The 57671-nt window shown below is 56.6% G+C and carries 39 protein-coding genes and 1 pseudogene (1 of these 40 running past the window's edge); 13 read left to right on the top strand and 27 right to left on the bottom strand.

Annotation, left to right across the window (positions count from 1 at the left end; all coding sequences use genetic code 11):
- The 3 genes from O77CONTIG1_RS19110 to O77CONTIG1_RS19120 all read left to right on the top strand — a co-directional run.
- Window positions 1-485 carry the end of a 2-isopropylmalate synthase gene (locus tag O77CONTIG1_RS19110; protein WP_068513888.1) on the top strand. Its footprint begins 709 nt before the window's first position, so the window shows 485 of its 1194 coding nt (coding positions 710-1194); the start codon falls outside the window, past its left edge; the stop codon is at window positions 483-485.
- Between the two features lie 209 nt (window positions 486-694).
- Window positions 695-8806 (top strand): type I polyketide synthase, encoded by an 8112-nt coding sequence (locus O77CONTIG1_RS19115; RefSeq protein WP_068513891.1) that lies wholly within the window; start codon window positions 695-697, stop codon window positions 8804-8806.
- A gap of 265 nt (window positions 8807-9071) precedes the next feature.
- A complete protein-coding gene (locus O77CONTIG1_RS19120) occupies window positions 9072-9866 on the top strand; it encodes an acyloxyacyl hydrolase (RefSeq protein ID WP_225894621.1) in 795 nt (264 codons plus the stop codon).
- Between the two features lie 3 nt (window positions 9867-9869).
- On the opposite strand, the gene O77CONTIG1_RS19125 is transcribed toward O77CONTIG1_RS19120, so the two are convergent.
- The 5 genes from O77CONTIG1_RS19125 to O77CONTIG1_RS19145 all read right to left on the bottom strand — a co-directional run bounded on the left by O77CONTIG1_RS19125 (window position 9870) and on the right by O77CONTIG1_RS19145 (window position 16161).
- On the bottom strand, window positions 9870-11030 hold the full coding sequence (locus tag O77CONTIG1_RS19125) for a glycosyltransferase (RefSeq protein WP_197673245.1): 1161 nt from the start codon (window positions 11028-11030) through the stop codon (window positions 9870-9872).
- 114 nt (window positions 11031-11144) lie between these two features.
- Entirely contained in the window at window positions 11145-11678 is a 534-nt protein-coding gene (locus O77CONTIG1_RS19130) for an aspartyl/asparaginyl beta-hydroxylase domain-containing protein (RefSeq protein WP_286132419.1), read from the bottom strand.
- Between the two features lie 215 nt (window positions 11679-11893).
- On the bottom strand, window positions 11894-13582 hold the full coding sequence (locus O77CONTIG1_RS19135; protein ID WP_068513903.1) for a glycosyltransferase family 39 protein: 1689 nt from the start codon (window positions 13580-13582) through the stop codon (window positions 11894-11896).
- A 32-nt stretch (window positions 13583-13614) separates the two neighbouring features.
- The gene (locus O77CONTIG1_RS19140; RefSeq protein WP_068513905.1) at window positions 13615-15234 is read right to left on the bottom strand and encodes a glycosyltransferase family 39 protein; all 1620 of its coding nucleotides are present in this window, start codon (window positions 15232-15234) and stop codon (window positions 13615-13617) included.
- 51 nt (window positions 15235-15285) lie between these two features.
- On the bottom strand, window positions 15286-16161 hold the full coding sequence (locus O77CONTIG1_RS19145) for an alpha/beta hydrolase (RefSeq protein WP_068513908.1): 876 nt from the start codon (window positions 16159-16161) through the stop codon (window positions 15286-15288).
- 194 nt (window positions 16162-16355) lie between these two features.
- Between O77CONTIG1_RS19145 and O77CONTIG1_RS19150 the strand changes: the two genes are divergently transcribed.
- Both O77CONTIG1_RS19150 and O77CONTIG1_RS19155 read left to right on the top strand, forming a co-directional pair.
- The gene (locus O77CONTIG1_RS19150; protein ID WP_068513911.1) at window positions 16356-17417 is read left to right on the top strand and encodes an isocitrate/isopropylmalate family dehydrogenase; all 1062 of its coding nucleotides are present in this window, start codon (window positions 16356-16358) and stop codon (window positions 17415-17417) included.
- Window positions 17404-19188, top strand: coding sequence for an aconitase/3-isopropylmalate dehydratase large subunit family protein (locus O77CONTIG1_RS19155; RefSeq protein WP_068513914.1), 1785 nt, complete (start codon window positions 17404-17406; stop codon window positions 19186-19188). The genes O77CONTIG1_RS19150 and O77CONTIG1_RS19155 overlap by 14 nt, the downstream gene beginning before the upstream one ends.
- 10 nt (window positions 19189-19198) lie before the next feature.
- Here O77CONTIG1_RS19155 and O77CONTIG1_RS19160 read toward each other — a convergent pair whose 3' ends face one another.
- The 7 genes from O77CONTIG1_RS19160 to O77CONTIG1_RS19195 form a co-directional block, all read right to left on the bottom strand.
- Window positions 19199-19993 carry a 4'-phosphopantetheinyl transferase family protein gene (locus O77CONTIG1_RS19160; RefSeq protein WP_068513917.1) on the bottom strand — a complete coding sequence of 265 codons (795 nt, stop codon included), beginning with the start codon at window positions 19991-19993 and terminating at the stop codon, window positions 19199-19201.
- Between the two features lie 205 nt (window positions 19994-20198).
- Window positions 20199-21206, bottom strand: coding sequence for a substrate-binding domain-containing protein (locus tag O77CONTIG1_RS19165; protein WP_197673246.1), 1008 nt, complete (start codon window positions 21204-21206; stop codon window positions 20199-20201).
- Window positions 21207-21285: 79 nt separating this feature from the next.
- Entirely contained in the window at window positions 21286-22365 is a 1080-nt protein-coding gene (locus O77CONTIG1_RS19175) for a sulfate/molybdate ABC transporter ATP-binding protein (RefSeq protein ID WP_084782848.1), read from the bottom strand.
- The gene (gene modB, locus O77CONTIG1_RS19180; protein ID WP_084782849.1) at window positions 22298-23086 is read right to left on the bottom strand and encodes a molybdate ABC transporter permease subunit; all 789 of its coding nucleotides are present in this window, start codon (window positions 23084-23086) and stop codon (window positions 22298-22300) included. Before modB ends, O77CONTIG1_RS19175 begins: the two co-directional genes overlap by 68 nt.
- Window positions 23083-23844, bottom strand: a complete 762-nt coding sequence (gene modA / locus O77CONTIG1_RS19185; protein WP_225894622.1) for a molybdate ABC transporter substrate-binding protein — start codon at window positions 23842-23844, stop codon at window positions 23083-23085. The genes modB and modA overlap by 4 nt, the downstream gene beginning before the upstream one ends.
- 266 nt (window positions 23845-24110) lie before the next feature.
- Window positions 24111-28586 carry an Ig-like domain-containing protein gene (locus O77CONTIG1_RS19190; protein ID WP_156435484.1) on the bottom strand — a complete coding sequence of 1492 codons (4476 nt, stop codon included), beginning with the start codon at window positions 28584-28586 and terminating at the stop codon, window positions 24111-24113.
- Window positions 28587-29208: 622 nt separating this feature from the next.
- Window positions 29209-29796 (bottom strand): dual specificity protein phosphatase family protein, encoded by a 588-nt coding sequence (locus O77CONTIG1_RS19195; protein ID WP_068513928.1) that lies wholly within the window; start codon window positions 29794-29796, stop codon window positions 29209-29211.
- 103 nt (window positions 29797-29899) lie between these two features.
- Between O77CONTIG1_RS19195 and O77CONTIG1_RS19200 the strand changes: the two genes are divergently transcribed.
- Both O77CONTIG1_RS19200 and O77CONTIG1_RS19205 read left to right on the top strand, forming a co-directional pair.
- Window positions 29900-30112, top strand: a complete 213-nt coding sequence (locus tag O77CONTIG1_RS19200) for a hypothetical protein (RefSeq protein WP_068513931.1) — start codon at window positions 29900-29902, stop codon at window positions 30110-30112.
- 297 nt (window positions 30113-30409) lie between these two features.
- A complete protein-coding gene (locus O77CONTIG1_RS19205; RefSeq protein ID WP_068513934.1) occupies window positions 30410-30907 on the top strand; it encodes a hypothetical protein in 498 nt (165 codons plus the stop codon).
- Between the two features lie 83 nt (window positions 30908-30990).
- Here O77CONTIG1_RS19205 and O77CONTIG1_RS19210 read toward each other — a convergent pair whose 3' ends face one another.
- The 3 genes from O77CONTIG1_RS19210 to crtA form a co-directional block, all read right to left on the bottom strand.
- On the bottom strand, window positions 30991-31731 hold the full coding sequence (locus O77CONTIG1_RS19210) for an HpsJ family protein (protein ID WP_068513937.1): 741 nt from the start codon (window positions 31729-31731) through the stop codon (window positions 30991-30993).
- Between the two features lie 92 nt (window positions 31732-31823).
- Window positions 31824-32528: a cyanoexosortase A system-associated protein gene (locus O77CONTIG1_RS19215; RefSeq protein ID WP_068513939.1), complete on the bottom strand. Its 705-nt coding sequence runs from the start codon at window positions 32526-32528 to the stop codon at window positions 31824-31826.
- A 39-nt stretch (window positions 32529-32567) separates the two neighbouring features.
- Complete coding sequence (crtA, locus tag O77CONTIG1_RS19220; RefSeq protein ID WP_084782850.1) at window positions 32568-33485, bottom strand: cyanoexosortase A; 918 nt, start codon at window positions 33483-33485, stop codon at window positions 32568-32570.
- A gap of 615 nt (window positions 33486-34100) precedes the next feature.
- Here crtA and O77CONTIG1_RS19225 point away from each other — a divergent pair.
- Complete coding sequence (locus O77CONTIG1_RS19225) at window positions 34101-34913, top strand: WecB/TagA/CpsF family glycosyltransferase (RefSeq protein WP_068513942.1); 813 nt, start codon at window positions 34101-34103, stop codon at window positions 34911-34913.
- 134 nt (window positions 34914-35047) lie between these two features.
- Here O77CONTIG1_RS19225 and tsaB read toward each other — a convergent pair whose 3' ends face one another.
- The 3 genes from tsaB to O77CONTIG1_RS19240 form a co-directional block, all read right to left on the bottom strand.
- A complete protein-coding gene (gene tsaB, locus O77CONTIG1_RS19230) occupies window positions 35048-35686 on the bottom strand; it encodes a tRNA (adenosine(37)-N6)-threonylcarbamoyltransferase complex dimerization subunit type 1 TsaB (protein WP_068513945.1) in 639 nt (212 codons plus the stop codon).
- Between the two features lie 23 nt (window positions 35687-35709).
- Entirely contained in the window at window positions 35710-37005 is a 1296-nt protein-coding gene (locus O77CONTIG1_RS19235) for a serpin family protein (RefSeq protein ID WP_068513950.1), read from the bottom strand.
- Window positions 37006-37277: 272 nt separating this feature from the next.
- A complete protein-coding gene (locus O77CONTIG1_RS19240; RefSeq protein ID WP_068513953.1) occupies window positions 37278-37709 on the bottom strand; it encodes a DUF4279 domain-containing protein in 432 nt (143 codons plus the stop codon).
- A 514-nt stretch (window positions 37710-38223) separates the two neighbouring features.
- Between O77CONTIG1_RS19240 and O77CONTIG1_RS26395 the strand changes: the two are divergent.
- Window positions 38224-39205, top strand: a pseudogene (locus O77CONTIG1_RS26395) (ISAs1 family transposase).
- Between the two features lie 71 nt (window positions 39206-39276).
- Here O77CONTIG1_RS26395 and trpD read toward each other — a convergent pair.
- Window positions 39277-40395 carry an anthranilate phosphoribosyltransferase gene (gene trpD, locus O77CONTIG1_RS19260; protein ID WP_068513963.1) on the bottom strand — a complete coding sequence of 373 codons (1119 nt, stop codon included), beginning with the start codon at window positions 40393-40395 and terminating at the stop codon, window positions 39277-39279.
- Between the two features lie 418 nt (window positions 40396-40813).
- Between trpD and aspS the strand changes: the two genes are divergently transcribed.
- Window positions 40814-42601, top strand: coding sequence for an aspartate--tRNA ligase (gene aspS, locus O77CONTIG1_RS19265; protein WP_068513966.1), 1788 nt, complete (start codon window positions 40814-40816; stop codon window positions 42599-42601).
- A gap of 61 nt (window positions 42602-42662) precedes the next feature.
- On the opposite strand, the gene O77CONTIG1_RS19270 is transcribed toward aspS, so the two are convergent.
- Window positions 42663-45941: an AAA family ATPase gene (locus O77CONTIG1_RS19270; protein ID WP_068513968.1), complete on the bottom strand. Its 3279-nt coding sequence runs from the start codon at window positions 45939-45941 to the stop codon at window positions 42663-42665.
- Between the two features lie 670 nt (window positions 45942-46611).
- Between O77CONTIG1_RS19270 and O77CONTIG1_RS19275 the strand changes: the two genes are divergently transcribed.
- Window positions 46612-47067 (top strand): Fur family transcriptional regulator, encoded by a 456-nt coding sequence (locus O77CONTIG1_RS19275; protein WP_068513971.1) that lies wholly within the window; start codon window positions 46612-46614, stop codon window positions 47065-47067.
- 181 nt (window positions 47068-47248) lie between these two features.
- Here O77CONTIG1_RS19275 and O77CONTIG1_RS19280 read toward each other — a convergent pair whose 3' ends face one another.
- A complete protein-coding gene (locus tag O77CONTIG1_RS19280) occupies window positions 47249-48199 on the bottom strand; it encodes an aldo/keto reductase (RefSeq protein WP_286132420.1) in 951 nt (316 codons plus the stop codon).
- Window positions 48200-48774: 575 nt separating this feature from the next.
- Here O77CONTIG1_RS19280 and O77CONTIG1_RS19285 point away from each other — a divergent pair.
- Together O77CONTIG1_RS19285 and O77CONTIG1_RS19290 are read left to right on the top strand one after the other, a co-directional pair.
- Entirely contained in the window at window positions 48775-49962 is a 1188-nt protein-coding gene (locus O77CONTIG1_RS19285; protein ID WP_068513976.1) for a glycosyltransferase family 4 protein, read from the top strand.
- Between the two features lie 100 nt (window positions 49963-50062).
- Window positions 50063-51538, top strand: coding sequence for a phospholipase D-like domain-containing protein (locus tag O77CONTIG1_RS19290; protein ID WP_068513980.1), 1476 nt, complete (start codon window positions 50063-50065; stop codon window positions 51536-51538).
- Between the two features lie 44 nt (window positions 51539-51582).
- Here O77CONTIG1_RS19290 and nusA read toward each other — a convergent pair whose 3' ends face one another.
- From nusA to uraD, 6 genes are all read right to left on the bottom strand, one after another.
- Window positions 51583-53172 carry a transcription termination factor NusA gene (gene nusA, locus O77CONTIG1_RS19295; RefSeq protein WP_084782851.1) on the bottom strand — a complete coding sequence of 530 codons (1590 nt, stop codon included), beginning with the start codon at window positions 53170-53172 and terminating at the stop codon, window positions 51583-51585.
- Between the two features lie 144 nt (window positions 53173-53316).
- Window positions 53317-53781, bottom strand: a complete 465-nt coding sequence (gene rimP, locus O77CONTIG1_RS19300) for a ribosome maturation factor RimP (protein WP_068513985.1) — start codon at window positions 53779-53781, stop codon at window positions 53317-53319.
- A gap of 323 nt (window positions 53782-54104) precedes the next feature.
- Window positions 54105-55370 (bottom strand): metallophosphoesterase family protein, encoded by a 1266-nt coding sequence (locus O77CONTIG1_RS19305; protein WP_068513988.1) that lies wholly within the window; start codon window positions 55368-55370, stop codon window positions 54105-54107.
- A 14-nt stretch (window positions 55371-55384) separates the two neighbouring features.
- A complete protein-coding gene (locus tag O77CONTIG1_RS19310; RefSeq protein ID WP_068513991.1) occupies window positions 55385-56377 on the bottom strand; it encodes a phosphate ABC transporter substrate-binding protein in 993 nt (330 codons plus the stop codon).
- A gap of 223 nt (window positions 56378-56600) precedes the next feature.
- Complete coding sequence (locus O77CONTIG1_RS19315) at window positions 56601-56948, bottom strand: DUF6439 family protein (protein ID WP_317134144.1); 348 nt, start codon at window positions 56946-56948, stop codon at window positions 56601-56603.
- A gap of 92 nt (window positions 56949-57040) precedes the next feature.
- The gene (gene uraD / locus O77CONTIG1_RS19320; protein WP_084782852.1) at window positions 57041-57517 is read right to left on the bottom strand and encodes a 2-oxo-4-hydroxy-4-carboxy-5-ureidoimidazoline decarboxylase; all 477 of its coding nucleotides are present in this window, start codon (window positions 57515-57517) and stop codon (window positions 57041-57043) included.
- Window positions 57518-57671: the final 154 nt, after the last annotated feature.

The raw sequence follows: 57671 nt of genomic DNA on the forward strand, positions 1-57671 counted from the left end.
TGCGGGCGGGCGCGGCGGGGATCTCTGGCACGTTTGGCGGCATTGGCGAGCGGGCGGGCAATGTGGCCATCGAGCAGGTGCTAAATGGGCTGCGGCTGCGGTTTGGCTGGGAGGTGGCAGGCATTGACTATGAGGCGATCGCCCGCGTCAGCCACCACCTCGACCAGATGGGGGCGCGGGCCTGTGCGCCCTATTCGCAGGCCTCGCAGCGCCACGAAGCGGGGATTCATGTGCATTCATTAATGCGCGATCGCCTATCTTACGCCATTTTTCCCCACGGCCAGCCCGAAATTTGGTTTGGCAAACACAGCGGCGTGAGCAACATTCGCTATTTATTTGAACACTGTTTACAAAAACCACTCGATCGAGAAAAGTACGAAAAGATTTGCCAGGATATTAAGAACCTTTCAATCCAGCAAAACCGCTCATTTTCCACCGATGAAATCCTCCAGTGGCTTCAGGAACAATCCTACGATTCTGCCTAAGCCAAACCAGGGCTGATTTTGATTTGAGATTGCTGATTTTGGACTCCTGATTTGCTGTTTTAGTGAGATTTTCAGCTACTTTCTATACAGCGTCGAATCAAGGAAGCGAACATTAGATCCTCAAGCTCAAAATCCACAATCCAAAATCCAAAATCTAAAACCCAAAATTCTCCCTTCTCTATCTCTCCTGTCCACTGACCGACTCGCGTATGCCCCCAGAACCCATCGCAATTATCGGAATCGGCTGTCGCTATCCCGGCGCTGATTCTCCCGACGCTTTTTGGCAACTCCTTAAAAACGGTGTCGATGCAGTGTCAGAGGTGCCGCCCTCCCGGTGGGACAGAACCCAGTTTGAGTCGGTCGCCAATACAGAATCAGCCAGGGCCAGCCTGCGGTGGGGCGGCTTCTTGAAAAGTGTCGATCAGTTTGATCCGCTGTTTTTTGGCATCGCGCCCCGCGAAGTGAACACAATGGACCCCCAGCAGCGCCTCTTGCTAGAGGTGGCATGGGAGGCGATGGAGGATGCGGGCATCGTGCCGGAGCGCCTGCGGGGGACGGATACAGGCGTATTTGTGGGCATTGGCACCCACGATTATTCCGTCATGCTGTGGCAAGAGCCGATCAACGACCCATACCTCACCACGGGCACGGGCAACTGCATCGCCGCCAACCGAATTTCCTACATCTTTGACCTGAAGGGGCCAAGCCTGTCGGTCGATACGGCCTGTTCCTCCTCGCTGATTTCAGTTCACCTGGCGTGCCAGAGCCTGTGGACAGGCGAATCGACGATGGCGCTGGCAGGCGGTGTGAATTTGCTGCTGCTGCCGACGGTGACGCTGGGCTTTGCGCGGGGCGGATTTATGTCCACTAGCGGACGCTGCCGCAGCTTTGATGCGAATGCCGATGGCTACGTCCGCAGCGAAGGGGCTGGCATGGTGCTGCTGAAACCGCTGACTCAGGCACAGGCAGATGGCGACCCAATCTATGCCGTGATTCGGGGCACGGCGGCCAATCAGGATGGGTTTAGCAACGGCATCGCTGCGCCGAATGTGGACGCGCAGGAGCGGGTGCTGCGGGCGGCCTATCGGCGGGCGGGCATTTCCCCAGGGCAGGTGCAATATATCGAAGCGCACGGCACAGGAACGAAACTGGGCGACCCGATCGAAATCACGGCGCTGGGCCGCGTGCTGACAGAGGATCGTCCGACGGGCAGCTTATGCGCGGTGGGTTCGGTGAAGTCCAACATCGGTCATACAGAAACGGCGGCGGGTGTGGCAGGGGTTATTAAAGCCGCCCTCAGCCTGAAGCATGGGCAGATTCCGCCTAGCCTTCATTTCCAAACGCCCAATCCGCAAATTGGATTTGACTCGCTGCCGCTGCGAGTGCAGACTGAGCTAACGCCGTGGACATCCAGTCCCGCGATCGCCGGTGTGAATTCCTTTGGGTTCGGCGGCACGAACGCACATATCGTCATGCAGGAAGCACCTGTGCCTGCTGAACAGAATGTATCTAAGAATGTTCCCAAGAAGCTCAACAAGAAAGTAAAAAAGAAGCAGATCAAGCCGCTGTTGGAACGTGAGTTGGAAGGCGATCGCCCTCTCCATCTGCTGACGCTCTCTGCCAAAAACGAAACAGCCCTGCGACAGTTAGCAGAACGCTATAGCGAATACCTAACGAATCATCCAGCAACAGATCTGGCTAATTTGTGCTTCACGGCAAACATTGGGCGATCGCACTTTTCCCATCGGCTGGCGCTGGTGGCAGAGTCTCCTGTCCAGATACAGCAGCAGCTTCAAGCCTTTGCCCAGCGCCAGGAAACGGACAATCTCACCTACGGCACGACTGCTCAAGCGGCTCCATCGGTGGCGTTCTTGTTCACGGGGCAGGGGTCGCAGGCGGTGGATATGGGGCGATCGCTCTACCAAACACAGCCGCTCTTTCGCGAAACGGTAGACAAAGCCGCGAAACTGCTGGAGCCGAAGCTTAAGCGTCCCCTCCTGTCGGTGCTGTATCCCACGTCAGACCAGGCTTCCAGGGCAGCCGACTGGATCGACCAGACCGCCTACACCCAGCCGGCCCTGTTTGTGCTGGAATATGCTCTGGCAACGCTGTGGCAGTCCTGGGGCGTGCAGCCTGCCGTGGTTATGGGCCACAGCATTGGCGAGTATGTGGCGGCCTGCATTGCCGGAGTATTTAGCCTGGAGGATGCCCTGCGGCTGGTGGCAGCGCGGGGGCGGCTGATGCAGGCACTCCCAGAGGGCGGCGGCATGGTATCGGTAATGGCGGATGCAGAAACGGTGGCGGCGCGGCTGGAGAACCCCGAAACCGTGGCGATCGCCGCCATGAATGGGCCGCAATCTACCGTGATCTCCGGCGAGAACACAGCGTTGAAAAAGCTGGCCGCTCAGCTTGCCGCCGAGGGCATCAAAACCACACCGCTGAACGTCTCTCATGCATTTCATTCGCCGCTGATGTCGCCGATGCTGGCGGAGTTTGCCCAGGTTGCGAAGACGGTCACCTATCACACGCCGCAAATCCCGCTGATTTCTAACGTGACGGGCGATTGGATTACCGAGGACATTGCCACGCCCGACTACTGGGTTCAGCATATTCGCCAGCCGGTGCGGTTTCAGCAGGGCATGGAAACCTTGCAGCGGCGAGGCTGTGGCGCGTTTCTGGAAATTGGGGCAAAGCCAATTCTGCTGGGCATGGGGCGGCTGTGCGTGCAGGCCAGCCATCCAGATCTGGCAGAAACCATGCTCTGGCTGCCGAGCCTGCGCCCAGGACAAGAGGACTGGCAAACGCTACTCAGCAGCCTGGCCGCGCTCTACGTTCACGGTGTGGATCTCGACTGGGTGGCGATCGCCCCGCCGTTTGCTCGACGGCTTCCCAGCTTGCCGACTTACCCGTTCCAGCGGCAGCGCTACTGGTGGCAGCCCGATAGCTGCCCGCCTGGGTTGGTTAGCGCAAGTTCACCCAGTCGCCTGCGTTCCCCAGGGCTGCATCCCCTGCTGGGCAAACGGCTGCGGCTGGGCGGCACCAGCGAAATCTGGTTTGAAGCACAGATCAGCGCCACCTCGCCTGCCTATCTGGCCGATCACCAGATCGCCACGCAGGCCGTCTTTCCGGCGGCGGCCTATGTCGAAATGGCGATCGCGTCAGCGTTGCGGAGCAATATCGCCGCTGGTCGGGCTGTGGGCCTCTCTCCGGTAGAACTCACCCAGTTTCGCATTGAGCAAGCGCTCCGGCTGTCGGCATCTCCCACAACGCTGCAACTGGCGCTGTCGCCGGAGGCGGGCGGCTATCGGTTCCAACTCCTAAGCCTGGACGCTGAGTCGGAGACGTGGACGCGCCACGCCACAGGCTTTTTGGCAGCAGGTCGGCCGCTGAGTTCTGGCACTGTGCTGGCAGAGATCCAGGCGCAATTTCGTCAGCAGGCGATCGCCCCGTTGGACTACTATGCCCAGTTGCGCCAGCAACACCTGAACTATGGCCCTGCGTTTCAGGTGATTCAGCAACTCTGGCAGGGCGACGGTGCTGCCTTGGCTCGCCTGCATCTGCCAGATATGCTGAGGACTGAGGCGGCGGCGTACCATCTGCATCCCACGCTGCTAGACGGCTGTTTTCAAACAGTGGCGGCTGCCTGCGGATTTGGCAACGCCGACGGAACTTACTTACCCACAGGCATTGAGGCGCTGCGGCTGGGGATGCCGGCCCAGTCCACGGTCTGGAGTTGGGTGCGGCGCGTTCGCACTGTCACTCCGGCGGGAAACGTCGGGCGGCCGCTGCTGATAGCCGATTTGCAGATTCTCAACCCGACTGGTGAACTCGTGGCGGAGATCACAGGACTTTCTCTGCATCCCGTCAGCGAAACGTCACTATTGCGAATGGTCGGCAGCACGGAATCTTTTCAAATTGCAGAACGTAATCAGACCTGTTTGCCGGAACTCCAGACGGAATGGATTTACGCCCTTGACTGGCAGCCGGATGAGAACAGCGACCAGACAGAATCCGTTGCGACTCAACCCCGTCAGTGGATGATTCTGAGCGATCGCCAAAAGATTGGCCAACGGCTGGCAGAACGGCTGACCCAGCAGGGCGATTCGCGTAGCAATCCCTTCGGGAATCGCGCATCACTGCTGTTTGCGGATTGGGGGTCGGATGGGGCTTTGGCAAACAGCGTGAATCCGCTGGATGCCGAAGAGATGCAGCAACGCATTGCAGAACAGGGGGCGATCGCCCCGGTGACCGATGTGGTGCACCTGTGGGGACTGGATACGGAACCGTTCAGCACGGGCCAAACGCTAACCCAAACCTGCACCCAGCTTTGCGGCGGCGTGCTGCATCTGGTGCAGGCGCTCAATGCCGTTCAAAAATCCCCCACACCCCGGTTGTGGATCGTCACGGCGGGAACCCAGGCAATTGCCCCATCTGACCCGCCTACCCACGTCCCCGCGGCGGCGCTGTGGGGATTGGCGCGATCGCTCCGTCAGGAACAGCCCGACCTGCGCTGCACCTGCATCGACCTGGACGCAGCAGACCCAGACCCCGCTGCGACTCTGCTGGCAGCGTTGCAGCAGACCGATGCGGAAGACCAGATCGCCTATCGCCAGGGGACGCGATACGTGGTGCGGCTGAAACCCGAACCCACAAAACCCGCGCTGGTGGTTCCCAATGCGCCCTCATTTCGTCTGGGGCTGACGCAATATGGCGTGCTGGATAATCTAGCGCTGATGCCCTGCCAGCGGCGATCGCCCGGCCCGGGTGAGGTAGAGATTTTGGTGCGGGCGGCAGGCGTAAACTTCCGCGACGTGCTGAATGCGCTAGGAATGCTCCAGCCCTATCTGGAACACATGGGCTTTGCCACGGCGGACGCAGTGCCCTTTGGCGGCGAGTGTGCGGGCGTGGTGGTGGCGGTAGGCGACGGGGTAACGGCGGTTCGCGTGGGCGATGCGGTGATGGCGGCGCAGGCGATCGGCAGCCTGGGGCAGCACGTCACGGTGAACGCAAAATGGGTCGCGCCCAAGCCTCAATCCCTTACGTTTGCAGAGGCGGCGACAATTCCGACAACGTTTCTCACGGCAGTTCATGGGCTGCGTCAGTTGGCAACGCTGCAAAAGGGCGATCGCATCCTGATTCATGCGGCGGCAGGCGGGGTGGGTCTGGCCGCAGTCCAGCTTGCCCTGCGCCTCGGTGCGGAGGTCTACGCCACGGCCAGCGCCCCCAAGCAGGATTTTCTGAAATCTCTCGGCGTGCAGCACGTATTTGATTCGCGCACGCTGGATTTTGCCGACCAGATCGCTGAACTGACGAATGGGCGCGGCGTAGACGTAGTGCTGAATAGCCTCAACGGCGACTACATTCCCCGCAGTCTGGCGCTGCTGTCGCCCCACGGTCGGTTTGTGGAAATCGGTAAACTTGGCATCTGGACAGCGGAGCAGGTTCACGCTGTGCGCCCGGATGTGGCGTATTTCGCGTTTGATCTGCTGGACGTGTCAAAAGAGCAGCCAGACTACATTTCGGAGTTGTTGAACGAATTGACCGGGCAGTTCCAGCGGGGCGAACTGAAACCCTTGCGGCATACCGTGTTTGAGATTGCCGAAGCCCCAGCGGCTTTCCGCTACATGGCTCAGGCAAAGCACATCGGCAAGGTGGTGATGGCGCTGCCGCCCGTGCTGCCGCAGCAGCCAGTGGTGCGCCCCGATGGCACCTATCTGATTACGGGCGGGCTGGGGGCGCTGGGCCAACTCACGGCGCAATGGCTGGTGGAGCAGGGCGCAAAGAGCCTGCTGCTGGTGGGGCGCAAGCCTCCGTCGGCGATCGCCCAGGCCTGGATTAGCGACCTAGAAGCGCAGGGAGTTACTGTGACTCCAGCGCAAGCAGATATAGCAGAACCGGGGGCGATCGCCCCTCTGCTAGAACACTGTCCCCTGCCATTGCGGGGCGTGGTTCACGCGGCCGGCGTGCTGGACGACGGCGTGCTGCAAAACCAGACATGGGAGCGGTTTCAGGCGGTGCTGGCTCCAAAGGTTCAGGGAGCCTGGAACCTGCACGAACTGACGCGATCGCACGATTTAGATTTCTTCGTCTGCTTTTCGTCGGCTGCTTCGCTGCTGGGTTCGGCGGGTCAGACCAACTACGCCGCTGCCAATGCAGTGCTGGATAGTCTGATGCACCACCGCCGTCGGTTGGGACTGCCGGGCCTCAGCGTCAACTGGGGAGCCTGGGCCGTGGGCATGTCTACGCAACTGATGGAACGGGAGCGGCAGCGGCTCGAAGCTCAGGGCATGACCCTGATTTCGCCCGCACAAGGGATGCCGCTGTTGTCTGAGCTATTGCGGCAAAACCTGGTGCAGGTGGGCGTTTTGCCAATCGAGTGGGCCAGGTTTCGCGCAGTCCACGCAGGACAGGAGCTATCGCCCTTTTTTGAGCGCGTGCTGCCCGCTGCACCCGTTGCGGTTCCTGCTGCCTCGCCACTGTTGCAGAGTTTGCAGCAGGGGGGCGATTCCGGGACGGATTGCGTCGCGAATCGCCTGGAGCGGTTGCAGCAGTTTATCCAACAGCAGTTGGCCAAAGTCCTGGGCTTTAGCGCCCCGGAACTGATTGACGTTCACGATCAGTTTTCGGACTTAGGGATGGATTCTCTGATGGCAGTGGAATTCACCAACCGACTCCAGGCAGGGCTGGGCTTTTCCATTTCGCAAGCGCTGCTGCTCGACCATTCCAGCGTGGCTGCCCTGGCGGAACATCTGGCCACAACGTTGTTTCAGGATGGCCCCTCTGCGGGGAAAGGGATGGTCACAGCCCAGCAGGCGATCGCCCAAACTGGGCAGTCTATCGCAATGGACGTTGCCACAGACCTTGCCGCAATGGAAGCGACCGCCAGAGAAGGGGAAGACGGGCGATCGCCCCTGTCCTTGCAGCGTCCTGATCAGCCTGATTCGTCACCCTCTAGGACGAATCAGGAGAATGCCAGCCTGAACGGAATAGCGAATGCAAGTATTCCCGCCGATCGAGTCAGGAACAGCAGCCCCGATACCCCGCAGCAGGATGCGTTAGGTTCAAATCTAGGTTCAAATCTAATCGCTCATTCTGAATCAGAAAATCTTGAGGTTCCAGAATCCTATTATCACTTCCATCTCACGCCTGAGTATCAGAACCTGCGACAGGAACTGAATCGAGTGGAAGAACTCGGAAACCCCTTTTTCATGCAGCATACTGGGATTTCCCGCGACACCACTGAGATTCACGAAAAAACATTCATTAGCTACGCCAGCTATAACTACCTGGGCATGTCGGGTGATCCGATCGTGACCCAGGCGGCGATTGCTGCGGTGCAGGCATATGGCACGTCGGTTTCCGCCAGTCGCGTCCTGTCAGGCGAACGCCCTTTCCACCGAGAGCTAGAACAGGAAATTGCTCAGTTTTTGGACGCTGAGGACTGCCTGCTGTTCGTTGGGGGGCACGCCACAAACGTAACGACCATCGGGCATCTGTTCGGTCGCCAGGACTTGATCCTCTACGATGCCCTCAGCCACAACAGCATCCGCGAGGGCTGCAAATTGGCAGGGGCGACGCTGATGGAATTTCCGCACAATGATTGGCGATCGCTCGAACGCCTGTTGTCCCAGCATCGCCTGCGCTATGAAAAAGTGCTGATTGCCATTGAAGGCATCTACAGCGCGGATGGCGACATCGCTCCTTTGCCAGAAATCGTGGCCCTGAAAAAACGTTTCAAAACCTTCTTGCTGGTGGACGAGGCGCACTCCATTGGCGTGTTAGGGCAGAGCGGTCGCGGCATTGGTGAACATTTTGGCATTGCGGCCCGCGACGTGGATCTGTGGATGGGAACGCTGAGCAAGTCGTTTGCAAGCTGCGGCGGCTACATTGCGGGCAGCAAGGCGCTGGTGGAGTATCTGAAATATACGGCTCCTGGTTTTGTCTACAGCGTGGGCATGACTCCTGCGAACACGGCAGCGGCCCTCGCCTCGCTGCGATTGCTGCAACGGGAGCCAGAGCGAGTTCAGCGGCTCAGAGCGCGATCGCAGCTATTCCTCCACCTCGCACAAGAACACGCGCTGAATACGGGCAGCAGTGCAGACACGCCGATTATTCCGGTTATCATTGGCGACTCCCAAGCAGCAGTTCGGCTTTGTCACCGTCTAATGCAGCACGGAATTCATGTGCAGCCGATGGTCTATCCCTCGGTGCCCTACGATAGCGCTCGTTTGCGGTTCTTTTTGTCTTGTTTACATACGGAGGAGCAAATTCACCTTACTGTATCGGCGATCGCCAAGGAGATTTCACGATTGAATTCTTAGTTAGTTAAATTTCTAGCCCTGCCTAATGTCTAGGCTATGACCCGCACTGTTCATGCTTTTGTTCCAAAAAACCTGAATTCAGAGCTTACAGCAACTCTCAAAAGCTGAGCGTGAGCAGATCCAAAACCTCATCAAAAAAATGACATTTTCTATTCCTAAGAACCTTGCAAGAGCCTCCTCTTTGAATCACCAGTCTGTTTCTTCTAGGATTTCCTACACCGCGCTAATTCTGACAACATCGTGGAGCGCTGTCGTGCTTTCTCCGATGTCAGCCCTTTCCCAGGAGGCATCACCCCAAGACGATATTTCCCCAGCTTCTATCCCCGCATTGACTGAATCTTCTCCATCTGCGTTGCCGCCCGCCGCATCGACGGAATTCTTGCTTCCACCAGATTCAACTGATGTGATTGCGGAGAGTCCAATGCCGCTTACGTCTTACCAGGCGGCGGATTTGCTGAATATGGCAGCGCTGTTGCCATCCGAATTGGCTGCTACTGCCGACTATCCACCGGAGTCAGATGCAAACGAGAGGGCGATCGCCCAAGCTGAGCCAGCCCCACCATCCGCCCCGGAACGCTTTGGAGCCGTTGGGCAAAATTACTGGTACGTGCAGGCGGGGCCGTCCATTTCCTTCGATCCAGATGATGACGGCTTTGCAGCGTTTGGGCTGGCGGGCGCAGGCATTACGGACTTCTTTGCCCACGGGCACAGCATTAACCTGGAATTGAATAAGCTCAAGTTCATTCAGCCAGGAGATGATGCGGTGGGTCTGAATCTTGGGCTGATCCTGCGCTGGCACTTTGTACGAGAAGACACCTGGTCACTGTATGTGGATGGCGGCGCAGGGTTTCTAGTCACCAGTGAAGATGTGCCCGCAGAGGGTGGATCGCAGTTCAACTTCACGCCCCAGGTCGGTGGCGGTGCAACCTTCCGAATGCGAGACCAGGAACACCTCATGGTAGGGCTGCGCTGGCACCACATTTCCAACGCCGAGCTATACCCACCAAACCCTGGCCGCGACAGCATTCTACTCTACGTCGGCTATATGTGGCCGCGCTGAGGGCTAGGGGTTGGTGGCAACAGGCAGGCGCGAAGCCCAAAGGCTGACCAGGCGATCGACTGCCTGATCCCAGCCGTAGGGCTGCACCCAGTCTCGCGCCTGCCGTCCCAAGCGCTGCCGCAGGTCTGGGTCTTCGATGAGCAACTGGAGTTTTTCGACAAAATCTGTGGTGCTGTCCGGCTCATAGAGCAGACCGTTGACTCCGGGCTGAATGCTGTCCAGAACGCCGCCTGCCGCTGGAGCAACGGCGGGAATTCCAGCAGCAAAAGCTTCAAACAGCGTCAGCCCTTTGGTTTCCTTTCTGGAGGTCGTGACGTGGAAATCGCAATTTGCCATGAGTGCAGGAATCTGATCTGGAGACACGCGACCCAGCAGGTGAAAATCGACCACGCCCGTTAGCGATTGACGGATGGTATCCCGCAGTTCTCCATCCCCCGCAATCAGCAGCAAGATGCGACTTGAACCCAGGTTTTGGACTAGCTTTGGAACTGCTTTCAGCGTGAATTTCCAGCCCTTGTCTGGGGTTAATCGACCCAGGAAAAGAAGTTTTGTGCGATCGCCCGCTTCAATTCCATAGGTCCTTTCAAAAAACTGCTCCTGCCGAAGGTTTGGACTGAATGCAGCTAAATCAACACCTAACAATTCTTCGTAAACTGCATTCTTGATGCCCAGCTTTAGCAGCTTTTCATAGGTGATTTTGCTACCAGTTAACGTTACATCATAAGCATTAAATACCCGCTTTGTAATCAGTTCCTTACAGAGCCACCTCACCAAATTTTGCAGCGGGGCTGGCAGCGGAAAGAAGTCGTCAATGTATTCCAAGAAGTTGGTGTGATAGAAGCTAGTGCAGGGGATCTGGTGCGCCTTCGCATGGGCGATCGCCGGAATTTTGCCAAAGCCGAGAAAGAGGCGATCGGGTTCATCCACATGAATAACATCAGGCTGAAATTGCGCCAATCTTTGCAGCACAAGATCATAGGACTTTGAGGTAACATTGCGCTCAAACTCAACCCCCATAAATGAGGCACTTGGCAAATTGATAACTTCTACACCGGGCAAAAAATGTCCTGTATAGTCTGCCCAATTTGGATAGATCGATTCCAGCGATTCATAGCTTGGACAAAACACTAAGACCTGATAGCCCAACTTGCTTAGTCGCTTCAATCTGTGGAGGAGTGTGACTGTCACCCCATCGATTACGGGAAGGAAGCCAGACGTAAGAATTGCAATTTTCATGTATAAGTTTAGGTGTCAACCCTTAGGTATTGGTTCAAGCAATTATTTCTGCTTCGCTTCCCACTCTAAAAGATTTTTGCGACCGCTCTGCACATAGGGCGACCAGGCAATCAGTTGGATCATAAACTGATTGAACCAGGATACGGGCGCACGCATTGGACGGATGAAATCAACAAACAAAATTACGCGAATGTCATCGGTATGATTCCAGGCAAAATGGGGAAACGTATCGTCAAAAAACAGACTTTTTCCCTCCTGCCAGTGGCGCACTTCACCCCCTACACAAATGCCGCAATGGTCGGCTGCTGCGGGCACTTTCAGCCCCAGATGATAGCGCAATAATCCCTTATAGGGGCCGCGATGTTCTGGGATGGTTTTATGGGGTAGCAGGATAGAAAAGAATGCCGTTTTCATGCCAGGAATCTGTTCAACTAGGCGCGTCGTTTCGGGGCAGCGCAGGCAGTTTTGCTCTGCTTTATAGCCATAGCCATAGAGAAAATAGGTCTTCCACAGATTGTCCTGGGTGATGCTGATCTGATCCGTGGAGATGTCTTGAAAATTGGGAATGGAATACACGTCTTTCAGCAGATTGTCTAACTCTGCTCGAATCGTTTTCCAGTTTGTTTCTAGAAGGCCAACCCAGGGAAAGTGCTGAACTTCAAAAAAAGCCCCATCACCAACAGCAGAATATTTCGCAATTAGATCCTCTAGGCTTCTAACCAGCTTTTCCCCTTGATGAATCGCAAAGGCTTTGTGCTGTTTCTGGAATTGATCGATTAAGGATTTCATAATCATGGAAAAGAGCAAGATTGGTTAACTTTCCAGAGAGACAGAGCCAGTTCATTGGGGACTAGTTTTTGGGGACGATAGGTTTCTTGAACGGGTTGGTTTGTTTCAGTTTGAATGCGGGTGATTAACGCTGCTGAGGGATTCAAAAGAAACATAGACTGGCACGGTTCTAATAATAGGCGATCGCCCCTCCAATTCTCGCCCATCGAGGCAATCACCTGGATCTGCGTTTGGGGAGGCAAGTCGAGGCTGAGGGAGACGAGATCCATCGCCTGGGCAGGTTCGGCAATCAGTCGGGGGGCGATAGTCTGATCGGCGGTTTGGTTAATTAACGCGGCGATCGCCCGATTGTGCAGATTGCGGCTTTTCTGGTACTTGGGTGGCTGCTGGAGTTGGAAGCCGTAGGACAGAAAACAGAGGGCAACCAGGCAAAGCATCAGCCCCCGCCCAAGTCGCTGCCGAGATGGGGACTGGGCACGGAGTAAGTCCGTTAGGTAAAAAGACAGTACCAAAATCATGCCCAGGTGAAAGGGGAGTAAATAGCGGGCAGCGGTGGAAAGCTGGCTATTGCGGAGAAAATCTAGCCCCAGTAGCAGGGTAGGAATCGTCAGGGCAAACAGTACGACAAATCCCCAGATCGAGCGCGGCGTGCGGCGGATAAGATGGCGGAGGGCGATCGCCAGCAGCAGCACTAGCATCGTAGAGGTCAGCAGTTTGGCAACAGTAGGCAGATCAGGTGACAGCGTGGCGGGTACGTCAAACAGCAGAATGGAAGTGTTGTAGAGCCAGATTGCCAACAGCGGCAAAACGCCCATCGGCTGACGCATCCATTCAGTATTGACTTGCAGGGTATCCCAGCGACCCAGCACGACAAACACCCACGGGAGAAATAGCCCGACCGCCAGCGCCGCTGCCTGGAGGAACCCACGCCGCTGAGCGCGATTGCCCACCCACAGGACGTACAGCCCGTGTCCCAGCAGCACCAGCGCCGTTAGCAGTGACGTATACAGCCCCACCGCCATGCTGAATCCATAGGGCAACCAGCGGCGAAGGGAATGCTGCATCTCATTCCCAAAAACGTTCTGTTTCACATTCTCCGTGGCATACCTCATTGCGTTCCATAACGCCAAACTGCTCCACAGCAGCGTGACGCTCCACAGGCTGTAGGGACGCGCTTCTTGGGCATAGGATACGAAAAAGGGCGATAGGGCTAGTAACGTCGTGGCGATCGCCCCGGCAGGGGCAGAATTGAACAACTGGCTGGTCAGTCGCCCGATGAGTGCAAGTGAGATCAGGCTGAACAGAACCGAGAGCGATCGCACGGCTACTATGCTGCTGCCCCAGAGTTTTGTCCAGCCGTGGGCTAGCAAGAAATAAAGCGGGGCGTGTTCGGGGCTTTGAACTAGGGCACGGAGGACTTGGGTCAAGGGCAAATCGGGGGCGGGATGCAAAAACTGCTGGAGGTCTGCGGGCGTGCGGGGAACGCCGTCGCTAAGTTGGGTGGTGACTTCGGCGCGGGTATAGCCAGAAATGCGAACCGAGGTGGCAACTTCATCCACCCAATACACGCGATCGCCCAGCCCATACCCCCGAAACAGGATGCCAGCCAGAATCAGGAATACCAGCAATCGTTCCAGGATTTGACCCGGAGTTTGCAGAAATTTGAGAGGCGATCGCGCTACATGAAACATCGCAACAGGAACGCAGTGAGGAGGAACATCACTCAGCTAGAAGGACAGGATCGATCGGGATTCTCAACGTGCCAGAGGGATAGATAAATGTCTGAATCTGTCAAGGTTTTTGGGCGAAAAACTTCGGTAATCTGGGGGCGATCGCGCTGCTGAATGTCCTGCTGGAGCAATGCAGATGGGTTTAGCAGAAGGAAGGGTTCACATTGCTGCGGCGGCATGGACGCAGAACTAAGAATTTGAACCCTGGTATCAGGTTTGAGGAACTGGCTGAGGGATACCAGATCGAGGGCATAGCGAGACTCGGCAATGATCTGGGGCGAAGGCTGCTGATTGACCCGGGCGGCGATTTCAGGATTGTGCCGATTGCGAGATTTTTGATAGTCGGGAATGTGGTGCAGGTTGGACAGACCCGATAAAAAGCTGACTGTGAGCAGGAAGGCTAAAACGCCGCGCTGCCAGGAGCGTCCGACAGAGAGCCAGCCCGCTATTGCGATCAGCACGGCAAGCTGGACGGGGATGAGGTAGCGCGATGTGGCCGAGGCCTGTCCCTGACGGATGAGATCCAGCGCTACCAGAATCACAGGAACGGGCAGCAGTAGGGCGGCGACAAAGCTCCCCACTCGCGGCTGTCGCAAAGTCCACCACAGAGCAAGGGCGATCGCCCCCAGCGTGAGCAATGCAGTGAGAAACTTGGCTGCCACCAGCGCTGCCGGCCCCAATTCCACCGGCGCGTCAAAAAACAGCACGACGAGGCTATAGAGCCAGACCACCAGCATCGACAGCGCCCCCATCGGCTGACGCATCCATTCAGTATTGGCTTGCAGGGTATCCCAGCGACCCAGCACGACAAACACCCACGGGAGAAATAGCCCGACCGCCAGCGTCGCTGCCTGGAGAAATCCACGCCGCTGAGCGCGATTGCCCACCCACAGGACGTACAGCCCGTGTCCCAGCAACACCAGCGCCGTTAGCAGTGACGTATACAGCCCCACCGCCATGCTGAATCCATAGGTCAACCAGCGGCGAAGGGAATGCTGCATCTCGTTCCCAAAAACGTTCTGTTTCACATTCTCTGTGGCATACCTCATTGCGTTCCATAACGCCAAACTGCTCCACAGCAGCGTGACACTCCACAGGCTGTAGGGACGCGCTTCTTGGGCATAGGATACGAAAAAGGGCGATAGGGCTAGTAACGTCGTGGCGATCGCCCCGGCAGGGGCAGAATTAAACAACTGGCTGGCCAGTCGCCTGATGAGTGCAAGTGAGATCAGGCTGAACAGAACCGAGAGCGATCGCACGGCTACTATGCTGCTGCCCCAGAGTTTTGTCCAGCCGTGGGCTAGCAAGAAATAAAGCGGGGCGTGTTCGGGGCTTTGAACTAGGGCACGGAGGACTTGGGTCAAGGGCAAATCGGGGGCGGGATGCAAAAACTGCTGGAGGTCTGCGGGCGTGCGGGGAACGCCGTCGCTGAGTTGGGTGGTGACTTCGGCGCGGGTATAGCCAGAAATGCGAACCGAGGTGGCAACTTCATCCACCCAATACACGCGATCGCCCAGCCCATACCCCCGAAACAGGATGCCCAGCAGCAACGCTAGCGCCACAAGCCACCGCCAGACCGGGTGTTTTGCAATGTGCCCACCGTTTTTCACCATGTTGTTTTGAAAAAAATCGAAGTTCTGGAAAAAGTGCTGATTTGAGCAGTTTCATGGGGCGATCGCATGATTTTTGGCAGCAGGATTGGCATAGCGCGTAACGAAGCGCTGGAGCGTCTGGAAATACAGCGTCCGGTTGATTCGTCGCAAATTGCTGTGGCCCGCTTGGGGAATCAGCAGCAGTTCCTTGGGCGGCGGCGCAGCGTCGTAGAGCGCTTGCCCCATGTGAACAGGCACGACGCGATCGCCCGTCCCATGAATCACCAGCAGCGGCATCTGGAGCGATCGCACTTTTGCCAGGGAATCAAATCTTTGGTGCAGCAAGAGATCCACGGGCAAAAGCTGTATGGGTATGAAGTGGCTGATCATCTCTCGCATAGAGGTAAACGAACTCTCGACGACTAGGGCGGCCAGGTTAGGATTGCGGATTGCCAATTCCAGAGCGATCGCCCCTCCGATGGATCTGCCCATAACCACGATGCGCTGGGGCGGAATGCGGCGGGTTTGGGTGAGGTAGTCGAGGGCGGCGATCGCATCGGCATAGACCGATTGTTCGGTGGGAAAATGTCCCTGGCTTTCGCCATAGCCGCGATAGTCGATGAAAAAGGCCGCCCAGCCCAACTCACGAATCTGCGCTGCCAGCCGGGGTAGATCCCCCAAATTGCTGCCTGTGCCGTGGAAGTATAGCACCGTCGGCGCGTCGTCCCGATTCGCGCCAATCCACCAGCCGCGCACCCGCCCCGTCCCTACGGGCAAATCGACGATTTGGTAGCGCAATCCTACCGCATCCGGCGTGGTGCGAATGTTGGCATCGGGACGAAAAATCAGCCGCGTCTGCCCTGCCCACACCAGCCCACAGGTCGCTACGTACAACGCCACCACGCCGCCCAGTATTCGATAAAGCCTTCTTGCGTTTGGAAACCGCATTTTGTCCTACCTCCAGCCCTCACACCCCAACCCCGACCCTGATCCCAACGCCTTTCAGACGTATTATCATCCATAGGACTTACGCAGTCGAATGATTTTTTGCAGGTTATGCCCGTGAGAAATCATTCAAAACCCAGAAAATTCATCGCAAGTGCGTAAGTTCAAATCCATAAGGTGGTGTGGGACGTGGGGTCGTGGGAAATAGAGCATATCAACTGGTGGCGCTGCCAGGGGAAGGCGTGGGCCTAGAGGTTGTGGAGGCGGCGCTGGCGGTGCTGGCGCATTTAGCAACGCTGCACGGCTTTTCGGTGCGAGTCGTGGATGGATTGGTTGGGGAACCGGCTTTGCAGCGGTTTGGTGTGGGTTTTCCGGAGGCGACGGCGCGGCTCTGCGAGGGGACAGACGGCATATTATTCGGGGCGGTGTCAAAGGCGGGCTTGCTGGAGTTGCGGAAGCGGTTTGACCTGTTTGCCAATTTGCGCCCGGTGCGCCCGGTCAAAAGTCTGCGACATCGCTCGTCGATCAAGCCGGAAAAGCTAGACGGGGTAGATATTCTGTTCGTGCGGGAGTTGGTTAGCGGCATTTACTTTGGCCCGTCGGGGCGCGGGGTGGATGGGACTGCTCCCTACGGCTTTCACACGATGCAGTATGCCGATTCCGAAATTCGGCGGATCGCCCGCGTTGCGCTTCAGCAGGCCCAGCAGCGGCGCAAGAAACTGGCGATCGCCCACAAGGAAAACGCGCTGCCCTGCCTTCCCTGGACGCGGCTGGTGCAGGAAGAAGCGGCAGCGTTTCCCGATGTGACGCTGGTGCCGATGCTGATGGACAATCTGGCCATGCAGCTCGTGATGAATCCGCAGCAGTTTGACGTAATTTTGGCAGGCAACCTGTTTGGCGACATTCTCAGCGACATTGGCGGGGCGATCGCCGGGTCGATTGGGCTGCTGGGGTCTGCCAGCCTAAATGCAGACGGTTTTGGGATGTACGAGGCGATTCATGGCACAGCGCCGGATATCGCGGGCAAGGGCATCGCCAATCCGATGGGGACGCTGGCCAGCGTGGAGTTAATGTTGCGACAGTGGGGGGAGCAAGATGCAGCAGATCATCTGGCGATCGCCCAGGAGCAACTGCTGGAAGCAGGCTATCGCACGGCCGATCTGATAACCTCGCCAGAAGACAAGTTTGTGAATACAAAAGCATTCACTGAGCAACTGATTCAACAACTGACGAATACACAATCTTATGAACGCACCTGAAAATCGATCTAAGAACGACTCTGAGAAGGTTTTAGCCCTGGGAGATGATATCAACACGGATGACATTATTCCCGCAAAGCGAGGAACCAATCTCGACCCGGCGCATCTGAAACGGTACGCGCTGGAGCATATCATCGGAATTGATCAGCTCATGAACTATGACGTGATTGAGGCAGGGGCAAACTTTGGCTGTGGCTCTAGTCGAGAGATTGCGGCGATCGCCCTGAAAGCGGCAGGTGTCCGCGAGGTGCGGGCGCGATCCTTTGCCGATATTTTTTATCGCAACAGCATCAATATCGGGTTGCCCTTAAAGCACTTGGGCGAAGCAGAAACCCACCCAATTGTGGCGGCGATTACGCAGGCGGGCGGGCTGTTTGCCTTTAACCAGCAGCGATTGCGCGGAGACATGGCCCTGCCGCCCAGCAATACGCCGCGCCGCCCCATGACGATGGCAGAAAAGCTGCTGGCGCGGGCATCGGGCAATGCGTTTGTACAGCCCGGTGAGGTGGTGTTTGCCAGGGTGGATCTGGCGATGTCCCACGATGCGATCGCCGCTGGGGTGGCACAGCTTTTCTACCAGCATTTCGGTGAGTCGGCAAGGATTTGGGAGCGCGATCGCCTGGTGCTGGTGGCGGATCATTTTATTCAAATCAACGATATTCGGGTTGACCCCAAAGCTGACTTGCTCTATCAGCAAATGGTCGAGTTTGCCCAGGCGCAGGGCTGCCACCTGCTGGATGTGGTGTCGCCCGGAGAGGCAGCGGGCATTTGCCATGTGCTGCTGCCGGAGCGGGGGTTTGTGCGGCCGGGCATGGTGATCGCCGGGACAGATTCCCATAGCTGCACCTATGGCGCGTTTGGCTGCTTTTCGACAGGCATTGGCACAACGGATATGGCCAACCTGCTGGCAACGGGCGATCTGTGGGTGCGCGTGCCGCCGACGCTGCGAATCTGCCTGGAGGGAACGCCCGCGCCGGAGATCAGCGCCAAAGATATCATGCTGTTTTTGCTGGGGCAGCTGGGCTGCGACGGGGCGATCGGGCGGGTGCTGGAGTTTTGCGGTGGGGCGATCGCCCGAATGCCGATGGACGAGCGGATGACACTGGCAAACATGGCAGTGGAGTGTGGGGCGCTGTGCGGACTTATCGCGCCTGATGCCGTGACGTGGGAGTATCTGGCAGAACGCCAGAGGGAACGCACTAGCGAATACTTGGAAGAACCACTGGATGATGAGGCGATGGCAGAACTAGGGAGGGCGATCGCCAGTGATGCGGATGCAGAATACGAACGCGCCTACACATTTGATTTAACCGATCTAGAACCCCAAGTCGCCTGTCCACCCAAGCCCGATCAGGTCGTGGGCATTAGCCAGTTGGGGCGGGTTCCCATCACCAAGGCGTTTATCGGCTCCTGCACAGGCGGCAAGCTGCACGATTTGGCGGAAGCAGCAGCAGTGCTAAAAGGAAACCGCATCGCGCCGCAGGTCAGCCTGTTTGTCGTCCCTGCGTCGCAAGCAGTGCTGCAACAGGCCGAGGCCCTGGGCTATGTGGAGATTTTGGAAGCGGCGGGTGCAACAATTCTCAAGTCGGGCTGCGGAGCCTGCATCAACGCGGGCAAGGGCGTTTTGGAAGCGGGCGAGAACGGCATCTATGCCACCAATCGCAACTTCAAGGGACGCAGTGGCGATCCCACGGGGAATAACTATCTAGCCTCGCCGCGAGTGGTGGCCGTTTCTGCAATTCGGGGATATATCAGCCGTGAGTTGGGATAAGGGCGAGAAGTTACACCAAATCTTGCACAGAGTAAAGACGGTAACAATACAGGTTAAAAGCTTGCTTGTGTACTGCGAACGTACCGGAAAAGTGATTGCCAAGCGATACAGGTTGAATCTGCCAGCATGAATCAGACGGTGATGCATTAGTAGCGTTAGTGAATGCTGGGACACGAATTGAGCCGTTAGGGGCGATCGCCATCTCCACCTGCTCTAGCCCGCTCAATCCCTGGCCAGTTGCCTTCACGTAGGCTTCTTTGCACGTCCAGAGTTGCAGAAATTGAGTCAGTTGCTTAGCGGGGGGCAGAGGGTTTAGCACAGCGCGTTCTGATTCAGAAAAGACAGATCGCGCCAGAGCAAGCACATCCAGCGGTCGATGCTGCTCCAGGTCAACCCCAATCAGATGCTCCTGCGTGAATCCGTACAGCGCCAGCCCGCCAGAATGCGACAGGTTGAATTGCAGTGGCGGCGTGGCGTTGGATGGGGACTTCAGGGCAGGCTTGCCGTAGGAATTGTAGGAAAAGCAAATGGCAGATGGCGCAAGCCCGGTGTAGCGGCTGAGCAGGTGTCGCAAAATGCCCCGACCGATGATGAATCGAGCGCGATCGCCCGTCTGGCGAAACTTTGCGGCTCTGGCCTGTTCGTCGGGCGAAAGAGTTTGCTCAAGCAATGGCAGGGATTCTGCACCGCTCTCAAGATTCACACCAAACCACAGATGAACGTCCGCAGGATCAAGGGGTTTTAGCTCGGACAACGCCAGCCAAGTGGGGGCGATTTTTACAATTTCAGGAACAGGAAAAGACATAAGTGACGGATTCGATCAGAATGGAAAATACTGTCACAGATGCACGGACTTAAGAAGACATAACGGTACTCAAAACATCCCCCCGTTTGACTCGTATCGTAACCGCCCCAGCCTTTGCAACTGCGACAGAACTCGACGATGGCCCAGCGTACTCAAAAGCTGTTGCACGGGCGCTTCTTCGAGATAGGGTTGGAGCGTTACCAGATCATAGCGAGAACGATGCAGCAGCGGGATGAACTCTAGCCCCAAACGCTGCGGCAACTGATGCAGTGCTAACGCCTGCGCTTGCCTGCCCAGTGGCGATCGCCCTGGCCACCTCCAGATGCCCCGCTGCCAGGGTGTCAAATCCTCGAACCGCTTGCGGCGGAATGCCTGCCACCTGGAGCGATCGCTCTAACACCTGCCGACTGCCCGCCCCCGCTTCCCGATTCACAATCTTTACGTCCGGTCGGGTCAGATCTTCAATCGTTTTGAGATGCAGCGGGTTTCCAGGCTGAATGAGTAACCCCTCTTCCCAACTGCCCAAATTAATCACCACAGCAGCGACACTTTGCAGGACAGCTTGCGTTTGCAGGGCAGTTTTCACAAACGGAACGTTGTGATCTCGCGTGGCCGTATCGTAGAGATGCATTCCCGCAAGATGCACCTCTCCGCAACAGAGCCGATCCAAGGCGCACATGCTGTTATCCAGCGTCCAATGTACGCGCAGGTCGGGATGCCAGCGCTCGGCGGCCCGCGCCCACAGCGATAGTGCTGGCGTGCAGCCCGCGATGACAACTGTGCGGTGCAGCTTTTCCAGATCGTCGAGCAGGTGGACGCGCAGCATTTGGGTGGTCGAATCGTAGCGGCCTTCCCCGTCCGCAGGCACCATTTCTGTCCGAAAGGCGGCGTTCCCCTTTAGCGGGTGTGCAATCCACCGGCCGCCCACTCGGGCCAGGCTGAGTCGAGTGGCCTGATCCGTCGGAAAGTTTTGGGTCGGGAGCGCATCCAACTCCACCGCATCTTGCTCCAGCCAGAACAGGTCTTCAACCTGGCAGCCCAGCGCCCTGGACAACCGCAGCGCGACGGTTGTGGATGGTGCGTATTGTCCTGCCTCTACGCCGCCGATGGTTTGGCGCGACACTCCGGCGATCGCCGCTAGGTCTTGCTGGCTCATGCCCAGCCGCAGCCGGACTTGCTTCAGATTATTGCAAAGGTCGTGTTCGGGTTTCACGGGATGGAGGGAACGCGGTTAATGGCTATCGGCATTTTGGCATGGAAGATGCAGGTGGGGCAGGCCGAGTTTTGGCAACTTATTCCAGCAGCAAAAGCCGGAGCGGATCTAGCGTGAGATGCCACGGTTGGGGACGATCTTTCAGGCGTTCCCATTCCTCTTTGAAGACCTCTGCCTGGAGGTGATAGTCTTCGGCATAGCGGGGTGCGTTGCCCAGCTTGAGGAATAGCGTCATGCGATGAGGCGTTTCGCTGGTCCAGGCCAGCCAGGCGGGAAAGGTATTGGGCGGGTAGGGCGGATGGGAGAAGCGGATATGGTGCGCCCGAATGCCGATGTGCGTGTGTTTTGAAGAGACGGGTTCATCCGTGTGAAGGGTGCAGTTCCAATCCGGAGCGCGTACTGTTTGCTGATTGATGGGCTGGATTCGGGTGTAATTTTTGCATCCGGTCAGTTGGGCAACGGGCATTGTTTTCGGATGATGAAACACGTCCTGCTTGTATCCATTGGCAATCACAGTTCCCGAAGAAAGCACGAGCAATCGCTGACACACGCGATAGGCCTCTTCCAGATTGTGGCTCACAAACAGAGCGATGCCGTTGTAATCTGCCAGGGTTTTGATGAGCTGCTTTTCTAGCTTGCTGCGGAGGTGAGTATCGAGGGCAGAAAAAGGTTCGTCGAGCAGAAGGATATCGGGATTGGGGGCCAGCGCTCTAGCAAGGGCAACTCGCTGCTGTTGTCCGCCGGAAAGCTGATGAGGATAGCGGTTGCCAAATCCGGCAAGCTGAACGCGCCCAAGCTGCGCTTCGACGGTTTGGACGAGTTCTCGCTTTTCTTGTTTTAACCCTTGGCGCTTATTCAGTCCGTAGGCGATGTTTTGGGCGACCGTGAGATGCGGAAACAACGCATAGTTTTGAAACAGAAACCCCACGCGGCGATCGCGGCTGGGGAGGTTAATGCCTTTGCGCGAGTCGTAGAGAATGCGATTGTTCAGCACGATGGTGCCGCTGGTGGGGGTTTCAATGCCCGCGATGCAGCGGAGGGTCATGCTTTTGCCCGATCCTGACCCGCCCAAAATGCCGAGTGGCTCTCGTTCAGCGCTGAAAGCTACGTTCAGGGTATAGCTGGGGAGCCGCTTCTGAATATCCACCAATAGGCTCATCTGGGTTGACCTCTGAGTTGATCTCTAAGTCGATCTCTGAGTCGATCTCTGGGCGAATCGCGATTGGCGACTGCGAAGGAGACTGTTTGGACTCCAAATGGCGCACCCACCACAACAAAGCAAAGGCAATCGCCGTCATCATCAGCACCATTGCGTTTGCGAGTCCATAGCGCTGCATTTGCACGGCATCGTAGATTGCCAGGGGGAGGGTCTGGGTGCGTCCGGGGATGCTGCCTGCCACCATTAGCGTTGCGCCAAATTCTCCCAATCCCCGCGCCACGCTTAGCCCAAAGCCTGCCAAAATGCCGCGATGGGCAAGCGGCAGGGTAATCCGCCACAACACTTCTGGCTCCGTTGAACCCAGCGTGCGGGCGGCGGCCTCTAGCTCTGGACTGACGTTGGCGATCGCCGCACGGGTCGATTCCACCATCAGCGGCAGCGCTACCACCGCCGAGGCGATCGCCCCCGCCTGCCAGGTAAAGAGCAAATCAATTCTCAGCCATTCCCTAATCGGACTGCCGCGTCCTAGGGCCAGCAGCAAAAAATAGCCCACGACGCTGGGTGGCAGCACCAGCGGCAAATTCAGCAACGTAGACACAAAAATCTGTCCCCGAAACCGTACCCGCGCCAAAAAAATTCCCAGCCCCAGCCCAAACACCAGAATCAAAGCGCTGGCGACCAAGGTGACTTGGAGAGAGAGGATTGACGGTTGCCAAATCATAGGGCTAGCTCCTCTCCAGGCAGGACGAAACCGTATTTTCTCATGAGGGGCCGACCCTTCTCCCCATTGATAAATGTGGCAAACTGCTGAGCCAGTTCAGGATGCGGCGCGGTCTTGGGCACGGCCAGCATTTGCTCCAGCGGCTGGTGCAACTCAGCCGGAATCAGCGTCCATTTTCCGGGTTTGCCGACGCTAATCGAAAGGGCGGCGATCGCCACTTCCACGTTCCCCATTTCGGCATATTGCTGGGTTTGTTTGATGTTTTCCCCAAGGACCAGCTTGGGCTGAATCGCATCCCAAACCCCGGCAGACTGCATCGCTTCGCGGGCGGCGACCCCGTAGGGCGCGTGGTCTGGATTGGCGATCGCAACCCGTTTCACCTCCGGCTTCGTCAAGTCTTGCAGGGTTTTCAGTTCCAGGGGGCTGTCGTCTTTCTGCCACAGCACAATTCGCCCCACGCCATACAGCGCCTTCGTTTCGGAGCGAATCAGCCCTTTCTCATCCAAATCTTCGATGAATTTCCGGTTGGCTGCGGCAAATAAATCCACGGGTGCGCCCCGCTCAATTTGCTGTGCCAATTGTCCGGTCGAACCCAGGTTAAACGTAACCCGATGTCCGGTTTCCGCCTCCCACTGCTTGCCAATTTCGGGAAACACGTAGTTCAGGTCGGCCGCTGCTGAAACTGTCAGCGTGACTGGCTCCTGTGCGACGGGTGGCGCTGCCTCAGGAGCCACATTGGAAGCCACATTGGAAGCCACATTGCAAGATCCCAACAATCCCACCAGTAGCCCGACCCACGCCCACCCCCAAAACCAATTCTGCCGTCTGACTCTTTTTCCGACCATTGGCTGACCCCTCTGCTAGTCGCAGTGATGCAAGCAAACTTGACAACATGCCAATATACTTGCTCAGCGGCCAGATCAGATTCTGTCGTCAAAACAGCAGATTTAGAAAAAATTCCATTTTGGCGGTTCAGGGCGAGGTCAAAGCATCCATTCTGACGCAGTAGCCCCGGATGCTTGGGCTAAAGCGGTAGCCGCGTAAATGGCACAAAACTGGCAGCGGTCAGCTTATTCGCCCGCACCCCCGACAGCTCCGCAATCACCTCATTTGAGCCGTCCAGCAGGATGCGGGTTCCTTTGCTAAATTGCTGAATTCGCAGATCGCCAAAGGTCAACCCCTTCGCCAGCCCGATGACATCTGTGCCGATTTTGAAATCTCGAATGAAATCAGCGCTGCCGTGCTTGGCGAGGACAAACGTATCGCGCCCTGCGCCGCCAATCATCACATCGCTGCGTCCACCGCTCACCAGCAGGTCGTTGCCCTTGCCACCCTTCAGGATATTAGAGGCGATCGCCCGTTGATCTATCTCAGCAGATTCCGCAAAACTGCGCTGCAAATCGGTTGTCTCTCCGGCCACCAGCACATCGTCGCCCGCACCACCAGACAGCACATCTGCTCCGCGTCCGCCGATCAGCGTGTCATTTCCACTGCCGCCAATCATCCGATCTGTGCCGTCGCCGCCCAACAGCAGGTCAGCGCCCCCCAGCCCGCGCATCAGGTCATTGCCACTGCCGCCCACCATGCGATCGCCCAATCGCGTGCCCTTCAGCACATCCGACTTTGACGACCCCACAATCCGGTTCAGCTTTTTGGGTTTACCGTTTTGCCCGCCGCCAGAAGACGAGCCGCCCAACTTCACCACCAGATCAAACTCGTCAGCGATGCTAATGCCCGACGAGTCAGTTGCCCGCACGACCACTCGATAGCTGCCCGCATTCTCGCCCGCTGGCGTTCCGCTAAAGGTGCGCGTTACGGGATCGAACGTCAGCCATGCAGGCAGCGGACTGCCGTCGCTCAACCTGGCTGTATAGGTCAGCACATCGCCTGCGTCCACATCGGCAAATGTATCTGCCGCCAGCACCAGGCTAAATCCTCTGCCGGTCGTCGCAGCCTGGTCGCTAATCGGCTTTTGCAGCACAGGCGCATCGTTGACATTCAGCACGGTCAGGGTGAAGGTGCCTTCACTCCGCGCCCCGCTTGGATCAGTTGCAACAACCCGCAGCGCGATCGTGCCCACGTTGGCATTGGCTGGCGTACCCGAAAACGTGCGATTCGCCGGGTTAAAGGTCAACCACGCAGGCAGCGGCGCACCGTTTTCCAGCGTCGCCGTATAGGTCAGCGAATCGCCATCCGGATCGACAAACGCATTGACCGGAATCTGAGCCGTAAATAGCTGCTTCTCCGTTGCGCCGCGTCGGGGCAGCGGTGAGACGAGTGTGGGAGCTTGGTTTGCTGCCACCACCACCGAAACCGTTCCGGGAGCAGAATCGAAGATGCCGTCGTTTGCCCGGAATACGAAGCTGTCTGGGCCGCTATATCCCGGATTTGGCGTGTATGTATAAGCCCCGGTCGCCGTGTTGGTAATGACGACTGTTCCGTGGCTGGGCGCAGTCACAATCGAGAACCGAATCGGATCGCTGTCGGGATCGGTCGCCGTCAGCATTCCCGCCTTATCCACGTTGGTACGGGTCGTCAGGTTGCCGTTAGTTGCGATGGGCGCACTATTCGGCCCGACCGTGATGTTGACCGTTGCAGGCGCAGAATCATCCGTTCCATCGTTTGCCCGAAATGTAAAGCTGTCGCTGCCCGAAAAACCCGCGTTGGCAGTGTAGGTGTATTCTCCCGTCAGGGCGTTCGTGATTGTGACCGTGCCATGTGCCGGAGCGGAGACAATACTGAAGCTCAGCGGATCGCCCTCTACGTCTGTGGCGGTCAACACGCTCACCTCGGTTTTGCCTGTCCGTGTGGTTAGGGTCGCCGCATTGGCAACGGGCGCATCGTTAATGGCGTTGATGGTAATAGTGACTGTTGCGGGTGCCGACTCCTCAAATCCATCGAATACGCGGAATGAGAAGCTGTCAGAACCGTTTGCATTGGGGTTGGGCGTGTAGGTAAATGCGCCTGTGCTGGAATCAAAAGCAGTAATGCTGCCCTGGCTGGGCCCAGTGGCGATCGCATAGATCAGCGGATCGTTGTCGCCATCCGTGCCAGAAAGCGTTCCTGGAACAGCCACGTCTTCATTGGTAGTCAGATTGCTGCTGTTGGCAACCGGGGCATTGTTGCCAAAGTTGACCATAATGTTCACTGTCGCCACGTTCGAGAGCGCGTTGGGTGCGCCACTGCCGTCATTCGCCTGGAACGAAAAGCTGTCAGGCCCGACATACCCCGCATTCGGCAAGTAGGTAAAGGCTCCGGTCGCTGCGTCAAAGCTGGTCAGCGTGCCATTCGCTGGTGCCGTCACCACGCTGTAGGTCAAGGTGTCACCGTCTACATCCGCCGCCGAGATCGTACTGCTCTGGGGCTGATTTCTGCTGGTGCTGAGGTTGCTATTAGAGGCTTGCGGCGCGTCGTTGACTGGGGCGATCGCCACGGTCAACGTTGCTGGGCTGGAATACACCGTCCCGTCAAACACGCGATAGGTGAAGCTGTCAGCGCCATTCGCGTTTGCATTCGGCGTGTAGGTAAAGGCTCCGGTTGTTGTATTCGTGATGACGACGCTTCCTTTTGTCGGCAGGGTCACGATTTCATACGTCAACCCATCACCATCGACATCCGCGCCTAGCAAAAAGCCTGATCCCGCTACATCTTCATCTGTGTTTAAGATGACACCAGAAGCCGTCGGCGCATCATTCACCGGATTGACCGTAATTGTGATTGTTGCTGTACCAGAGTCATTCACGCTATCATTCACTCTAAAAGTGAATGAATCGCTTCCATTGAAGTTTAAATTTGGTGTAAACGTGTATGCTCCTGTCGCAGCATTCGTAATCGTCACCGTGCCATTAGCAGGCTGGTTCACGATGCTGTAGGTTAGCGCTGCACCTTCTGGATCTGATCCAGATAGCGTTCCAGAGAATGCGGCATCTTCGTTTGTGATCAGCGAACCGCTGTTGGCAACAGGCGGCTGATTCACCACTGCACTCGGCGAGAACGCCACCCCGCGAAATATCCGGTTTGCCCCAGCGACGGCCAGCGTTGTCAGGCTACCGCTGATGTTTTGGTTAAACGCAGCCGTGTCTACGATTCTGACCAGAGAATTATTTGCTGCTGTTACTTGGGTGCCGTATAGCTCTACCGTACCGCCAACCACTTTGCCCGCTAGCCCAATAATCTGTCCCGCATCATAACGTCCTCGTGAGATCCAGTTTGTGCCATCAAAAGAGAACTTGTGAATGCCACGCGATGTGGTCAGTCCGCTGTAATCAGCAACATAAAGCGTATCGACTCCGGCGATCGATGCATCTCGGTCGAGCAGTACAAACTCATAGGGCAACTGTCCTGCAACGGCTCGCAACGTCAGCGTGTGGGAGCCGCTCGTCGGCGTGCCCGTGCCGACGGTGTTAAGTCCAACAAAGCCTGTGCCTGTGGCTGTCAGATAAAGCTGTCCGTTATAAATTCCTAAAGATCTTGAGGCGCGGTCAGGCGTTGTTAGCTGCGTGCTGGTTCCAGAACTGCCGTAGGAGACATAGCGGACACCACCGCTATTGTTATTCGATACACCCGCGACCCAAAACTCAGTCCCATCGGTAGTGGCCACACCGCGAGGTTCGTCCCGGTTAAACCCGTCGCTGATGCGGGTTGACGTGTCGATGACGCCGTTTCCGTCAATCAAAGCAACCACGCGATTGGTGGCAGCGCTTTCAGTCTTGGTGACATCGTCAGTGCCCACAGCCGCATCATAGCCAGCGACAGTCAGAAATTGCCCGTTAACCGATAAGGTCAGCGAGCCTTGAGAAAGGCTGGTGCCGCTTAGCGTCATGCGGCGGTTGCTGCCGTTGACTGCGGTCGGCATGGGAATAGATTGCAGCAGGTTGCCGTTCGTATCGTACTCATCTAGAAAAACAGCAGTTGCTGCATTGGTCAGCGCTGCACTGCCATCACCAACTCGAAGAACAACAATGCTGTTAGCAGTGAATTGCCCCAGAATGCCGCTATAGTTTCTTAAACTCTCAGCGCTGAAGGGTGTGGGTGCTTCGATGTTGCCTGTGGTGTACTCCAGCGTCCAGTCGCCGCCGTAGGCAGCGCTGCCCGTTGGGTTTGTGGATGCAGCAAGGTTGGCGCCGGTGATTTCAGCAAGCTGATCTACAAACGCGCTGCCCTCGCCATCAGCGATGTTGCAGCCGTAGAGTAGGATATCGGCATTGTCTGTCAGCGCGGCAGACCAGGATTGCAGGAACGTGTTGTAGTGTGCCAGCGTATCGCCGTTTAGCACTGCGGAGCCTAGCTGGAGGTTGCCTGCGCTGCCGTGAGAAATAATGTGAACGCTGCTGACGTTATTGCGTCCAGTCAGGGAGTCTGTAATTTGCTGAATGCCGTCTAGTTCAGCGCTGAGAACATAAACATCAGCATCGGCGTGGATGCCTGCAATCAATGTTTGGTAATCCGGCGTGGCAGCATCGATAAAAACGACGGTGGGCTGACTGGTGATAGAAGGCATGGTTGGTTTGAGGTAGATGGATAGATACACAAAGACTCACAAAGACTCACGAAGACTAATGTGCGAAAATTGAGGCACCAAAACCGACACAAAAACTCAGGAGCGATCGCCCCAAATGTAGTTATTCAAATAACTTTAAATCCCAAATTACCCAGGCGCTTTATATCGGAAAGTCCTGCCTCTAGTATCAATTTTTGATTTCAGACTTGCGACTTTAGATTGCCCATCGAGTATCTGCAAGGTTTCTAGTAACTTCATTCTTGACATCGCCTGGGAGAATTTACACAACTATGCTTGCACTGAGATACACGGGTTCCAAACTGTGGTGCAGCAGTCTACAAAGCAGCCTAAAATTGCTTTCATAAACAAAGAGTTCCCCGTGTTGCAAAACATTAAACGAGTTGAGCCATAAATTTTCAGTAAATTTACGTCTGAAGTCTAGAAGCTTATTGAATGCTAAAAATACAGAAGTTTCAGAGTCCAAAGGTGATTATTGTTGACAAAAATTCAGCCATATTGCGGAATTTCTAAGCGGTTTAAGCGGCAAGTCCGTAAGGTTTCGGAGCCGTTTTTGCCTCTACTTTTTCGGAAACTGTCCTTGACAGAGGCTCAGGCTCATGAGCTACACGGAGACCTGAGTAGAATCCAGGAATTTTGAACTTTGACTTACAAACGCCTGCAATATTTTGATTTGTGCGCTAGTCGGGGCGGCGATCGCCTGCACCTGCTGAACATAGCGCAGCGCCTCCCACACCTCTAACTGGTGATAACGACACAAATACGCAGCACACACTAGGGGCGATCGCTCGACTCCCCGCCGACAGTGGACATAAACTGGGCGCTGGCGACGGAGGTGCTGATGCAGCAGTTCTGTTGCCACTTCAAAGTGTTGAACCTGAAGCGGAACCAAGTAGGATTGATTTGGCAAAATATATCGCTGATAGTAAAACTTTTCTGCAATGTTTTGCGGCAGTCTCCCCTCTGCGTCGGCACAGAGCGATAGCACCACCTCTACGTTGGCGGCGGTGAGGATGCTAGCGTAGTCTGGTTGTGGGAGGGGTCCCAGGGCCAGACGGTTGGGCAAAATCCAGCAAATTTGAGTTTGGCGGAGGAGCGTGGCGGAGGACTGGATAGAACGGTAGGGCGATCGCCCTGGTTTTAGGACTAGCCCCTGTCGCGATCGCAGTGTTTTCAAAATGCCCTCGCCCATCGTGGATTCCCCTATATCAGCGCCGATTCTACTTCAACCTTTTCAACCTTCAAGGCTACTTGCTCTATATCAGGAACCACTTTCTGCCCCCACTCAAACTCACATGGTTCACGTCTCTCATTTTTTAACCGCCTATCTCGTGCTTTCGGCGATCGCCTTTACCGTTTATCTATCCATTTTTCTAAAAGACCCCTCAACCCCTAAAACAGATCACTTATCCTGGCTAGTGCTGATCGTTGCTACGTTGCTCTCGCCCATTTCGCTGCCCATCTCGCTGCTGAAGTGGCTAAAATCGCTCCGCCGCCCAGCCGAGTAGGCTCTTCAAAAACTGAAAGAAAGCTTAAAAAATGCTTATAAAAATACTGTCAAAAAAAATGCTCTAAAGTGTATAGAGACTTTGCAGTCCAAAATAATCTTTGGCAGTTCAAGCCAGTCCAGAGTTCGTCATGATTGGCTCATTTCTACCCTTTACACAGCCATGTCTACGCTAAAGTCCCCTTTGTCCAAAAACGCCTCCTCAGGAATGGCTCACGCTTCTCCTATCGCTTTCACCAACACAAATCTGCCTGCGGTCACGAACCCATCCTTGCATTTCACGATTGCTCGTGCCTCAATGCCAGATGCCCTAAGCCCTCAGTCCACTCGACCAGCCACCAGAAATGTTCGCTTGGTTGGGGCATTTCGCGGCAGTGCGCCACTCAGAATCCTCAGCATTCAAGGGGTTGGCTCCGCCACTCGGCTGCGCCAGTCTCAGATTGGCGGTATTTGGGAATTTTTTAGCAATCGACTATTTCGCTTTACGCCCAGAGGAATTGGCACTATCGTCCGCGATGACCTCTTTCCTGTAGTTGGCACTTATCGACTATCCCGCAACTCTATTCGCATCTCTGGACAACGCAGCAGCAGTATTGGCCTGGGGGGCGGTGCAGCCGTCTTTATCGATGGCATCTTTGCACGCGCACAAAATGGTCAAGTTTTTGCCCGCATTATCCAATCCACCACAGCTTCCTCAGCCTTTGTGGGCATCGGCGGCCCAATTAGCGGCGGTTCCAGAAATACCTACGACTTTACAATCCGCATGGCCAGAATCGTAGGCAACCTGCTGCGCTAAAAAAATCCTGGATAAGAGCGTTTCTTACTCTTACCCAGAATTCAAACCTGCATCAAATGCTTTAATCGATGAAACGTCAGCATCTATGCAGCGGGCTGTGTTTTGGATGCTTTGCTGCGCTTTTTCTTGGCACCCCTGGCCCAGCGAGTAAGGTGCCAGATATAGATAAACAAGAAGCCAGCAATCAAGGCGCTCAAGTTCCACTTGGCAGAGCTTTCCATCAGGCGGTTGCGGCGGCTTGCCTTTTCAATTTCCACCTGCTCCTGCATCCGCTCCTTAAACTGAGACAACTGGCTCAGCATTTGCTCCTTGGGCGCTCTGGCTGCATCTCCCTCCAGCGTCACGCCCTGGCTCTCCAAAAAGCCCTTGATTTGCTCCGCGCTGGCATCATTGATTTGCTTCTCGAAAGCAGCTACCTGCTCAAGCTGCTGGCTAAATTGGTTACTGATCAAATCCATGCTCTGGCTATTCAGCCGTAGCGTATTCGTCACGCCCAGCGGAACCAGCAGCAGCAGGAAAATACCAAACAGCATTGATACCCAGGAAAGGAACTTGAGAACAGGCCGTTCCCACTTACTGCGAAACTGCATTTCCCCAAAAAAGATTAGCGCCGCCGCCAAAAGTGGAACAGGAACTCGCTCTACGATTGCACCCATTGTTTCAAACTCCCAAATGGGATTAGTGAATCGGGGTGGGAACAGAATTGTGAACAGGTCAAGCGTCGTCAGAACCAACAGTCCATACCCGGCCCAACGCAGCAGCACTGGGGAAAAAGGCTTGCTTGCGGGGGAGGGAGTGGGAGATTCGGGTTGGGCTTGAGTCATAGGATATCCTCCGAGTATGTCAATAACCGAGTGAAATGGGGTGAAAAAAAGGGAGCCAAGGAGCGTCTCGCAGACTTCAGGAAACGGGAAACTTAGGGAGTCGGAAACTGGGGTTGCCACCATGCCTGCCAGTCTTTCCAGGCGGCTTTGAGCTGCGGATAGACCTGATCTGCCGGGGTGTTTTGGAGTGGGGCAGACATCACCGTCCACAGACAGCGCCCATCTCGCAGCGTCTCTCGACCCAGCAGGACGGGCAGGGCCCGCTCTGGGCGCAAGTCGAGGGCGTAACGGTTTTGCATAAACTGCGCCTCGGTGACGGTGCTGGAGCCGCGAGGATTGATGCAACTGGTGAGATGGGCGTGGGTTTCATCGGCGTAGATGCTGTAGAATCCGCCTGATTCGTCTTGCTGAATGGTTGTGGGAAACGCAACCGTTGGGGTGGATTTGCCATACTTCAGCAATAAATTGCGGACGCTGGGGTCGGTGTTGACCAGGTATCGGATTTCTACTGTGAGAGCGCGATCGCCCTTCGTATAGTCGTATCGCTTGCCCGACACCATCTCTGCCTGCGCCTTTTCGGGAATCGGCAGCGCTGTTGCCGACTGAGCCTGCCAGCCAGGAAGGGGCACCTGCTCCGGGAAGTCAAATTCGGCCTTCGTCTGCTCAGCGGTCGGGGGAAACAGGAGCAAGCGCCCCAGTACCAGCACCACGCCCCCCAAGGTCAATGCCAGCAGCGACAGGCGAGTATATTTCGCAACTAAGTTTTCGGCTGAGTTTGCAGATAAGTTTGCAGTCATGAACGTGCTATCACGAAAGGAACTATGGCTCTTGCCCACTCAAGCGGCTCGTCCTGCGGATGATCCCAGAAACAGTTCGTCCTCCGTTGAATCGTCACCGACCTCCGCTAAGGCCGTCCAGCATTCAGCAGCCTCCTGCCAGCGCAGCAGCAGCCAGCACACGCCGCCAAAAATCAGCACAGCAATCATGGAAAAGATGAGCGACCCGGTGCCTTCATGCCAGTATTCAAACGCCTCTGGCTGAGAAGATGCGACCAGATAGGCCATCAAAGACACCCGCACCCCGTTGACCCCAAAAGCGATCAACACCGCCAGCGCAACTGCCAGTCCGCGACGCAGCCAGTTCAAAGGGAACATCACCACAAACAAACCCGCTAGCGACAGCAGGTAAGTAATGCCCTCAATGCCAGAACAGCCAGGATAGACCTCGACTGACCCGGTGGGCAGGTGAATATTGACTCCATCGCGAACTACTTCAAACCCGCCATACCAGAGCAGAGCGGTCGAAAATTTCGCCGTCCACAGCGTCGGGTCAAACAGCGGCGGAATAAACACCTTGGGCGCACCCAGACAAAACAGCAGCAACAGTTCTTGTCGATATTGCCCCAATCCGCGAAAACCAGAGGATAGGAGGGCTAATCCTAAACCAGCCGTGAGCGGAGCTAGCAGCAAAAACGCCTCGCCCGGAGTTGCCAAACTCCGCAACAGCACGAACACAATCAGCATGGCTCCAAGCACGCTTGCGAGAATGCTGCTATCAAAGCGCAGTGTATGCTGGCGATCGCCCAACAGCGAGGCCAGCGCCGCAAAAAACAGAATGCTGCTGCCCAGCAAATCGACGTTATCAGCCCGCCAAACCAGCGTCAGGTGAATTGCAGCCAGCCCAGCGGCGATCGCCACCAGCCAGAACCGAAACTCGGTGACTGATCTGAAGTTCAAAGACGAAAACGTTTTCATACAAACTGTTAGAGGAGGTTCAAATCTGGTTTGCGAGGGTTCGCATTCAAACTTTGAACCGTACAACGCTAGTGTGCCCAGGTGCGATCGCTTCCTAACAGACGCAATATTTTGCGGCAATGAGCGCAGTCCATAGGCGGAAAAATCTCATTCGATGTGCCTAAATTTCCCTATCGGGCGATCGCAAAAGTGATGATAACGAGTACACAAACCGAACAGACTGGTGAAAAATACGGTCACTAAGGGGGCGATGATTTCGCAGATTGGATTTGCGCCTTGGTTTCAAAAGATCAGCCCTTCCTGCAACCTGAAAGTCCATCAAAAGAAGACTTTTGGCCCTTTTTACTGGCCAATGGACTACTCGCTGTGTAGGTGATTTTTTCAGGCAAAGTATTTAACTCATTAAAACCACACAAAACCCATACAATATCAAGACAAAAGCGCCGCAGCCCGCCCCCTTAGAGGGCGGAAACTCGTACGTAATCTCCCTCTGTTTACCCGGCTTTTGCGGATGTTATTACCGAATGTAGATGGTCATTGACTCTGCGAACAAACCGCCTGGTTTGGATTTCGGATGACTATCGAGCAAAAGACCTCAGGAATGGAGCGTGCTGGATGGACAGCGTTAAGATTCTGAACGTGCAAATTGATAACCTGTCAACACAGGAACTACTGGAAAAGCTAACCAGCGGCGTTGTTTATACTCCCAACGTGGATCACTTGGTCAAACTGCAAAGAGACTCGTCCTTCTTCAAGGTCTATAATGACGCAGACTACCGGGTTTGCGACAGCAAGATCTTAATGTACGTGTCTCGCTTCCTGGGGTCGCCCATCCGCGAAAAAATTTCGGGGTCTGACCTGTTCCCTGCTTTTTACGAGTATCACAAGGACAACCCAGACATTCGTATTTTCCTGCTGGGGGCCAAAGAGGGCGTTGCAGCAGCGGCCCAGAAGCGCATCAATGCAAAAGTCGGGCGGGAAATCGTGGTTGCGACCCATTCGCCGTCCTTCGGGTTTGAAAAGGACGAAGCCGAGTGCGATCGCATCCTGGAAATGATTCGAGAGTCGGGCGCAACCGTCTTGGCTGTGGGGTTGGGCGCACCGAAGCAGGAGTTGTTCATTCACAAGTACAAAGACCAACTGCCCAATGTCAAAATCTTCCTGGCCATTGGCGCAACGATCGACTTTGAGGCAGGAAACGTCAAGCGATCGCCCAAGTGGATCAGTGAGGCAGGGCTGGAATGGCTCTATCGCCTCATGGCCGAACCCAAGCGGCTGTGGCGGCGCTACCTGGTCGAAGATCCGCTGTTTTTCTGGCTGGTGCTGCTGCAAAAGCTGAATGTTTACACCAACCCGCTCCGGAGCAGCGCCAGCGACCTCGACCGCATCGACTACGGCACGCCCCGCGAGGCTCTGGCGGCTGAATAGGTTCCAGGTTTGTAGAATTGCTGAATCCAGCGAAAACGAGGAGAGGGAGTGCGGGAGCTAAGCTGCGGCATTCCCTTTTTGTGCTTTTGCACTTTGTGCCTCTGCTGCGCTCTGCGCTGTACTGACTTTTGCCCCTATTTCACCGGGTGCTGTCCGTAAAAAGGCAGCGCGGCCGACCAGTGGGGGCGATCGCCCCGTTGCCAGTCTGCATGGGCCAGGGCGAGCAGGTCTGCGGCGGTGTGAGCGCGATCGCCATTTGCGTCGATGGGTTGCCAGGGAAAGGTCCAGGAGTCGAGGAGCGATCGCCAGTCCGTTTCCGTCAGCACGGCATCAGGATACACGGGGACAAGCTGGTGGGTCTGCGGCTGGGTGCGATAAATTGCGCCAAACACTTCGCCGCGCTGGGCGGATAGCTGCACTGCCAGGTCGATTGTAGAATCTGTAGAATCATCAGGCATCTGGGCAGCGGCGGCATGGGCGACGGCCGCCAGCGAGGAAATGGCAAACAGCGGAATCTCCAACTGCTGCGCCAGCGTTCGTGCCGTCACCATGCCAATGCGCGTCCCCGTGAAGCCACCCGGCCCCCGCGCCACCGCCAGAAAGTCCAGATCTGCCCAGGTCTGCGGCGGCAAAAACGCCATCAGGCAGTCGTGCAGATGCGTAGACAGGGCCCGCCCCAACTCCCAGGTCTGCTGGCGCTGCACGTCGGCAAAGTTACTGAGTGCCAGACCCAGATTCGGACTGCTGGTGTGGAGGGCGAGGGCGGTGGGCATGGGGGTTTACAGACCAGCTAACTTTAGCTACCAGGGTTGACGACAGTACCCATAAACAGGATGCTGCCTGTCTGATTATCCTGGATAGCGTAGAAGAAGGGGCGATCAACCACCATCTGGAAGGGTGGATCGATGGGGGCGGAAGTGACCCCGATGCTGATGCCCGTGCTGCCTGCGGCTTCGGTGCCCTGCTCGTTGACCTCGATGAAGGTCTTATGCTGCACGCGGTTGATGAAGGCCTGCGCGTCGATCATGGCGGAGAAGTCGGCCTGGTCTGGGTCGAAGGCGATCGCCATGCCCAGCGACTTGAGCGCGTCGTTCAGCCCCACGCTAAATTCCGTGTTGAACCGGGGCAGCTTGACCATGCCCTCGCGGCGGCGAAACTGGGTATTCCAGGTCTGCCAGTTTTCGATGGTGAGGGTTTGCAGGAACGCCTCCAGGCTGGTGGACTGCTTGGGCAAAAACACGACCATGCTAAAGCGGCGGTTGCCGTAGGGCAGATTAACTGCCTGGAACTGGTCGGTTTCGGCGTAGACAAACTGCCCCGACTGCGACATCAGCGGATGATTGAGGCGATCGCCATTGGGCAGATAGAAGGGCTGCGTCTGCGTCATTGACGGGTTGAAGGGCGCACTCCAGGTGCCTTTGAAATAGATGGCGTTGACCAAAAACAGCACATCCTCTGGATTGAGCCGATCGACGATGGTGGGAATTTTGCCTTCAGTGCTGCGGCTAACCCAGTCGTTGATTATGCTGGGCGCATTGGGTTGGGAAAAGTCCAGGCTGGAGACTTCGGCATTATAGAACTCACGGTTCTTTGCCAAAAAGTCGGGCTGAAAATTGATCCCCTCCCGGCTCCAGAGGGAATTGGCGATCGCCAGCTTGACTTTTGGATCAGCACTTTCCAGCAGCGCCTCCAGTGCCGCATTGCCCTGGTTCACGTCGTCCAGGCTCAGCCCCTCAAGCTGGAGCGCTTCGGCGATCGCCCGCTGGGTGTCGCCGCTGGCCCCGTTGTAAACCATCGACAGGGCGATCGCCACGCTTGACGGCGAAATCAGCACATTTTCACCCGGCGACTGGGCCGCCACTTCCGAAAACAGCTTGAAGCCAAAGCGGGTATTCGCCGCCACCAAACGCGCATCCACGGGTTGCTCCGTCACATCAGGGTTTTGGGAAATGGGGGATTCGGGCACCGACGGGATGGACGGCACGGGCGACGAATCGCCAGCGCGAGACTGATTCGCAGCACAACTCAACAACCCAACAACGAGCAGGCTGCCCGCCAGCGCGGTGCCAATGGTCAACAGTGAGCGACGCATGTCTTGATTCTCCTTCAAATCAGCGGATGGGAATACTCCGCTGCAAAAACTTTCCACTTCTTTAGAATGGCAGCCGCCCCCTCGAAGTTTCCGCTGGTTTCGGTTTTTGCTACACAATGTTGGGTCACAGTTGACTAGGCGCGGGCGCAGTGGCAAACAGCCTGGGCAAAAAAACTGGCTTGCGAAAACAGCGTTTCGCAGCCAGCCCAGTATCCCAAACTTTGCGTGGTGATGGACGTATGGATAGATGTGTTGCCTAACCCAGTCTTTCCTCAGCGGCCGCTGCGAACCAGCACTTCATAGCCACAGTCCAATTCTAGATCGGCAATTTTCTGCATTTGCTGGGGCGACATGACCGGGCCGCTGTGCCCGTCCACCGATTCCCAAAAACAAAATAGATCTGTCCGTGCGCCCATCTTCTGTAGCTCTCTTAGCGCCTCAGACCGGGGCGCAAGCTGCTGCAAAATCCAGTCGATGTGATGGCGAGCATCGTTGGAATCGACTGCATCTTTGGACGACAGAAACCAACCGTTGAGCGAAGCAATGTGGGCTGGCTTGCCCGGATGTCGCAGTTTGCCCTGCCACTGGCACAGGGTCGGCTCAATGCCAAGGCGCTGGGTGACCTCGGTGGGGTCTAAATCGCCAGGATAAATCCGTAAAATTGCGTAGGTTCGCTTACAGGGGGCAGGAGGAACAGCGTGCATAGAGGAGGCTCAGAATTGTCGAGGTTAGGCTGAAGGTCAGACTGCATCGTAGATGTCCCTGAAGAATGCCGAGAATCGTTGCAAAAAAACGCAGGGGCTATATCTTTAATATTCTGCTAGATCTCTCCGTATTATTGCGGGGAAACGGGCGATCGCCATCAAATCGCAACAAAATAGTTAAGAATTCGTAAAGAGGCGATCGCCTTTCCCGCCTGCTCTCACCGATTTGCCCCGATGCCTGCCCATAGCGGAGGCTCCAGCGCGATCGCGCTAGGGGTTCAGAAAAATGGAAAAGTGAAGAACGAAAAACGAATGCAGAAGGTCTACAACCCGGAGCGCACTGGTAGGGTTGATTCTCTACCCGGAAGAATACAGATTGGAAGAGATGAGATCAAGGCGAAGAGATGGGAGTAGAGGCATTAATTGAACAATTAGAAACGATTCCAGATTGGCGCGGGGACGGAAAGTCCAATATCCCCTGTGGTTGATGCTGTTGATGACCTTGTTGGGTGTCATGAGCGGGTATAGCAGCCTCAGAGGGCTAGAAGACTTCATGAAGCGTCACCAGCAGGAGGTCGCTGAATTATTCGACTTAGCGAAAGCGAAACTCCCCAGTTACTCCACCTTGCGGGATATGACTCTGCATGTGGATGCCCTCAAGGTTACTGAAATATTCATGCGATGGGCGAACCAAGCATTGCCGACAGAACCAGGGGAGGTGATATCGCTGGATGGCAAAGCGTTAGCTAGTACCCTGAAGGACTGCTATGGCGAGCAGCAAGATTTTGTCACCGTCGTGAGTGCCTGTGTGCAACGGTGGGATGTGGTGATTGGGCAAGTGAGCTTCCATAATGGCGAAAGCAGTGAGATTGTAAGCGTTAGACACTTGCTGCAACAGCTTGATGTCAAAGGCGTGTGGGTGACCTTGGATGCGTTGCACACCCAAAAAAACGGTTTGTGAGATTATCGACGTTGGCAATCATTACTGCATTGGACTCAAAGCCAATCAACGCAAGTTGCTGGAGCAGGCACAGCAGTGCGCTCAAACTCAAGTTCCTCTGAGTTCTCACGAGTTCCTCGATACCTCTCATGGTCGGGTTGTGACTCGTCGGGTTCGAGTCTTTGCTGCTCCCCCAGAGCTATCCCAAGATTGGCAAGCGTTAGCGGCATTTGTCTGCGTTGAGCGTTCGGGAGTCCGTCAGCGACAGCCTTTTAAGCGACAGTCCTGGTTTATCATCTCTCAAGTCATAGACGCTCAACAGCTGAGTGGGATGATTCAAGCCCATCGGGGCACAACAGAAAACAAATTACATTGGGTTAAAGATGTCGTGCAGGGTGAAGATGCTTCCTGGATTCGCGCTGCTAACCCTGCAACGCTGATGGCACTGTTGCGCTCCTGGGCAATTTCTTTGTTTCGTAAAGCTGGCTATTCCTCCATTACAAAAGCCATTCGCTTGTTCCAGCATGATTTGCCGACTCTGATTTCTTTTATCTAGAGAATCAGCCCTAGGAGCGCACTGGGGGTTGTGCCAAGGGTATAGAGACGTGGCTCCAGACCGCGAAATCTCTACCCTTTCAAAAAGTCTACTAGTGCCTCGACCTTGGCCCAGGCGGCCCCACTGCTGAGAATGTCTTTTGCTTGCACGATCCCTAGCCGCAGCGTCTGATCTAGGTCGTCGGTTGCACCTGCGATGGCGTTGCCTACCTTTAGCGCCAGGGCTGCGTTTAGCGCCACCACATCCTGCTGTGCCGCAGTGCCTTTGCCCTGAAGCACGTTCCGCAAAATTTCTAGATTCTCCGCCACCTCGCCGCCGCGCAGGGCGCTGGTGGGCGCAGGCGACAGGCCCAGCGCTTCGGGGTTGATGGCGTGCGATCGCACTTTGCCACCCGACAGCACCGCCACATCCGTCCAGTCTGCCAGCCCCGCCTCGTCCAGCTTTTCGCGCCCATGCAGCACGATCGCCTCTGCCCGCCCAAGCTGCTGCAACGCCTGCGCCGCCGTTTCCACCAACTGCGGGCTAAACACACCCATCACCTGACCCGTCGGCTGAAGCGGGTTCACCAGCGGCCCCAGCAGGTTGAACACGGTTCGTACCTTCAGCGTTTTGCGAATCGGCGCGACGGACTTCATCGCCGGATGCCAGCCAGGAGCAAATAGAAACGTAATGCCCACCTCGCGCAGCGCCGCCCGAATTCGCTCCGGCGGTGCGCCCAGGTTTACGCCCAGCCCTTCCAGCACGTCCGCAGAACCCACCCGACTGGAAGCCGCCCGATTGCCATGCTTCGCCACTGCCACACCCGCCGCCGCTGCCACAAACGCCACGCAAGTCGAAATATTGAACGTAGACGCGCCATCGCCGCCCGTACCGCAGGTGTCGATCAGCGGGGTCGGCAAATCTGCATCCACCGTCTTGCCGAGGGACTGTGCCTGAAGCACCCGCGCCATGCCTGCCAGTTCGTCCGCCGACACCCCCTTTGCCTGGATTGCCGCCAGGATTGCCCCGGACAGCGCGGGCGCAATGGATTCTGATAGCCAGCCCTGCATCAGGTCTGCGGCCTGATCCGCGTCGAGCGATCGCCCGTCAAGCAGTTGTTGCAGCAGGGGCGACCAGTCGCGGTCTGGGGCCGAGGGACTCGCGGAAGCGGCGGTTGTGCTGGTCGAGGAGGGGGATGCAGCGTTGCTCATAAGTATCGTTCGGCAGTTGTCTTTGTGCAAACTAGATTACTCTACACCGTCACCCCAGGGGCGATCGCTCTACTGTGTCTGCTTATTTATCACCGTCAAGCTTCCAGCGAGTTGAGCAATTTCAGAAACCAATTAATGCCAATCCCGTGGCACTGGCTAACCACCGCTGGGTGAAAAATCACCTCAACCCTGAAGAATGTGAAGCGACAAGTTTCAACTCAGGCGAGGTTTAGAACCCGTACTACTCTTATCCCTCCCAGGCAAAACTGGGCATGAGGGCATTTCAAAACCATCGTCAATAGCAGCCCGAATGCAGGATAATGAATAGGTTTTAGTCGGGATATTCCGCACGATCTTTCCCGGACTGCCCGACAACGCTGCAACCCTGATTCATCTATTCCTCTAAATCCTGACTTCCATGCGTACTCATTACTGCGGTCACCTGCGAGCAACTCACGTTGGAGACACTGTTACCCTTTGCGGCTGGGTCGATCGCAGACGAGATCATGGCGGCGTGATTTTTGTCGATTTGCGCGATCGCACGGGCATCGCCCAGATCGTCAGCGACCCAGAGCGCACGCCCGCGTCTTACGAACTAGCCGACAGCCTGCGAAACGAGTATGTGGTAAAGATCACGGGTCGCGTCACCCAGCGCCCGCCGGAATCGCTCAACCCCAAGCTGGCCACGGGCGAAGTCGAAATCTACGCCGACCAGATTGAAATTCTCAGCGCCGTGCGGAAGCAGTTGCCTTTCCAGGTGTCCACTGCCGAGCAAGAACCCGTGCGCGAAGACCTGCGGCTGAAATATCGCTATCTGGATCTGCGGCGCGAGCGGATGAGCCGCAACCTGCAACTGCGCCATGCGCTTATCAAAACCTTCCGCCGCTTTTTGGAAGACGAAGCCCACTTTATGGAAGTGGAAACGCCCGTGCTGACTCGCTCCACCCCGGAGGGAGCGCGGGACTACCTGGTGCCCAGCCGCGTCAATCCGGGCGAGTTTTTCGCGCTGCCCCAGTCGCCGCAGTTGTTCAAGCAAATTCTGATGGTGGCAGGGTGCGATCGCTACTATCAAATTGCCCGCTGCTTTCGCGACGAGGATCTCCGCGCCGACCGCCAGCCCGAATTCACCCAATTGGACATGGAGATGAGCTTCATGACCCAGGACGAAATTCTGTCGCTGAACGAAGAAATGGTCTGCAAAGTCTTCAAAACCCTGAAGGGTATCGACATTCCGCGCCCCTTCCCGCGCCTCACCTACGCCGAGGCAATGGGCCGCTACGGCAGCGACAAGCCCGACACTCGCTTTGGGCTGGAGCTTGTAGACGTGTCGGACGTGGTGCAGGATATGGGCTTCAAGGTCTTTGCCGATGCAGTAAGCAAGGGCGGCATTGTGAAAATCTTGCCGATTCCCGGTGGCAATGATGCGATTTCCAACGTCCGCATCAAGCCCGGTGGAGACCTGTTTAACGAGGCTACGACGATGGGCGCGAAGGGCTTGGCCTTCATCCGCGTTGGCGAAGATGGCGAAATCACAACGATCGGTGCCATCAAAGACAACCTCACCGAGGAGAAAAAAACGGAAATTCTCCAGCGGACAGACGCGAAACCCGGACACCTGCTGCTATTCGGCGCGGGCGACACCGACACTGTGAACAAAACGCTCGACCGCCTGCGGCAGGTCATTGGCAGAGAACTGGGGCTGATCGACCCGGACAAGATTAATCTGCTGTGGGTCGTGGATTTTCCCATGTTTGAGTGGAACGCTGAAGAAAAGCGCCTCGATCCGCTGCACCACCCCTTCACCGCGCCCCATCCCGACGACCTGAGCGACCTGAAAACTGCCCGCGCCCAGGCCTATGACCTGGTTTACAACGGCTTCGAGGTGGCAGGGGGCAGCCTGCGGATTTATCAGCCGGACTTGCAGCAGCAAGTGTTTGAGCTAATCGGCATTGGGCCCGACGAAGCCCGTGAAAAGTTTGGCTTTTTGCTAGAAGCCTTTGAATACGGCACGCCGCCGCACGGGGGCATCGCCTACGGGATTGACCGCTGGGCCATGCTGCTGTCGGGCGAAGAGTCGATCCGCGATGCGATCGCCTTCCCCAAAACCCAGCAGGCCCGCTGCCTGATGACCAATGCGCCTTCCCCAGTAGACGACAAGCAGCTTAAGGAACTGTCAATTGCAAGTACCCACAAGCCCAAAAGTTAGAAACTTGGGAGAAATTAGAAATTTGGGAGAAATTTGGGTGCATCTCGCTGAAATGGTCAACCTAAAACACCAGACTGAGGGTTGAACCCTGTTCGGTCTTGGTCACCTCAATATGGGTCTGGAAGGCTTCCTTGAAGCGGGGCATGTGGGTAACGGTGAGGATGCAGGCAAAATCGGGGGCGATCGCCTGAATCGCGGCAATCAGGCGATCGCAGCCCGCGTCGTCCTGCGTGCCAAAGCCTTCATCCACGATCAGCATTTGCATCGCCGTGCCCGACCGCTGCGACAATAGCCGCGCCAGCGCCAGCCGGATCGAGAAATTCACCCGGAAGGCTTCGCCGCCGGAATAGGTTTCGTAGGGGCGCGTGCCGTTGGCATCGGCAATCAGGATATCCAGCGTGTCGATCAGGCCTTGGGGACTGGTGGATTTCCCCTTCCGGCGGGCCCGCTGCGTCACAAACCGAATATGCAGTTGATGATTGCTCAGCCGTCCTAGAATCTGGTTTGCCTCTGCCTCTAGCTGCGGCAGCACATTTTCGATCATTAATGCCTGGATGCCGTTTTTTCCAAAGGCTTGCGCTAGCTCGTGATAGACCTGGCGCTGGCGCTGGAGGTTGCGCTGCTGAATCAGCAAATCTGCCTGCTGCTGCTCTAGGGCTGCAAGTTGCTGAATCTGCTGCTCCAGCCGTCCCAAATTGGCCAGCCCCGCATCCAACTGGGTGCGCCGCTGCTGTATCTGCTGTTCTAGGGTGGCGATCGCCCCTGCGGGGTCAGGCGTGGCTTCGATTTGCTGCACCAGCATTCGGACGTCTGCGGCGAGATGGTCTAACAAGTGCGATCGCTCTGTCAGCCGCGCTGCCAAATCCTTCACCTGCTGCTGCACCTGGGGATATTGCTGCTGCGCCTGCTGAAGCTCCTGATAACGCAACTGCCACACCTGCGCCAGCCGCAGCGCATTTCGCAGCGTGGTGTGGCGCTTCAGGTTATAGGCGATCGCCTCGATTTGCTGCTCCAAGTCGCGAATCTGCCGCTGCAACACCGACTGGTTCAGCAATTCCGCCCGCTGCTGTTCTACGGTTGCCAGTTGCGCCTCCAACTCTGGCTGCTGAGCGAGTAGCTGCTGGAGCCGCTTTTGCGCCTGCTTTAGCTCCGCGTGTTTGATCTCTGCCCAGCGCCAGCGATCGACCTCGCCCCGCGCCAAGGCATGGTCGCGATCATCATATTGAAGCTGCGCCAGGGTTTCATCCAGCAGGCGCAACTCTTCGTGCAGGTCGGGAGCATAGTCGCCTGTTTGGAGCGATCGCCCCAGATCTGCCTCCTCCTGCGCCAACTGTTGCAGCCGCGCCTCGACGGTCGCCCTGTCCTGCACCTGCTGCTGAAGCTGGCCTTGCAGTTGCAAAACATCGCTATAGTCTGCCAGTTCCTTTTCTAGATCGCGATATTCCTGGCGCAACACCTGAATTTCGCGCTCCGAAACGGCAAGCTGTTCTCGAATCACCCAAAGCTGATCATAAAGCTCCTGCTTTTCGGCGTGATGCCGCTCCATCACCACCGCCCAATGATGCTCATCCAGCGGGCGATCGCACAGGGGACACGGGGGAAAACTGCTCTGGGAACCTGGCTGCTCCTGGCTATGAACCATTAACGCTGCATCCGGTAGCACCTTGAGCGTCGTTTGCTTTGTCTTTCCGCGACGTTTTCGGATTCCCGCCGAATCAGCACGCTCTGCCTCTAGAAAATCAGAAGAGAGTTCTGGAGATTGTGTCGAAGATTGTTCAGACGCTCGTTCAGAGGCCCGTTCCAAAGAAGTCCGATGCGGCTCTAGAGAAGAGGCAGGCTGGGCGATCGCACCAGGCATCTGCTGCTGAAGCAACGCCATTTTATTGTCCAGCCCCGCCACCTGCGCCTCTAGTTCGCGCTGACGTTCCTGGAGCCGTTCCATAAAGGTACGCCGCTCCATACCTTTCTCGCGCAATTCTTGCTGATAGCGACGGCGATTTTCCAAATACGCGCTCCGTTCCATGATCGCGGTTAGCGCTTGACAAGCCTGAGCCTGCTGACCCTGCTGCTGAAGAAGCTGTTGACGGGTCGTTTGATATTCTTCTAAACGGGCCTGGAGCCGTGCCTGGGCGCGATCCAGCGTCGCACGAATCTGCTGCTGGCGCTGCATCAGGGGGGCAGCCTGGGACTGAAGCTGGTCTAGCTGCACCAGCCGCTCTCGCGCCGTTCGCAAGTTTTCTAGAGCAGTGTCGAGGTCAGGCGCTTTTGCCAGAGTGTGCTGCAACTCCTGGATTTGCTGCTGGAGGGTGTCGCGCTGTGCCTGGAGGCGCGAGTGCTGATCCTGCAATGCAGCAAGCTGGGTGCTAAGCTGCTGCTGGAGTTGGTCGCGCTGGGCGATCGCCGCTTGGTGAGCATGAAACTTGGCAGACTGAATCTCTTCCTCAGTTTGCAGGCTGTGAAACTCGGTGTAGCCTGCGGTGATTTCGTCTGCCTTTGAGAGGATCGCTTCGAGCGATCGCAACTGCTGCTGGGCTGCTGCCAAATCCTGCTGGAGTCGCTGGCCGTCTTGCCGCAACCGCTGCTCTTGCTGCTGGTGCGATTGCAACTGCTGAGTCCAGGCGCGGCGCTGCTGCTGCACGGCTTGCAGTTGGTGCAGTGCATCGGTATCGCTGGTCTGATCCCGCTGCCAGGTGTCGATTTGCGCCCTCAGCGCTTCGCACTCCGCCGATAAAGACGCGCCTGCTTCTAGCTGTTGTGCAAGGGTTTCTAGCGATCGCTCCAGCACGTCTAGCTCTGCTTTGGCCAGGCGCGATCGCTCTCGGGCGGTTTCCGCCGCCTCGTCATACTGATCCAGCTTTAGCAAGTCAGCGAGAATCTGCTTGCGCTCGCCCGGCCGCTTCAGCATGAATTCGTCTGCCCGCCCCTGCCGCAGATAGGCTGAGTTGACAAAGGTTTCATAATCTAGCCGCAGGTGTTGCAAAATCAACTGCTGCGTCGCCCGCACTCCCCGTTCCGTCAGCGGACGAAACCCCGTCGGCGTTTCGATCTGAAGCTCCAGGCTGCTGGTCTGCCCGCGGACTCGCGTCCGCAGCACTCGATAGGTCTGCTGGCGACAGCCAAACGTAAACTCTACCTGGGCTTCGGTTTCGCCCTGGTGAATCACGTCGTCTTCGTGAGTTACGCGGCTTTCACCCCAGATTGCCCAGGCGATCGCCTCTAGTAGCGAAGATTTGCCCGCGCCGTTTTGCCCGCACACACACGCCACATGCAGCCCCCGAAAGTCGAGCGCCGCCTGCCGATAGCTGAGGAAATTTTTGAGTTTTAATTGCAGCGGAATCATGAACCCACGCCCAGCCCTGATCCCAGTGTAGCAGTACGGGCGATCGCAAGTACAGATGCTCAGAAGGATAGGGACTCGTGCTATGTCATAGCTATGACTTAGGTTGGTAGTCAGCGCTTTAGCGCTGAAGCGCTGACTACGAGCCAAGGCATCACCCTAAAACCAAATCATAACACTGCACTAGGCAAGTCTAGGTTTAAGCCTGCCAAATCCCAAAACTGCCGGTCTCTAATCGGTTTTTGAAAGATACCGTCTTGCAATACCAGCGTGGGCAGCATTGGAAAATCTCTGACTTGGGATAGTCGCGGCGATCGCCCTTTTTCCTCAAAACTCTGCCCCTGTGGACAGTCTTGACAGTTTTAAGTTAAAGTTGTAGTGAGTTTGCATAAGAGGTTGGAGCCTGCTGAAAGCTTCACTACCCAGACGTTCCTTGCCCAAGGAGTCAGCCCAGGTTAATGAGAATTGCATGGCGATTGGTCTCCTAGGGTAAGCTTCCCAGTCATGTCCTTGGTCAGCCTCTCAGTATGAGAGGTATCAACAGCGACTCAAATCTCTGGACTAGAATTAGAGCTAAGGACGGATCAAATCATTTATTCATCTCAAGTCATCTATTCATCACCTGTCAACGCCATCTTTATAATCCGCTGCTTGAAGCTGCCACGTCGAGACTATGAATCCTGAAACTGCTGACCGCAAACCCATTCGCTCGCTAGAAGACGCTCTCAATCGCTGTCAGCTTTTGGGAATGCGCCTCAGCAAGCAGCGCCGCTTCATTTTGGAGTTGCTCTGGCAGCAGCAGGAACACCTCTCGGCCCGCGAAATCTACGATCGTCTCAATCAGCAGGGCAAAGACATTGGCCACACCTCCGTCTACCAAAACCTAGAAGCACTGTCTGAGCAGGGCATCATCGAATGCGTCGAGCGCTCCGACGGACGACTCTACGGCAACATCAGCGATCCCCATAGCCATGTGAACTGTTTGGATACCAACCAAATTCTAGATGTTCATGTTGACCTGCCTAGCGACTTGATCGAGCAGATCGAGCAGCAGACCGGCGTGAAAATTACAGGCTATTCCATCGACTTTTTTGGCTATAGGCAGCCACCGCAGGAGTCGGCGGAATGATGGGGTGAGGGAGGATAGTAAAATAGTACGGTGAGGGAATCTAGTGCTACGTCACAGCTAGAACTTAGGTTGGTAGTAAGCGCTTTAGCGCTGAAGCGCTTACTACGAGCCAAGGCATCACCTTAAACTAAACCATGACACCGCACTAGAGGCATCCCTGCGACATTCCACCGCACGACGACTACTCCCAAGCCTGGGCGATCGCCCCTTGTTCTTCCTCACTCAGCATCCAGCCCAACGCTCCGGCATTTTGGGCGGCTTGGCTGGCATTCTTTGCACCCGGAATCGGCACCACATTGCCCTGAGCAATCAGCCAGTTGAGCGCCACCTGCGCCGGAGTGCGGTCATATTTCTGCCCAATCTCCTTTAGCAAGCCCACCTTTGGCGCAAGTTTTTCCAGCCCTTCTCGGCTAAAGCGCGGGTCAAGTCTGCGGGCCCCTTGGGGTGGCGTGTAGGTTTCGGGTGTATATTTTCCCGTCAACAACCCCTGCGCCAAAGGGCTATAGGCCAGAATCGTCACGCCCAGTTGCCGCGCTGCGTCCATGATGCCATTGCGCTCAATCTGCCGCGCCAGCAGGGAATATTGCACCTGGTTTACCGCTAGGGACACGCCGCGCTGCGCTAGCAGGTCAAACGCCCGCTGCATCTGCTCAGCGGAGTAGTTGCTCACGCCGACAGACTTGATGCGACCCTGCTGCACCTCATCGGCCAGGGCATTCATCAGCGTTGGCTGCCCCATCAAAAAGTCGAAGGGCCAGTGAACCTGATACAAGTCCACCGTGGGCACTTGGAGCCGCTTGAGGCTGGCAGTCAGGGCATCAGCCACTGCACTTCCCCAAATTCGCCAGGGCAGAGGAAAGTATTTCGTTGCCAAAATCACGGGCTGCTGGAGTTCCTTTGCAAAGCGCCCAATCAGCCGCTCGGATTCGCCCAGTCCATAAATTTCAGCCGTATCAAAGAAGTTTACACCAGCCTCGACCGCAGTTTTGAAGGCATCGCGCAGGGCCGCTTCGTCATAGTCACTGCCGTAGCCCCAGTAGAGCTTGTCGCCCCAGGCCCAGGTGCCAATACCGAGGGCAGGAACCGTGGGGCCGCTAGGGCCGAGGGTGAGGGTTTGCATTACGTGGGTCATGGGTTCAGGTCATTTCAGAATGCGGTTTGCAGGCATGAACTGGGGCTGGGCAGCGTAAACAGCCTAACCGTTCGTAGTGGTGACTTCAGTCACCCGATTCCGTTCGTAGTGGTGACTTCAGTCACCCGATTCCGTTCGTAGTAGTGACTTCAGTCACCCGATTCCGTTCGTAGTGGTGACTTCAGTCACCCGATTCCGTTCGTAGTAGTGACTTCAGTCACCCGATTCCGTTCGTAGTGGTGACTTCAGTCACCCGATTCCGTTCGTAGTGGTGACTTCAGTCACCCGATTCACAACTAGCTCCTTGGAAGCGGGCTTAGGAGGCAGACTCAAGTCTGCACTACCAACTAGGGGCAGAACTTCCGCCTCAGAATACTAGAGGCAGTATTCGGGGGCAATCCTGCAAGCCCAGTGTCTCCCGTTATCTTGAGTGTATCGTTACATTTCGCAACTTTGGGGCATTGGGATTTGAACGGAGTCGAGCATTTGTAAATGGACTTAACATTTGAGCGAGTGAGCGGGGTTAAGCTGTGTAAAATTGGTGGAACTTACGCGATGAGGATTGGGACGGGACGATGAAAATCCTGGTTCTGGCATGGGAGTTTCCGCCGCGCATCGTGGGAGGAATCGCTCGCCATGTCTCGGAACTATTTCCCGAAATTGTGAAGCTGGGGCATGAGGTTCACCTGCTGACGGTGGAGTTTGGGCAAGCGCCCCACTACGAGGTCGTGGAAGGGGTGCGGGTGCATCGCGTTCCGGTGATAGGGGGGCACGACTTTTTTCACTGGGTGGTGAATATGAACGAGAGCATGGGTCGCCACGGCGGTAAACTGCTCTCGGAAGACGGCCCTTTCGATCTGATTCATGCCCACGACTGGCTGGTGGGCGACGCGGCGATCGCCCTCAAACATGCCTTCCACATTCCCCTGATCGCCACCATCCACGCCACAGAAGCGGGCCGCCACAACGGGCTGCACAACCCCACCCACCACTACATCGCAGGCAAGGAAAAACTGCTGACCCATGAAGCCTGGCGGCTAATCGTCTGCACACAATACATGCAGCGAGAAGTGGAGCGCGTGCTGCATTGCCCCTGGGACAAGACCGATGTCGTGTTCAACGGCATTCGCCCGGAGAAAAAGCCCGCCCGCGACGAGTTTGACTGGCAGACCTTCCGCCGCCGCTATGCCACCGATGACGAGCGAATTGTTTACTACGTCGGGCGCATGACCCACGAAAAAGGGGTTCATATTCTGCTCAGCGCGGCCCCCAAAGTGATTTGGGAAATGAACGGCAATGCCAAGATCATCCTCATCGGCACGGGCTACACTGACCATTTAAAACGGCAGGCGTGGGATTTGGGCATCTGGCACAAGTGTTATTTCACTGGGTTTATGTCTGATGCCGACCTGAACCAATTTCAGGCGATCGCCGACTGCGCCGTATTTCCCAGCCTCTACGAACCCTTTGGCATTGTCGTGCTGGAGAGTTTCGCTGCCCGCGTGCCCGTCGTGGTGTCCGACACGGGCGGTTTGCCGGAAGTGGTGCAGCACCGCAAAACGGGCATCGTTACTCAAACCAACAACCCGGATTCCCTGGCCTGGGGCATTTTGGAAGTGTTGCGCCATCCCGAAGAATCCAAAGTGCTGGTGGAAAACGCCTACATCGACCTGGTGCAGCGCTTCCGCTGGGAAGACCTGGCCGCCCAAACCGAAGCCATCTATCGCCGCGTCGTCCGCGAGCGCAAAACCGTTCAGTGGTAAGCGTTAGCCGCTGTTGCTTGTCGGGAAAATTAGGGTTAGGGGGGTTAGGGGGTTAGAGGTCAGTCCCGAACCCCGCCTGACACCTTTCAGGGGCATCTCGATGACACGATCCAAAAAGCGCAAGCGCTGGCTGCTGCTGCTTCCGGCGGGGCTGCTGCTGGTGGCGGGGCTGAGCCTGTGGCGGCGGGGCGCAGCGCAGCCCCCACTGCTGGAGCCATTGCCCCAAGATCCGTTGATTCAGGTCTATTTCAACCAGTCGCAGGCGGCGCGTTATCGAGAGCCGTATCGGGGCCTAGAGCGGCTAGGCGATGACCTGGAGCAGGTGATTGTGGACGGCATTCTCTCGGCGCGGCGATCGCTCGATGTGGCGGTGCAGGAACTGCGGCTGCCGCGCATTGCCGAAGCGCTAGTGCAGCAGCATCGGGCCGGCGTGCGGGTGCGGGTGATTGTGGAAAACAACTATCGGCGGCCGCTGAGCCAAGTGTCGGGCGCAGAAACGGGGCGGATGACGGAGCGCGATCGCACTCGCTACGAAGAGGCGCTGCGGTTGATGGATGAAAATGGGGACGGCCGCGTTTCGCCGCAGGAGGCGGCTCGGCGCGATGCCCTGGTGATGCTGGAAACGGCCGGAGTGCCGCTGATCGACGACACGGCGGATGGCTCGAAGGGCAGTGGGCTAATGCATCACAAGTTTGTCGTGGTGGATGGTCAGGTGGTAATCGTCGGGTCGGCAAACTTCACGACTTCAGACATTCACGGCGACTTTGGCGCACCAGACAGCCGGGGCAACCCCAACCATCTGCTGCGGATTCAAAACATCGCGCTGGCACAGATTTTCACCGACGAATTTAACCTGATGTGGGGCGACGGGCCGGGCGGCCGACCCGATGGCCGCTTTGGGCTACAGAAACCCGCGCGATCGCCTCGTTCTGCCCTGCTTGCGCCCACCTCGCGGGTGACAGTACAGTTTTCGCCTACCTCGCCTACCCAGCCCTGGCAGATCAGCGTCAACGGGCTAATTGGGCGGGCGCTGTCGGCTTCGCAGCGACAGGTCGATCTGGCGCTGTTCGTCTTTTCCGACCAAAACCTGGGCAGTGCGCTGGAGACTCAACACCAAAAAGGCGTGCAGGTGCGGGCACTGATCGATCCCGGTTTTGCCTTTCGCTATTACAGTGAGGGGCTGGACATGATGGGCGTGGCGCTGCCCGATGCTCAATGCCGGATCGAGAAGGGGAATAAAACTTGGGAGAGGGCGATCGCCACCGTGGGCATTCCCACCCTGCCAGAGGGCGACCTGCTGCACCACAAGTTTGCCGTCATCGACCAGCAGCGGGTGATCACTGGCTCTCAAAACTGGAGCGCCGCCGCCAACCACAACAACGACGAAAACCTGCTGGTGATCGACAACGCCACCGTCGCAGCCCACTTTCAGCGCGAGTTTGAGCGGCTGTACGCTATGGCGGAACTCGGTATTCCTGGCTGGCTTCGGCAAAAAGCACAGCAGGAGCAGACCCGCTGTGGGCTTGCTCCTGCGAGTGCTAGACATCGCTCTGAAGAAGATTTAGATGCGGAATAGAAGCGGAATCAAAGCAATCTCTCAGAGACAGGCGTTAGACCCGATCAGGCTTTGTCGTCCTCTTCATCCAAGTCCTCTTCGTCCAAGTCCTCTTCGTCCAAGTCCTCTTCATCCAAGTCCTCTTCGTCCAAGTCCTCTTCATCCAAGTCCTCTTCATCCAAGTCGTCGTCTAAGTCTTCTTCGTCCAGTTCTGCTGCAAGGTCAGCTTCATCCTCTGCTACCGCATCGTCTTCTAGCTCATCTTCGGCCAGAGCAGTAGGTTTGTCGTCGGCTAGCTCGTCTACTGCGTCTTCATCTGCGGGGGCATCGGTTTCTGGGTCTGCTGTGGGGGCGATCGCCGCTTCCGTCTTCACGGCCTCTTCGACCTCTAGCGCTTCGTCATCGTCTTCTTCGTCATACTCTTCCTCTAGCGCTTCCTCTTCTGCCCGTTTGGCCGCGGCGGCTTCCTCTGCCAAACGGCGCTGTTCTGCCAGTTCAGCAATCTTCTGGTTTTCGGCCTCGTAGTCATACTTCGCCGTGTCCTTGATGTCGATCTTCCAGCCCGTCAGCCGCGCTGCCAGTCGCACGTTCTGCCCTTCCTTGCCAATCGCCAGACTCAGCTGATCTTCAGGAACCAGCACATGGGCTTGACGGCTTTCGGGATCAACCAAGCGCACCTCATCCACCCGCGCCGGACTCAGCGCATTGGCAATGTACGTTGCAGGGTCAGGTGACCAGCGAATCACATCAATCTTTTCGCCGCGCAGCTCGTTCACCACCGCCTGAATTCGCGAGCCGCGTGCGCCGATGCAGGCTCCCACCGGGTCTACGTCGCGCTCCAGGGTATCCACAGCAATTTTGGTGCGCGGGCCGACGGAACGCGACGGCGGATTGGCTTCCCGCGCCACCGCCACAATCCGCACGATCTCGTCCTCGATTTCCGGCACTTCGTTGGCAAACAGGTCTACCACCAGCCCTGCATCGGCTCGCGATACCAAAAGCTGTGGCCCGCGATGCGACCCTTCCGACACGCGCTTCAGCAGCACCTTAAATACAGCGCCGCTTTTATAGTTATCGTTGGGCAGTTGGTCGCGCTTGAGCAACTCGGCTTCTACTTCGGGCTGCCCAAAGCCACTGCTTACCGTCATAATGACTGACTGCCGTTCAAAGCGCTGCACTCGCGCCTGCAAGACTTCTCCCTCAAGTTCTTGAAATTCTTCCTGAACCAGCTTGCGCTGCTGATCGCGCAGCTTTTGCGCCAAGACCTGTTTTGTCTGGATCGCCGCCATCCGCCCAAACTCGTTTTGGTCTGGTGTCACGTCCAGCACCACGGTATCGCCCAGTTGCGCTTCTGGAGCCACTTCCTGCACTTCCTCCAGGGCAATCTGGTGGTCGGGGTTGTCCACGGTTTCCACGATCGCCTTGGTAGCCAGTACTCGAAACCCTTCGTCTTCGATGTCTAGCTCCACCTCAAAGTTGTTGAAATATTCTTCATCGAAAATCGAGGTATCGGGTCGGTGCGTCCGGCGATAGCGCTCGTAGCCCTTTAACAGCGCTTCCCGCAGCGCCGCCTGCACTGCGTGTTTCGGCAGGTTGCGCTCGCGGCTGATGCCGTCAATCATTTCTTGTAAACCGGGCAGGGTAACCATGGACATGATTCAGTTCTCCGTAGGTATTAAGTTTTGGAAGTTTGGGTATTGGAGGGTTATTGGGGGTGTTGGCGTAACCAGCGGTTCGAGTTTTCGTATGCGTTACGTACAAAAAATCGACCTTACAAAATCGACCTTACAGAACAGCCGTTATCCCCGCTTCTCATCTAGCTGCACCTTGCTGACCAGATCGCGGGGAATGGCGATCGCCCGTCCCTTTTGGCTCAGGTGAATTGCGTCGTCGTCTCGCTTGATGAGTTGACCGTTCCAGGTAGTACGTCCCTCGTAGGGGGCACTGGTAGACACGATCACCGCAAAGCCTTTGAAGGAGATAAACTCCCGGTCGGTAGTGAGCGATCGCGAGATACCCGGACTCGACACCTCCAGCACATAGGCATCGGGAATCAGGTTTGCCTCATCTAGCACTGCCTCCAGCGCATGGCTCATGCGTTCGCAGTCCTCCAGCCCTGTGTCTTGCTCCAGGTTGCGGATATCGATCCGCAGCACGGGCGGGTTTTGGTTGGTGTGAAACACGGCTCCGACCACTTCTAGCCCTAGCGGTTCTGCGACTGGCGAGGCCAGGGCGAGAATGTCGGGGATGAGTGGGTGTGCCATAGGAAAGAGCAGAGGAAGAGGGAAAAGGGAAGATGGAAAAGGGAAGGGGAAGAGAAAGGGAGATTTTCGTTCTTCGTTCTTGTTTCTTCGTTCTTTATGGGGAACTGGGGTTTTGGAGTTTGGCCTTGTCCCCTGACTTTTGAATTCCTAAGGAACTCAAAACGAACATAAAAAAAGCGGGTGCGGAACCCACTTCTGACAACGTTGCGTCCTGAAGCCGATGCAGGACGTAACGCCTTCATCATGCTGCTAGTGTAGCGCAATTCAGAAATTAGCAGCAGACTTCGTTACCTAGCGCAAAGTCCTTGCCCCACGCGGCATTGCTACGCTGCACAGGCTTGCTCACCGAGTCGAGTGATGCAAAGTGATTTTTCGGCAGCCGTTAGCTCCTGCAATTTCACGTCGCGTCGCAGCAGCAGACCATTGTGGCCGACCAAGAAGCGGGGCAGGCTCTCCGGTTTCAAGACTTGAAATGTTTCCATGTCGTAGGTGGTGTAGGTCGTCTTTTCGGCGTTGTTAAAGTTGATGTCCACAACCGTCAGGGTTTTGCGGGGCGGCAGGTTGTGGTCAATGTACACGCGACCACCTGACCCCAACAAGCCGGAGTAGAGCAGTTGCAACTTGCCCCGGTGGGCGGGGTAGTAGGCGTGGTGGTGGCCGCTGATGTAGGTGTGGACGTTGTATTTTTCCAGGAGCGATCGCAGTAGGTCGGCATTATCCAGCACTTCGCCCGGTTTGTCGCGGCCCTGGGCGATGCCATACAGCGGCAGATGCCCCAATACGATTCTTAACTGGGCAGACTGAGCCGCTTCGCTAGAAAGCGCCTGCTCGGCCCATTGCAGGGTTTCAGGCAGAATCTTGCTGCCAGAGCCGTCCCACACCAGGAAAAACACGTCGCCCTTCTCGCTGTGGGTGGTAAAGCTGTAGGAGAAGGGATAGTCAGCGCGATCGCCAAATTTCAAGCCCGGATTGTGGGCCGGGTTTTGCCAATATTTCGCCGCCGCGTCGCGCTCTCGCTGAAACCGGAAGCCGCCTGCGCCCTGCGCGTTGGACGCATCGTGGTTGCCCAGCGTAAAGCCGAAGGGCACGCCAAAGCGCCGCAGCGGAGCCGCTACGTGCTGATCAAACGCTTGCCACATGGCGGGAAACGCCTCGTCGGGCAGCGTCGCCTTTTGCCCGGCGATCATGTCGCCGCCGCACAGCACCAGATCCGGCCGCCAGAAAGGAACGAGGGCGATCGCCCGATCCACCTCCTTGGAATAACTGGTTGAGCCGTAGGACTCATTCAGATCGCTGATCACCACCAGCCGCACATCGCCACGGGGCGGATTGGGAAAATTGGGCAGCCCGTCCAGTACGGCCTGGGTTTCCACCGGCAGTTCCGGCGTGTCGGCTGGCGCGGTCGAGGTCGCAGGCGGCGACACCCGCAGCGCACTGGGGACTTGCGTCGCAGGGGATTGCCTGGCCTGGGGCACCCTGGGCTGACAGGCAGACAGCCCCAGCGCCAACCCCAACCCCAACAGAGCCAGTAGCCCCCAGCGGATGGATAAGGTTCTCCAGCTTACGCCGCGCCAAAATCTCAGGTTCATCGCTTAGTTGGAGATTATTGCAATGGAATAAAGCCAGTCTGCTGCACGATTTGCTGCCCTGAAGACGATAGCGCCATGTCTATAAATTGCTTCACTGCTGGGCTGGTCTGCCGCCTGGTCGCTAGAAAAATAATCCGGCTAATTGGATAGGTGCCGCTCCGCACTGCTGCTGCATCCGTCGGCTGCACCCCGTCAATCGGCACAATCCGCACCGTCTGCTGATTCACCACCTGCTGCACGGTGCTGTAGCCGATGCCATTGTTGCCCAGCGCCCGCAGCATTGGCGTGGTTTCGTCGCGGGGCAGCGTGGTGAAATTGGGCCCATCCGGCGCAAAGCTACCGCCCAGCAGCACTACGTCTTTGAAAAAGCTCTGAGTCCCGCTATCGCTAGCGCGGTTGATCACCTTAATTGGCGCATTGGGGCCACCCACCTCCGACCAATTGGTGATTTGCCCCTGATAAATCCGCTTGAGCTGATCCAGCGTTAGCCCGCCCGTGTAGGGATTATCTCTGCCCACCACAATTGCCAGCGCATCGCGGGCGATCGGCACGCCGACCATGCCTGCTTGCACTTCTGTTGCCGTCAGGGGGCGAGAACTCGCCGCCATTGCCACTGTGCCATTAGCAAGATTTTGGAGGCCTGCATTGGTGCCGTTGGGTCGCCCGTCGGGCACGCCATAGGTCGTGGGCAAGCCCGGATTGACCTGGGCATAGGCAAGCTGGAGACGCTTCATCAGCGATACCATCGTCACGCTGCCGTCGATCGCCAGCACTGAGGGGTCGGGCAAGGATGTATCCAGGCTAACCGAATTGCCCGCAGCAGGCGGCGCAACAGAGGGAGTGGGGGCAGATGGATCGGGAGCGTCGGGACTGGCGGCAATGGGTGCATCATTGCTGCCGCTGTTCACAAACTGCTTTCCAAAAAACCAAAGCCCGCCGCCGATCAGCCCGACTGTAACCAATAGGGCGACCAAGAGTGCCGCAGTGTCATTTTTCCCTTGAGACATAGATTGAAGGGATGAAGGATGAGGGATGAATTCAGAGTGTGGCTGATGCAGGGTTTTGAGCTGATTTTGAGCTGCGACCGAGACTATTGAATTCTTAACGTGAATTCTCAAAACGGGCGATCGCCTCCAGTTTACTCAACGAACTCCCCAACTGAACACGTCAATGCATCACAGCGACACCCATCAAAATTCTGAATCTCTTCTCTTCGTCTCCTCATTTCCCTTAGCGTCCATGCGTTGGGCAGGGCGGCGCAGAAATCGACCGATCCAACCAGCCCGAAGCCTGCTGCAAGCGGGACAGCGCTTCTTCTGGCTGATCTTTTAGCAAATAAACCAGGGCGATCGCCGCCTGTTCCAGTGCCCTGGCTTTGCGGTTTGCCTTGAGGCGATGCCAGTCATTGGGGGCGATCGCCAGCCGTTGCAAAAGCGCCTGCGCTAGTTCCAGATCGCTGAACTGAGCCAAGTCGCGGGTTGCAGGAGAGCGCATCGGCTCATTGATTAGCGGCTCGCCTGGATGCGGCGGCTCTAGAGTTTTTTTTGTAGCGGTCTCAGTCTTCCCAGAATCAGACATCGCAAGTTTCCTAAACGCTCTATCTTCAGCCTAACTGCTTTGCGGCCGCAAGACAGCGCAACTGGAACTGGCCGGCTTTGCCAAAACTCAGTTCACGCTTCTGCACTAAGCGTCGCATCCAGGCGAAAGCGGGCGATTTTGAACACTTCCTGGAGGGCAGTTTGCCGTTCGGATTCGCGGGAGTTTTGCAGCCGTTCCTCAAACGCGGCGAGAATGCTGGCTTTGGTGTGCGATCGCACGGCAATGATAAACGGAAAGCCAAACCGCTCAGTATAGGCCTGATTAAGCTGGTGAAAGCGGCTATATTCCTCCGGCAAGAGGCGATCTAGCCCCGCGCTTGCCTGCTCTTGCACCGAGGCATCCGCCATCGCCGCACGACTGCCCAAATCGGGGTGCGCCCGCAGCAGCGCCAGTTGCGCGTCGTCGCTGTCTGCCTGCACCACTGCCACCATCGCCCGATGCAATGCCTCTACAGAGTCAAACGGGCGCTGATGCCACACCGCAGCGGCGATCGCCGGAGTGTTTTCAAAAATTTCGCCCAGCGCTACCACAAAAGCATCCTGGGACATAGCGTTGAGGTCAGACAAAGACGGCATCGGGAAATGTAGAGTCAGGGCAGTGCGATGGTAGCACTGTTTGGGAGTGTTGGAGTGTTGGAGTGTTGGAGTGTTGGAGTGTTGGAGTGTTGGAGAAAGCTACCCATTACCCCGTCACCCCGTCACC

Source organism: Leptolyngbya sp. O-77 (genome assembly GCF_001548395.1).
In the GTDB taxonomy this organism is placed as follows: domain Bacteria; phylum Cyanobacteriota; class Cyanobacteriia; order Elainellales; family Elainellaceae; genus Thermoleptolyngbya.

Excerpts from the sequence above, each read along its gene's own strand:
- O77CONTIG1_RS19115 (WP_068513891.1), top strand. The coding sequence starts at position 695 with ATGCCCCCAGAACCCATCGCAATTATCGGAATCGGCTGTCGCTATCCC.
- O77CONTIG1_RS19120 (WP_225894621.1), top strand. The coding sequence starts at position 9,072 with ATGTCAGCCCTTTCCCAGGAGGCATCACCCCAAGACGATATTTCCCCA.
- O77CONTIG1_RS19135 (WP_068513903.1), bottom strand. The coding sequence starts at position 13,582 with ATGTTTCATGTAGCGCGATCGCCTCTCAAATTTCTGCAAACTCCGGGT.
- O77CONTIG1_RS19140 (WP_068513905.1), bottom strand. The coding sequence starts at position 15,234 with ATGGTGAAAAACGGTGGGCACATTGCAAAACACCCGGTCTGGCGGTGG.
- O77CONTIG1_RS19145 (WP_068513908.1), bottom strand. The coding sequence starts at position 16,161 with ATGCGGTTTCCAAACGCAAGAAGGCTTTATCGAATACTGGGCGGCGTG.
- O77CONTIG1_RS19155 (WP_068513914.1), top strand. The coding sequence starts at position 17,404 with ATGAACGCACCTGAAAATCGATCTAAGAACGACTCTGAGAAGGTTTTA.
- O77CONTIG1_RS19160 (WP_068513917.1), bottom strand. The coding sequence starts at position 19,993 with ATGTCTTTTCCTGTTCCTGAAATTGTAAAAATCGCCCCCACTTGGCTG.
- O77CONTIG1_RS19175 (WP_084782848.1), bottom strand. The coding sequence starts at position 22,365 with ATGAGCCTATTGGTGGATATTCAGAAGCGGCTCCCCAGCTATACCCTG.
- modB (WP_084782849.1), bottom strand. The coding sequence starts at position 23,086 with ATGATTTGGCAACCGTCAATCCTCTCTCTCCAAGTCACCTTGGTCGCC.
- O77CONTIG1_RS19190 (WP_156435484.1), bottom strand. The coding sequence starts at position 28,586 with ATGCCTTCTATCACCAGTCAGCCCACCGTCGTTTTTATCGATGCTGCC.
- O77CONTIG1_RS19195 (WP_068513928.1), bottom strand. The coding sequence starts at position 29,796 with ATGGGCGAGGGCATTTTGAAAACACTGCGATCGCGACAGGGGCTAGTC.
- O77CONTIG1_RS19200 (WP_068513931.1), top strand. The coding sequence starts at position 29,900 with ATGGTTCACGTCTCTCATTTTTTAACCGCCTATCTCGTGCTTTCGGCG.
- O77CONTIG1_RS19205 (WP_068513934.1), top strand. The coding sequence starts at position 30,410 with ATGCCAGATGCCCTAAGCCCTCAGTCCACTCGACCAGCCACCAGAAAT.
- O77CONTIG1_RS19210 (WP_068513937.1), bottom strand. The coding sequence starts at position 31,731 with ATGACTCAAGCCCAACCCGAATCTCCCACTCCCTCCCCCGCAAGCAAG.
- O77CONTIG1_RS19215 (WP_068513939.1), bottom strand. The coding sequence starts at position 32,528 with ATGACTGCAAACTTATCTGCAAACTCAGCCGAAAACTTAGTTGCGAAA.
- crtA (WP_084782850.1), bottom strand. The coding sequence starts at position 33,485 with ATGAAAACGTTTTCGTCTTTGAACTTCAGATCAGTCACCGAGTTTCGG.
- O77CONTIG1_RS19225 (WP_068513942.1), top strand. The coding sequence starts at position 34,101 with ATGGACAGCGTTAAGATTCTGAACGTGCAAATTGATAACCTGTCAACA.
- tsaB (WP_068513945.1), bottom strand. The coding sequence starts at position 35,686 with ATGCCCACCGCCCTCGCCCTCCACACCAGCAGTCCGAATCTGGGTCTG.
- O77CONTIG1_RS19235 (WP_068513950.1), bottom strand. The coding sequence starts at position 37,005 with ATGCGTCGCTCACTGTTGACCATTGGCACCGCGCTGGCGGGCAGCCTG.
- O77CONTIG1_RS19240 (WP_068513953.1), bottom strand. The coding sequence starts at position 37,709 with ATGCACGCTGTTCCTCCTGCCCCCTGTAAGCGAACCTACGCAATTTTA.
- trpD (WP_068513963.1), bottom strand. The coding sequence starts at position 40,395 with ATGAGCAACGCTGCATCCCCCTCCTCGACCAGCACAACCGCCGCTTCC.
- aspS (WP_068513966.1), top strand. The coding sequence starts at position 40,814 with ATGCGTACTCATTACTGCGGTCACCTGCGAGCAACTCACGTTGGAGAC.
- O77CONTIG1_RS19270 (WP_068513968.1), bottom strand. The coding sequence starts at position 45,941 with ATGATTCCGCTGCAATTAAAACTCAAAAATTTCCTCAGCTATCGGCAG.
- O77CONTIG1_RS19275 (WP_068513971.1), top strand. The coding sequence starts at position 46,612 with ATGAATCCTGAAACTGCTGACCGCAAACCCATTCGCTCGCTAGAAGAC.
- O77CONTIG1_RS19280 (WP_286132420.1), bottom strand. The coding sequence starts at position 48,199 with ATGACCCACGTAATGCAAACCCTCACCCTCGGCCCTAGCGGCCCCACG.
- O77CONTIG1_RS19285 (WP_068513976.1), top strand. The coding sequence starts at position 48,775 with ATGAAAATCCTGGTTCTGGCATGGGAGTTTCCGCCGCGCATCGTGGGA.
- O77CONTIG1_RS19290 (WP_068513980.1), top strand. The coding sequence starts at position 50,063 with ATGACACGATCCAAAAAGCGCAAGCGCTGGCTGCTGCTGCTTCCGGCG.
- nusA (WP_084782851.1), bottom strand. The coding sequence starts at position 53,172 with ATGTCCATGGTTACCCTGCCCGGTTTACAAGAAATGATTGACGGCATC.
- rimP (WP_068513985.1), bottom strand. The coding sequence starts at position 53,781 with ATGGCACACCCACTCATCCCCGACATTCTCGCCCTGGCCTCGCCAGTC.
- O77CONTIG1_RS19305 (WP_068513988.1), bottom strand. The coding sequence starts at position 55,370 with ATGAACCTGAGATTTTGGCGCGGCGTAAGCTGGAGAACCTTATCCATC.
- O77CONTIG1_RS19310 (WP_068513991.1), bottom strand. The coding sequence starts at position 56,377 with ATGTCTCAAGGGAAAAATGACACTGCGGCACTCTTGGTCGCCCTATTG.
- O77CONTIG1_RS19315 (WP_317134144.1), bottom strand. The coding sequence starts at position 56,948 with ATGTCTGATTCTGGGAAGACTGAGACCGCTACAAAAAAAACTCTAGAG.
- uraD (WP_084782852.1), bottom strand. The coding sequence starts at position 57,517 with ATGTCCCAGGATGCTTTTGTGGTAGCGCTGGGCGAAATTTTTGAAAAC.